We start from the raw sequence: 49459 nt of genomic DNA, 5'->3' as shown, positions 1-49459 counted from the left end.
TGGCAGGACCTTGCGGAGAATCGGAGGCAATGCGAAAATCGCCGCCTCATGAAAAGCACGGCTTCTGATTCTCCTCTTCTGTTCGACATTCCGCTAGTGCCCGACTTCTCTGAAGAAGCGAGGCTGCTGGCGCGTGGGCTTCGCCATATTGTCGGCATCGATGAAGCGGGGCGCGGGCCTTTGGCCGGGCCGGTCGTAGCTGCCGCCGTGCTGCTGGACGCAAGCGACGTTCCCGACGGGCTAGACGATTCCAAACGTCTCAATGCAGCCAAGCGCGATGCGCTCTATGAGACTATTCTGGCGAAGGCCATAAGCGTCTCTGTTGCAAGTCTCAGCGCCCGCAGCATCGATGTCAGCGACATTCGGAAAGCGGCATTGGAAGCCATGCGTCGCGCCGTACACGGGCTGATCTTACAGCCATGCCACGCATTGATCGATGGGCGCGATGTACCGCCCGGCCTGCCCTGCCCCGGTTCCGCCCTCGTGAAGGGCGATCAGCGCTCCGTGTCGATTGCTGCGGCCTCCATCGTCGCCAAGGTGACGCGGGATCGCATGATGGAGCGCGCAGGCAGCGTTCACACGGTCTACGGCATGGAAGTGCATGCAGGCTATGCAACCGCCCGTCACCGCGCCGCTATCGAAAGCGATGGCCCCATCCCCGGCCTGCACCGTTACACTTTCGCGCCGATCAAGGGACGCTTTGAGCCTCACACTTAAGCGTATCGTGTAGATGCGAAACGCCTGAACGGAAATCAGTCCGCAGGAATGAGCCCTTATCCGGCTCGGTCCGAAAAGATGCGAGCGCAAAACTGGAAGCTGCACCGATCGAATCCTAGTGGATTATCAGGCGCCACTGGCGGCGATCAACCAGATCGCGCCGGTTATGTCATCCATCGCCCCCGGTAGCTTCATTCTTTTCGAATACTCTACGCGCCCGCAAGCAGTGGCTCATCCATTCCACTGGTATGCCCCCCGAATTGGCGCACCCTCTCCGAGGCCTTATTAAAACAAAAATGCCGCCCTTTCAGGCGGCATTTCAAAACTCAAAAGGTCGCGAGAACCTTAGTTCATGTTCGACTTGACTTGAACCAGTGCGTCCTTGAACAGACCGCCGGAAACCTTGGTGTCAACCTTGTCGGCGACAAGCTTGCCAGCGGCAGCAACGGCGAGATCGACAGCCGAAGCGCGGACGGCATTGATAGCGTCGACTTCAGCGGTTGCGATCTTCTGTTCAGCCAGCTTGTTACGGCGTGCCACATATTCTTCAGTCGCGCGCTTGGCGTCTTCGAGAAGAGCCTTGGCTTCGCGTTCGGCAGCGGCGACGATGTCGCCTGCTTCCTTTTCGGCTTCCTTGCGCTTGCGATGGTACTCGGCCAGAAGTTGCTGTGCTTCTTCACGCAAGGTACGGGCTTCTTCCAGTTCCTTCTTGATGTGATCGGCACGCTCATCGAGCGAACGACCAATCATAGCCGGAACTTTCAGATAGGCGAGGATCGCCAGGAAGATGATGAGGCCAACAAGTGCCCAAAATGTAGCGTCCATTGTCCTCTCCTCAGGCGTTCACGGCCTTGACAGCGGCTGTTACCGAAGCCTTGTCGGCCTTGGTGCCCAGAAGCTGTTCGACGATTTCAGCCGTGGTTTCCTCGGCGATGGTGCCGACGTCGCTCATGGCCTTGGCCTTGATCGCAGCAATGCGGTCTTCGGCATCCTTGAGCTTGCCTTCCAGCGCGGCTTCGGCAGCAGCGCGTTCGGCGTCTGCTTCGCCCTTGCCTTTTTCGCGAGCAGCTTCTGCAATCGAAGCGGCCTTGGTGCGGGCCTGGGCCAGTTCCTGCTCATAAGCAACGATGGCGTTATCGGCATCCTGCTTGAGACGGGCAGCCTGCTCGAGATCCTGGGCGATACGGTCACGACGGGTTTCGATCACGCCGCCAATGCGCGGCAGAACCACGCGCGACATGAACAGATAGAAAAGACCGAACGTGATCGCCAGCCACAGAAGCTGCGAGGCGTAGTGGGTGGAATCGAACGGAGGGAATACGCCGCTGCCGTGTCCGGCATCCTGCGCGACCCCGGTTTCGGTGTGCACAGCATCAGCTGCGCCGTGCTCACCAGCAGCTGGTGCCGGTTGCGATTCGGTGGCGGTTTGGGCAAACGCCGTGGACACGAACATCCAGATTTCCCCTTAAATCGAGCATGATCTGATCCGAAAACCGGTTCCCGTCTTCCGGGATCATGCCTACTCGAACGTCATATGCAAAGGCCAGCCGCGCTGCATTTCAAGATACAGATCGCGGCAGGCCAGACTCTTGAACCGTTTATTAGACGGCGAAGAGGAGCAGAAGCGCGATGAGCAGCGAGAAGATGCCCAGAGCTTCCGTAACGGCGAAACCGAACACCAGACGGCCGAACTGGCTGTCAGCAGCGGACGGGTTGCGCAGAGCGCCGGAGAGGTATTGGCCGAAGATATTGCCGAGGCCGAGAGCCGTACCGGCCATACCGAAACAGGCGAGACCGGCGCCGATGTACTTTGCTGCTTCCGCTTCCATGTTAAGCTCCTTCTGGATTGAAATATAAGCGCGGATTTCAGTTCTGGCGGTCGCCCGCCGGTTTGAACTCAGTGTCCCGGATGTACTGCGTCGTTGATGTACATGCAGGTGAGAACGGTAAACACGTAGGCCTGGAGGAAGGCTACGAGGAATTCGAGTGCGGTGATCGCAACCGTCATGATGAGCGGCAGCACCGCGCCGCCGACGCCGATGGGCCCAAGTGCGGCCAGCGAAACAACGAAGCCAGCAAAAACCTTGAGCGTGATGTGGCCTGCGAGCATGTTCGCAAAAAGACGAACCGAGAGGCTGATCGGACGCGACAGGAACGAGATGATTTCAATGGCAACAACCAGCGGCACGATGATGCCGGGAACACCGCTCGGCACGAACAGCTTGAGGAAGCCGAAACCATGCTTGAAGAAACCGTAGACGATGACCGTACCGATGACCAGGCACGCGAGAGCGAACGTCACGATGATCTGGCTGGTGACAGTGTAGAAATACGGGAAGAGACCGATGAAATTCGCGACCAGCACGAACATGAACAGCGAGAAGACGAAGGGGAAGAACTTCATACCCTTCGAACCAGCCGAATCCCGCAGGCTTGTCGCCACGAATTCATAGGCCATTTCCGAAACCGACTGCAGACGGGTCGGGATAAGACCGCGGCCCGACGACGTCAGATAAAGGAAGCCCGAAGCGACCACGACGGTTGCGACCATGAAAGCCGAAACATTCGTGAACGACAGGTCAACGCCGCCTACATCGATGGGAATCCACCGAGAAATCTGGAACTGATGGATCGGATCGTTCGCCACCTTAACCTCGTCTGTCTTCCCTGCCCGAAGGCGATTTAGTCTCGGGGCCCGACATGCATCCGGCCCGCTTATCACTTACACTTGAACGAACTTTACCGTAAAGTCCGCTAAGTCTTATTTCCTGTCACTCTTTTCCGCGTTAGTCTTAATGCCGCCTTGATCGGCGACATAACCTACGGAACGAAGCACATTGAGGACACCCGCTGCGAAGCCCAGTAGGAGAAATACGATCAATCCCCAAGGCGACGTGCCGGCGACACGATCGATGAACCAGCCAAGCACCGCACCCACCACGATCCCAGCGATAAACTCGCTGGAAAGCTTCATGGCCTGCGCGACCGAACTTGCCGTCTCCGACCGCTCCTCCTCGGAAGCTGGCTTTTTGAACATGCCTTTCTTGACCAATTCGGCCTCAAGACGGTTCAAACGCTGATCCAGCTCCCCGGAAGCAGGTTGCCCTTGCCCATCCTTGACAGCACCGGATGGCTTTTCGGGCTCAATTCCCCGTGCCATTGGCAGCTCCTTTTTTCAAGAAAGGCAGGTTCAAAACCCCATTTCCAAGTTGCGCGCAACATATTGACACCCCGCCCGCTAGTCAAGGCGCTGAAGCCACTGCTCCAGAAGGTTTTTTATTCAAAAAAAACAATTGGATAGCTAATGGTGCGACTCATTTTCCGCCCAAAGTCCAAGAATGTGGCGCGAATCCTTCACTTTTTCGTTGCCACTATCCCCAGCGTATCGCAGTCGGAGCGGCTCCAGCGCCAATGAAACGCAGGCCCTGCTTCAGCCATCCGATTTCCGCCGCGATCAACGATCAAACTTGCCCTGGATTCGCGTGAGAGCGCACTGCGCCAAGTGCTTGCTGTCGAGCAGTGAAACACAGACAAGGAAAGCTGGGCAAGAACCGGCGCAACGCAACAGGCGGAAGAGGTTGCCCTCTCCCGCCTGCTTGTTTTCATAATGACAGTTTCGCTAAACGGAAGGTCGAAGCCGATCTGCCATCGGCTGTGACGCTCCATGCCATGCAGAACCGTTCTCTGCCCGGCAGAGCTTAAAACTTGCCGGAAAGGCCGATGATCGCGCCGAAGGCCGTATCCTTGTTGACCGTGCGGTTTACATAAGGCGTCACGCCGATGCTGACGGCATCGCTGAACGCATAGGAAACCGTGGTCGACAGGCTGCCGCGTGTATGCGCCGCATCGGAATTGAACTTGAACGAGCCGATATAGTCGGCGCTGGCGATTACGCTCGGGTCCTTGTGCGACAAATCCTGCTCGATCTCGGCATTGACGGACCAGTTGACCTTGTCGGTCAGCGCCATGCCGTAATTGAGACCGAGATAGGCCGTCGTGCGCTGTGACTTCACATCCGAATAGGTGAATGGGAAATGAGCGCCGGATTCGGTAAAGCCGTCCATTTTCAGGTCGGTATAGTTCAAGCCGCCGTAATAACCGAACGATGCCTTGTTGCCGAGATCAAACGACTGCCCTGCTTCCAGCTGTACGCCCCAACCATTGACGGTGCTGTCACCGCTGCCCGGTTCGGTATAGCCCAGCACCTGACGCGTCCGCTCGACATCATAGCGATTGATCGCAGCCGAACCACGCATATACCAGGTTCCGCTCTGGGTGCGGTCTTTCCACTGCGCATAGATACCGCCGCCGAGATTATTGTTGGTGCGGTCGAAATTGTCCGGCATGTCCTGCCAGAACGTATGGGCAATGGTTGCGCCGGCCGAAAAATTATCGGTGAAGGCGTGACCGAGCGTCATCCAGCCGAGCACATCCTTGCTGTCGCCTGCGCGGCCAACGTCGGAATAGATGCCGTACCAGCTTTCGCCACCCCGCGCCATGCCGAGACCGGCGCCGGAGAAGTCGTTGAAGCCCTGACCGCTGCTGCTGCCGCCCATCAACCGGCCAACAATGGCGCCTTGCGAGCCGACGACCGAGAAAGTGTCATTGGCAAGTGCGGCAACCGTCTGCACCGTATTGGTGACATCGATGCCGACAGGCGTGGGTGTTGGTTCCGGTGTTGGTGTCGGCTGCCCATTCCCGTTCGGGTCCGGATCAGGGGTCGGAGTTGGGTTCGGCTCAGGATCGGGCGGCGTTACCGACACGAGTTTCCAGAGTGCAGCGTGGTATATATTATTCATATCCTGAAAATTGCCGACGATAACCGTTCCATCAGCGGAAACACCGGTAGTGTTGGATCCTATGCCGCCCAAAGTTCCAAGATCAATCAGCGACCCGCTCGAACCAACCCAAGCCACAGCGTGGGTTGCATTGCTTTCATTCGTCGCTTTACCGACGATAACAGAGCCATTGTCCGAAACCGCAACAGTATCGGAAGTCGCACCGCCTAAAGTGCCGAGATCGGTAATATCCGACCCTCCACCATACCACGCGACTGCGTGCTGATCCGCTGATGTATTCCTCGAATACCCGATGATGACACTGCCGTCAGCGGATACAGCACGTGCATAGGAGGTCGTATTGCCGGTCAACGCACCAAGATCAGATGGCACCGTGGCGCCGCCACGCCATACGGTCGCATGTTCGACTGCGCTGCCGACGTGCAACTGTGACGCACCGACGATCACCGATCCATCAGCAGACACGCCGTTCGCGTAGGAATTATCGCCACCCAGAGTGCCAAGGTCTGTCAGCACTTGATTACGCCACTCCACTGCATGACGTTTTGTATTGCCAACCTCTGTATAAGAATATCCAACGACCACTCCCCCGTCTTTGGAAAGACCTGTCGGCGCGGAGTTACCTGCGCTCAAACCGTGGAGTTCCGTTGCCGGTGCTGAACCGTTGGCCACGGACCACGCGACCGCGTGAGCGATATTCCCTATGTAGTAGTATCCAACAATTGTTGAACCATCAGAGGACACCGCCTCGGCGGAGACTTTACCAGTGGCTCCGATGCCTTGAAGCTCCGTCACTGCGGACGAGCCATCCAGCCACGCCACAGCGTGGTTGGTAGTCCCGACAAGAGAAGTCCCTATAATAACACTGCCATCAGCGGACACAGCCTTGGCGTGGGCAGGAAGCTGAACGTCCAAAGGCGCCAGATTGGCCCGGCTTGCGGTTTCGCTATTCCACTTCTGAGGGACAACAATGTTTGACCCACTGGTCACAGACCCTACAACCACCTTGCCATCAGCAGAAACACCATAGGCATAGGAGCCTGAGGCTGACACCACTTCACCCAATGGTTTCGCGGACCCCAGCTCCAATTGCTGGGCCGCCGCAATATGCGCACCACCTAATAAAGACGATGTGCTAATAAGCAAATACGCCAAATGCTTATTTAAAACTTTCATTATCCCTCACACACCAAAACCGATGAATTGTACTTCGATGATTCTAATCTTATATTTATTTTAATATATCATGTCTATATTTCGGAATATACATTTATATATTCTAATAAAGTTATATTTTAATTAGCTATAATTATATACCTATTATATAACTAATTTATATAGTAAGTATATTTACGCGCAGACGGGTCGGATCGACACGCCAGACATTTACTCGCGCCTATTTTATGAAATCGAAGCCGTAGCAAGTTCTGCTAAAGCGGGCCTTTGCCGGTGGATACCGGATAGATCAAAGCTGTATCGGCGGGCAGTCCAGTGGGCTGGCCGCCGCGGAGGGGCTTCACACTTTTGCTGGAAATACTTTTTTCCCTACGCATTTCCGAACGCAAAACCGCTTCGCACTTTTGCTGGAAATGCTTTTTTCCCTACGCATTTCCGAACGCAAAACCGCTTCGCACTTTTGCTGGAAATGCTTGTCAGCTCCACCCGCCGCCATAGGTGCGGTAGAACACATGAAGGCCGATCTTGGTCAGCTTCTTCATGGTGGGTGCCCAGAAGGGCTTCACATAGGTCGCATGATAATGCGTGGCCGAGCCCACTTCCGGCAGCCATATCTGACCGGACGACACCGTCTTCGCCACCTGCTGCGCCATACGCCATTGCGGCATCTCGGTAACACGATGTTTCTGCCCGTCGCAGGCAAAGGAGAACTGGCAGGCATTCAGCCAATCGCGGTTCTGATAGACCACCCCGCAAATGGTGCCCGGATAGGCCGGGTTGCGCACGCGGTTGAGCACGACCTGCGCCACAGCCACCTGCCCTTTGACCGTTTCGCCACGCGCCTCGTAGTAAACGGCTTCGGCAAGGCACTTCTGTTCGCCCTTGCTAAATGCCGAAGGCGGCAACGGAGTTGCCGCCCAGTCGTGATCTTCCTGTCCGATGGGCGGGACGAAACGCCCCTCGCTCGGGTCTGGTTTCAGAATACTCTCAAACGGAGATGTTTTTCCATAATCAGGCGCAGACGGTGCATAACCCAGCGCCAGCACATCCGGCTGGTCGTTGTTGATCAGCTTGGCCAGTTGCACCGGCATTTCTGCGCGCGGCTTTGGCGGCTTCACGGCATGGAAGGCCATGGTGATGCCAATTTCCTTGCCTTCAAGCTTGCTGGAAAAGGCCATCTTGGTGTCGGTCTTTTCCGGCGGGCGGGTAATCATGCTGATCTTGTCGAACATGCTGCCCGCGGTGAACGCCTTGGCGGGCGCTTTTGGCTGCACCGAGACCAGACGGCCCGTCTTGTCGGCGCGGTTGATGCGGTTTTCGTCCGGGTTGGGATCATCCGGGCCGAGCTTCGCGGTCTTCTTGCCGCCCGAAAGCGCTACACGACCGATGCCCGGCACTTCGATGCCATTGGTGGCGATGCTGCCGGTGACGGTCGTTGCATCGACAAAGGGCATTTCCGCCTGATGCACCGAACCAACGGGAGCCTTGGCGACATAAGCCGTCCAGCGATGCGTGCCGAGATCGGCAGACGGCACGAGGCTCGCCATATCCTGAAAGGCAATCGCATTGGAATTGAAGAGATAGGCGAAGGCTGTGAGCACCAGCGGGATCAGACGCTGCGGCTTGCGGGCGACGTGACGCGGCTTTGCGCGCACGGCATAATAGCGACCATCCTCCGGGCAATAGCCCGTGACAGGATAATGCCATACCGGCTCGGCAACGGCCTTCCGTCGGCCAAACAGCGCTCGTATCGACACAAGACGCACCGCACACTCCACTCACACAGACTTCAGTTCTCGCGCACAGGTTCCGAAGCCGTTTCTCGCTTTTCGGGATGTGCTTAACGAAGCCGATAATGGAGTATTAACCTTGATGGATCGTTAACGGAGTTTTGTTTACCCTTTGAAAATATTGATTAATTTTGAATTAACACTGTCCACCCGGCGATTGTTTTCATTGCGTTTTTGGATCACAATGGTCAAAACAGATCGGGTGGGATAATAAACCATCTCATTTAAAATGCCCGCACAAGAATACCTCCTCACGATCAGAGCAGCCCTATGATCAAGAAAACCCTCGCCGCCGTCGTGCTCATTGCTGTTGCGTTGTTTGGCTATACCAAGGTCATGGCGCGGGTCAGCCTCGTCGAGCCGCCCGTCGCCGCCCCGGCAGAACAGCAGGCCGATGCAATCCGTGTTGAAAAGGCCAGCCGCCAGATGACCCTGCTCCGCCAGGGCCAGCCCATTGGCGCCTATCGCATATCGCTCGGCAGCAATGGCGATGACGGCCACAAGCAGCGCGAGGGCGACGAGAAGACACCCGAAGGACAATATGTCATCGACTGGCGCAACCCGCGTTCCATGGCGCATCTGAGCCTGCATATTTCCTACCCGAACGAAGACGACAAACGGGCCGCCGCGGCGGGCGGTTATGCGCCGGGCGGCAATATCATGATCCACGGCCTGCCGAATGGCTGGGGCTGGCTGGCGTCCGTGCATCGTCTGTGGGACTGGACCGATGGCTGCATTGCCGTCACCGACGCGGAAATGCGCGACATTTGGGCAAGAGTGCCAAACGGCACCCCAATCGAAATCCTGCCGTAAACCTCTTAGAGCCTGAAGCAAAAAGCGGCATGTGTGTGCGAAAATGGAGATTTTCGAGTATCGTAAGGAGAAAACTGCCATTTGCAGCCACACAGGGCGACTTTTGGAGCAGGCTCTTACTGCTCACGAATAATCCGGCTATGCTCCCTGAACGACAGCAATCGTTCGGAGGGGAATGATGACCGCTATCTTCAAGACGGCCTGCATCAATGGTTTCATTGCAATGGCGTTTCTGGCATCGGCGGGGAGCGCCTTCGCCAAATCGCCCTGCGATGGGGTAACCACGAGCTTGACCAAGCAACAGCGGTCTAATTACTCGGCCCTGATTGCCAAAAGCCTCCGCAAGAAGGTGAAACCAACTGCGGTCAAAATCGACAGTTTCATGCAAAGCGGTGACTGGGCAGTCGTTTATGCCGATGTTCCGGTAGCCGACCCCGGCTATTTCTTCTTCAACCTGTCAGGCAAGACACCGCAGCTTAAAGACGTCTGGGGCGGCATGGCCGACAGGAGTGAAGTGCCGGATCTGGTCAAATGGGCCAAAAAGCTTGGCGCGAATGCAAAGATTGCCAGCTGTTTTGCCGATACGGCGACAGCATCCTAAGGCGCTCGTCTGAACTGAGCGCCCTTGGCAATCACTTCACCGACCAGCGGTCGATATCGGCGTCCTGTCCGATCAGCGCCAGACCCGTGGCAATCGAATCGAACTGGTTGGAGCTGGTCACCGCCGCATCGGGGAAACGGCTTTCGAATGCGGTGCGGATGGCCGGCACGAAGGACGTGCCGCCCGTCAGGAAAACGCGGTCGATATTACCGGATTGCAGTCCGGCCTTTTCCACGGCTTCGTCAACCGACTGTTCGATCTGGCGCACATCCTCGGCGATCCAGTTTTCAAAATCGTTACGGGTGATATCCGAGCGGATTTCAAAGTCGTCGGCCTTGAAATGCAGTTCCGCCATGCGTTCGGATGAGAGGCGAACCTTCAGGTTCGAAACGGCGCGATAGATTTCGTAGCCGTAATCATTCTCGATCAGATTGATGAAATGCTCCAGCGCGTCCGGCTCGACCGCCTGCTTGGCAAGCTCGGTCAGGTCGCGGATCGTCGCGGGCGAGTTCATCAGGAACAGCGTGTTCCAGCGCGCGAAATTTGCGTAATAATGGTTCGGCATGGTCAGGCGTTTGCCGAAGGACTTGTACTCCGTGCCCTTGCCGAGCAATGGCGAAACCGCATTATCGATGATGCGGTAGTCGAATGTATCTCCCGCAATGCCAAGACCGGTCTGGCTCATCGGCGTGAAGGAAAGACCGCCCTTGCCCACCTCGAAGCGCACGATAGAAAAATCGCTCGTGCCGCCGCCAAAGTCGGCTACCAGAACTGTCGAATCCGCCTTCAGTTCCTGCGCATAGAAATAGGCCGCGGCCACCGGTTCATAGACATAGTGAATGTCGGTGAAGCCAAAGGCGCGAAACGCCTTTTCGTAGCGCTGCATGGCCAGCTGCTCGTCCGGCGAGCCGCCTGCGAAGATAACCGGACGCCCGACCACCACGCGATTGCCCTTTGGCGGCAGCCTGTCGCCGAGGCGCGCGGCAACCGTTTCGAGGAATGTCGTCAGAATATCCTCGAATTTGAACCGTTTGCCGAAAACCGGCGTGTCGGTAAAGGATTTGGACGCCGCAAAGGTCTTGAAGGATTGCAACATGCGCGTCGAATGCGGCGCATTGACAAAAGCATCCATCGCCCATGGGCCGCTTTCCACCGTGCGCTCGCCGGTTTCGCGATCCTGCCAGAAACAGAGGATCGAGCGATAGCCAGTAACTTCGGCGCCATCCTTGACGACGCTCAGCACAGCCGCCGTGCCATCTGGGCTTGCAACCGACAGAACCGTGTTGGTGGTGCCGAAATCGATGCCTAATGTCACGCCATCAAATGGGCTCTCAATAGCCTTCGTCATCGCTGCACCTTTTGGGAGAAAATCGGGGAGCGGGCGGATTAGCAGACCAAGGCAGGTTACTCAAGGCGGCGCGTAAACAAATGTCCGAACCGGCCTAAGAGTGAATTATATAAAAGAAAAAGCCCGGATCACTCCGGGCTTTTTTACATGATGCTTATCGCTTCTTCTTGGCTCGGCCCGCGAACGGATTGTCCGAGGTGCGCAGCGCAAGGCGGATCGGCACGCCCGGCATATCGAATGTTTCGCGCAGGCCGTTGACCAGATAGCGCACATAGGATTGCGGCATCGCGTCGGGACGCGAGCAGGAGACGACGAAGCCCGGCGGGCGGGTCTTCACCTGCGTCATATATTTCACCTTCAGGCGGCGACCAGAAACAGCTGGCGGCGGCTGATGGGCAATCACGCCTTCCAGCCAGCGATTGAGGCGGCCCGTCGAAATGCGGCGGTTCCATATCTCATGGGTCTTCACGACATTTTCCATGAGCTTGTCCAGACCCTGGCCGCGCTCACCGGAAATCGGCACGGCGCGCAGCCCGCGCACCTGCGGCAGAAGACGAGCCGTCTTTTCGTAAAGATCGGCCAGAACCATCTGGCGATCTTCGATCAGGTCCCATTTATTGAAGGCGATGACCGGCGCGCGACCTTCACGAATGATGAGATCGGCGATCTGCAAATCCTGCTTTTCAAACGGGATCGTCGCATCAAGCACGATGATCACCACCTCGGCAAAGCGGATGGCGCGCAGGCCATCGGCAACCGAAAGCTTTTCCAGCTTTTCCTGCACGCGCGACTTGCGACGCAGACCGGCAGTGTCGAACAGCTTGATCTTGCGACCGTGCCATTCCCAATCGACCGAGATCGAGTCACGGGTGATACCCGCTTCCGGGCCAGTCAGCAGGCGGTCTTCGCCGAGCATGGTGTTAATCATCGTGGACTTGCCCGCATTCGGGCGTCCGACAATGGCAATGCGCAGCGGCTTGGTCGCATCATAGGCCGGGATGACTTCTTCATCCGGGTCCTCGATGTCGTCGCCGATCAGCTCGCCGACCGCCTTTGGCGTGAAGACTTCGTCTGCGGCTTCCGCTTCTTTTTCGTCGGCGAAGACGCGTTCTTCGCCCAGAAGTTCGACAATGGCGTCGCGCAGGTCGGGCATGCCCTGACCATGTTCAGCGGAGATCGGGCACGGTTCGCCGAGACCAAGCTGGAAGGCGTCATAAAGGCCCGACTGCGCGCCGCGCGCTTCGGCCTTGTTGGCCACCAGCACCACCGGCTTGCCGGACCGGCGCACCAGTTCAGCAAAGGTGTTGTCGGCAGGCGTCAGGCCGTTCTTGGCATCGACCACGAACAGCACCGCATCAGCTTCGCTGATGGCAGCTTCCGTCTGGGCGCGCATACGCGCTTCCAGCGAGTCATTGGCGGCCTCTTCGAGACCAGCCGTGTCGATCACCTGAAACTTGAGGTCGTAGAGCTTGGCGTCATGGATGCGCCTGTCGCGCGTGACGCCCGGCAGGTCGTCCACCAGCGCCAGCTTGCGGCCGACGAGACGATTGAACAGCGTGGACTTGCCGACATTGGGACGCCCGACGATTGCGAGAGTGAAACCCATGAACGAAAATTACTCCAGAAAGAAACAGGGCCGGTTCAAGACCAGCCCCGAAGGTAGCCTTTGTTTAACTTTGAGCCGCAACGCCTGCGCTGCGCATCAGGTCCAGCATCGTATTGGCGCGCTGACGGATATTGGCCTGCGCCATACCGTCATCGGCGATCTGCTTGAACAATTTGGCCGCATCGTCGAAACGTTCGGCCTTCCAGGCTGCGAGGCCAAGGGCTTCGCGCGCGCTGGAGCGCATCGAATTGCCATCGGCAGACAGGGTTTCAACCCGCTTGGCGACATCGTCATAAGAACCGCTATCGACCAGCAGATAACCCGCCCGCAAACGCGCCACATCGCGCAGCGCACCCGGCACGGCATTGTCGGCAGCGATATCGTCAAACGCCTTCACGGCGCCAGCCGCATCGCCCTTGCTGGCAAGGACGGAGGCCGCACGCAGGCGCGCCAAAACCGGATAAGACCCGTAGCCAGTCTTTTCCAGATCGTCGAGCGCAGCAAGCGCTTCATCGTTCTTGCCTGCCGATGCAAGGTCAAGCGCCGCAAGGAACTTGTCGCCGGAAGCAGAGGCCTTGCTGTCGGTCCAGTGCTGGTAGCCGACCCAGCCGGCAGTGCCCAGAACGATTGCAACGGCAGCACCGATCACGATCGGGCCGAAATTCTTCCAGACCTGCTTCGCCCGTTCCGAACGGAGTTCCTCGTTTACCTCGCGAATGAAACTGTCGTCTGCCATGGACCTGCCATTGTTCTTGAATCTGATTTACGAAATAGCTGTTCTGGCGCTTTTAGTCGGAATTGTCGCCATATGTAAGACCCGTCCGCGAAATAAGCATATTGAGCCCTGCGTAAAAGTGAATTTCGGTCCGACCTTCGCCATATTCAAGGGATAGCCGGGTCACTGGCCCCTTCCCGGCCTTGGATTTTCCCGGTATTTGATGGCAATGCGCGTTTTCTTCCCCAAAACTCTCCTCGCTCTTTCCCTCTCGGCGGCTTTTTGTGCGCCTGCCGGGGCCACATCACCGGAAACAACGGCCAGCAAAACGCAATATGTGCTGATTTCCTTCGACGGCGCGCATGACAATGCGCTTTGGACGCGCTCGCGCGAGCTTGCGAAGAAAAACAACGCTCGTTTCACTTATTTCCTGTCATGCGTCTTTCTGATGACCCGCAAGGACCGCGCCAGCTATCAGCCGCCGCACAAAAAGGCGGGCGTATCCAATGTCGGCTTTGCCCAAACCCGCGATGAAATCGCCACCCGGCTTGGCAATATCTGGCAGGCGCATCTGGAGGGCAACGAGATCGCCAGCCACGGCTGCGGCCATTTCGACGGCACGAGCTGGTCCACCGCCGACTGGAACAAGGAGATCGGCGCGTTTCGCCGCATCGTCGCCGACGCCTACAAAAATAATGGCATAGACGGCGAGCCGGAAGGCTGGCGCAACCTCGCTCTCAACGGCATCAACGGCTTTCGCGCGCCCTATCTCGCCGCTTCGAAGCCGGTGCAGGACGCACTCAAGGCCAATGGCTTCCGCTATCAGGCATCATCCGTCACACGCGGGCCGGAACTGCCGCAGATCGCCGGTCAATTCGCATCTTTCGGTCTGCCGCTGATCCCGGAAGGCCCGTCAAAGCGACCGATCGTCGGCATGGATTACAATCTCTATGTCCGCCATTCCAAGGCTAAGGAAATGCCTGACCAGTCGGCAGCGTTCGAAGAGCGCGCCTATAAGGCGTTTCGCGCCGCCTTCGACAAGCAATATGACGGCGAGCGCATTCCCTTGCAGCTTGGCTTCCATTTCGTGCTGATGAATGACGGCGCATACTGGCGCGCCATGGAGCGCCTTGTTTCGGAAGTCTGCACTAAGGCCGACGTCAAATGCACCACCTATGGCGATTATCTGAACAGCCTCGACAAGAACACCGGCTCGAACATTCAGAACCGGTCGTAACCGGCGTTTTTCCAAACCCTCGTGCTTCGAGACGGCGCTGACGCGCCTCCTCAGCATGAGGGTGTTGGCGCTCTTTAGCATGAGGGTGTTGGTGCCCTTCCCTAAACGCCCTGCGGCGCCTCGAGATTTTCGCGATCCAGCGTCGGCAGCTGCTCGCCATGGATGGTCGCCTCGAAGGCGCGAAGGCGCTTGTAGATCGACAGAAGCTCGATGATTGTCGTCCAGGAATTGACCAGATACTGGAACGAGCCGCGCACCTGATCGAAGACGTTCAAGATCTGGTTCATCAGGCCCAGGGTCAGCTTGCCTGCCACAATGGACGGAATGAGGATCAGGGTCGGGAAAATATTATCCGCCTGAATGTAGAAGATGCGGGCGACGTTGAAATAGACGTAGTGGAAATAAAGCCGGAAATAATTATGCCGGACATTGCGGAACAGTTCCTGCATCGTCACCGGCGCGGCGCGGTCTTCGTGATCCTCACCATAGACCAGCTCCTTACGATAGGCTGCTTCCACGCGCTGATTGTTGAACTCCAGCCCCGGTAGCTTGATGCCGACCAGCGCCAGAAAACCGGTGCCGAAGGCGGCCCACAAAACGGCCGCCCAGACAAGCGCATGCGGAATAGCGCCGATGATCGGCAGTTCATTGACCTTTTCCGAAAAGGTGAACAGGACCGGCAGAAAGGCGATCAGCGTCATCACGGATTTCACAAGGCTGACGCCCAGCTGTTCCAGCGTGGAGGAGAACCGCATCGTGTCTTCCTGCACGCGCTGCGCGGCGCCTTCGATATGACGCAATCGCGGCCAGTGGCTCATATAGTAATTGTTCATCGCCGTGCGCCATCGGAAGATATAATGGCTGACGAAGAACAGGCTGAGCACGCTCACCGTGACCGCGATGAAGGCGATGCCAGCGAATTCGACCATCCCCCAGTAAAAATCGGCGGCTGTCACCGAACCCGGCGTCGACAGCGCCTTCTGCACCATGTCGTAGAATGGTCCGTACCAGGCGTTCACCGCAACACTCACCTGCACCGAAAAATAGGTCGTGAACAGGATCAGTGCCGAACCGAGGATCGACCAGCGCTGCCATGGATGCGGTGAAAACAGCGCCCAGAAAGCGTAAAACGCAAAGGTCGCCACGGCGAAATAAATGTAGAACCAGAGAAACGGCGCCGACCAGAAAAGGCTTGCGCCGATGATCGGCGCGGCGTCCGGCGCGGCGGGCGGCAGGCCGAAAAGACGCCCGAGATTTTCGCCCCCCATATACCAGCCGAACACGGCCAGCAGGCTCCAAAGAACGACAGATGGAAAAAACAGTTTTGGGCGGGGGAAAAAAGATACGAACACGAAAGCGGTCCCGATTCTATGGGGTTATCGCCCCCATAGAATGCTTCTCGCAGCGCCTTTGCCAGTTAAATGTTTGTAAGATTTTGACAGAAACCTTTTTTAGATTCCCAATTTTGCAGTTCTACTTGGCCTTTTGACCGGCCAGCACGCCAATGACGGCGACTGCCACCAGCGAGAAGGCGGCGGCAAGGCTGGCCGAGGTGAAGGAGCCGGAACGCTGCGCCATGTAACCGGCGACCAGTGGCCCGACAATCTGCCCGATGCTGAACGATACGGTCATGCGCGCCAACGCCCGCTTCGGCGAGGCGGGAGCCAGAACCCGCGCGATCTGGAGACCGAACGCGGTCAGCGCCATGAAGGTCATGCCGAGAAGCGCACCGCCGACCAGCGGACCGACAGGCGGGGCGATGACGACGCTTGCGGCGACACCGATAGCTTCCAGTAGCGCCGTCAGCGCGAAGGCATTGAACAGGCCGAACTTCTTCGCCGCCGGAGACCACAGCCAGATCGACGGCGCGGCGGTCAGGCCGGTGACGATCCACACGGCTGCTTCCATCAGCGGCCCGCCATCATTGGCGCGCACGATGGCGATCAGAAAGGTGGCGGTGATGACATAACCGAAGCCGAAAATGCCATAGGCGAGCGCCAGCGCGTTGAAGGCAAAGCTTTTCGGCAAAGCCGGTTCACGCGCGTTGCCGCCGTTGCCGCGCGGTCCCTCGCGCACCAGAAAGACCACTGCCGCCAGCATGACCAGCGTAAGCAAAGCCGCGCCGATCCAGTCCGCACGCCAGCCAAGGCCGGAAAAGCGGATGGCCGCCACCAGCACCGCCGATATGGCGATACCGCTGCCCACGCCGCCGAAATGCAACGCGCCAAGCCCGCTGCGCTCGGCGGCAGTCACATGGCTGAGCACGATGGCCGTGCAGAGGATCATGGTCACGGCGCTGGCGAAACCGGCGGCAAAGCGGATCGCGGCAAACATCCAGACGCCGTCGAACAGTGCCATGGCGGCGCAAAGTGCGGCGCTGATGATCAGGCCGGTGATCACGCTGGCGCGCTCTATGCCTGCCGACCAGCCATAGCCTGCGGCAACAGCGCCTAGCAGATAGCCGATATAGTTGGCGGAAGCGATGAAGCCCGCATCGGCGGCGTTGAAGCTGAGATCAGCCATCATGCCCGGCAGGATCGGCGTATAGATGAAACGCCCGATCCCCATTGCAGACGCCATGGCGAGAAAACCGCCCAGCGCATAACGGATCGCCGTCTGGTGTTGAGCGGTATTGGGGGAGGATGACATTGAAAAATCCGAACGGGAGAAAGCAGACTTAAGGAAGTTCGACTTAGCACTGCAGTGCTGGTAGAGCACTGGATCATGCACGGCAAAATACCCCTCAAGCGCGGGCACACAATTGAATTTTTCTGATGGTAGCTATCAACAATAGCCAGCAATGATCAGCTGGTAGCTGGCGCCAGCCCTAGCAGAACAAACGCGCCCATGGAGCGTCACATAGATTACTTCATAATATTTGACACAATTCCGCCAAATAAATCTATAAAATAGCGCAATATTTCATACAAATATTATTTTTACTTATTTATCATAAATGGTAGTTGAATAAAATGAAGACAAAAATCTGTATTTTATTATTGTTAAGTGCACTTACGGGATGCGCAGGGGACAGAACATATGATGCTTCTTCTCTTTCTCCCAGGAACAATGGAGTTTCCGCCATTGAAAACGAAGCGATCCAACGGCAAAGGCAACTCGCCGCCGAAGCGGGTTCGATACGTGCCCAAACCGAACTCAATCGACCACGATCACATCCATGGGATTAGCACCCGTTTCGACCTGATCGCATCAGATCAGCGCCCCAGGCTTTGGGCTTAACGCGCAGCTTCATCGCTCAGGCGCTTCGCCTCCTTCGGCCCGACCGGCACGCTGTCCGGAACACCGGAATGCAGGAAGTGCAGCAGCGTATCCTGCACCGATTCCAGCCGGTGCACGCAATCGCGCCAGCCGAAGGGAATTTCCTTCGGCACGGGCGGAATGCGCTGCGGCGCCACGCCTTCATCCAGCGAACAATTGGCGATGATGATCTGCAACGCCTCGCTGACCCATGGCGGCGGAGGCGCTTCCTTCTTGCGCAGCGCATTACCCAGTGCTTCGCCGAACAAGAGCGCTGATGCATAAAGACGAATGCCGCGACGGTCATAACGACCGGCCATTTCGGTCACTTCGCGCGCCGCCAACCGCCCGCGCAACGACCAGCGCGCATTGCTGCGCGCAAGCGCAATGCCGTCACCCAGTGCAATCACCGCGCGATGCGCGGAGGTGAACTGGTTGATCGCGTTTTGCGCGCGTGCCGCGTCCTCCTTGTCGAGCGCGATAGCCGCCTGTTTCAGCCCGTTGGCCAGCCGGTCCAGCAGGCCTCGCGCCGCCCGGTCGATCAGCCGCACCGGGTCCGGTGTCAGCAAGATCTGGCTGAACAGAAGCCCGACACCGGCCCCCACCAGAACGTCGATCAGGCGCGTCACACCCGCCACCTGCGGCCCCATGGCGAGCACCAGAATGGCCGAAACACCGGATTGGATGGCAATTGCCGGCGCCATGCCGAACGAGGTTGCCAGCACCATGGCGATGAAGGTCACCACCGCCATATGCACGACGAGAACGGTTTCCGGCAGCAGCAGCGACAATTCTCCCGCGGCTACCCCTGTCGTCACGCCGACCATGACGCCGATGGCCTGCTTGCCATGGTTTGGCAGGTTGGGCGCAAGGCAGATCACCGCCGTGACCATGGCGAAGACCGGCCTTGGCTGACCGAGAAGCCACTGGCAGATCAGCCACGCCACAGCCCCACCAATGGAAGCAATCAGCGCATCGCGCCAGCTCACCGACCATTGCTGGACAACCTTGTTCACGCGCTGATGCATGGGGTTTTCTCCGCTTGGGCAGGCCTATCCGCAGATATTTATGGCAGAAGCCCGGCAGCTCAAGCCTTGAAGAACGCCTCATACTGATCCGGCTTGAAACCAACCGTCAGCACGCCGTCCCTGTCGAGCACCGGGCGCTTGACCATGGAGGGCTGTTCCAGCATCAGCGCCCGCGCCTTGGCGGCATCGACACTCTGGCGTACATCTTCGGGCAATTTGCGGAAGGTCGTGCCAGCGCGGTTCAGAAGCTGTTCCCATGCGACGGTTTTAAGGAAACGGTCGAGCGTTGCCGCATCCAGCCCTTCCTTCTTGTAATCGTGAAAACCATAGTCGATGCCATGGTCCTCCAGCCATGTGCGCGCCTTCTTCATGGTGTCGCAGTTTTTGATACCGTAAATGGTCACGCTCATGGTCGACTCCTTCAATCCATTGCGCGATCAAAGGCTAATACGCGTTTCGGTTCAACCCCTTATGTCGTCCTATCGCGCATCGTGAAAGATTATGCCCAGCGTATGTCGCATGCCGGAGCGGATACGGCTGACGCCGTGCCGCATCTTGACCCGGTAGTCGCCACGCGTACCCTGCACCGGGCGATCATTGACGGCGAAGATAACCGCGTCACCCTGTTGAAGCGGCACCACCTCCGCCCTGCTCTGCATGCGCGGGCGTTGCTCGGTGAGCACGAATTCGCCGCCCGAAAAATCCTCGCCCGGCTTTGACAGGAGGATAGCCACCTGTAACGGAAAGGCGATGTCGCCATAAAGGTCCTGATGCAAACAATTATAATCCCCCTCGCCATATTGCAGGAGAAGCGGCGTCGGGCGTAACTGACCGGCTGCGTGGCAGCCTTCCAGAAAGGCGTCATGGGTCGGCGGATAACGGATGTCGCTGCCCATTCTCCGGCTCCACGCATTGGCGATGCGCGCGAGCTGCGGATAGAGATTTTCGCGCAGGCCCGCAATTAAGGCAGGCAGCGGATAGGCGTAATATTTGTATTCGCCGCGCCCAAAACCGTGCCGCGCCATGGAAATGGTGGTGCGAAATACGGCGGAATCATGCCATTTCGTGGCAAAATTGTGGCATTCGCTATCTGAGAGGAGTTTCGGGAGAATAGCCGTACCGAATGTGTCGAGTTCGGCGCCGATCTTCTCCCAGTCATAAGCGGCGACTTTTGCCGCCGCCGTTTCGTGATCGCCACTCATGCTTCACGCTCCCGCTTCAGGAGGTCGCGCTTGCGCTCGACACCCCAGCGATAGCCGGACAGTCCGCCATCATTGCGCACGACACGATGGCAGGGCACCGCGACGGCGATCTTGTTGGCGGCGCAGGCCTGCGCAACAGCGCGAACGGCTTTCGGCGCGCCGATCCGTTCGGCAATATCCGTATAGCTTGCTGTTTTTCCTGCCGGAATTTCCCGCAAGGCCTGCCAGACACGCTGCTGGAATGCCGTGCCGCGCAGATCGAGCGGCAGATCGAGACCAATGCCCGGCGCTTCGACAAAGCCGACCACCTGCGCGATCATGTCCTCGAAGTCGCGGTCGGCCCCGATGAGATTGGCTCTCGGAAAGCGCTTTTCCAGATCGCGGATCAGGTCTTCCGGGTCGTCGCCCATTAAAATGGCGCAGACGCCTTTGTCGCTCGCCGCCACAAGCACTGCGCCAAGCGCCGATTGCCCAATGGCGAAACGAATGTCGGCATCCTTGCCGCCCTGCCGGTAAGCCTTTGGCGTCATTCCGAGAATCCGGTCTGAGGCTTCGTAGAAGCGGCTGCTGGAATTGTAACCCGCATCATAGATTGCATCGGTGACGCGGATTTCCGGCGCGTCGAGCGCCACACGCATTTTGCGGGCGCGATGCGCATCGGCATAAGCTTTTGGCGTCAGCCCGGTGAAGGCTTTGAAAATGCGGTGGAAATGCGCGGGGCTGGTCTTCACCGCATCTGCGATTTCCTCCAGGGACGGCACTTCTTCCGCCGCCTCTATATAGCGGCAGGCAGCGGCTACAATTTCGACATGGCGCGCATTGTTCTGCGTCGCGAGCGTTTCAGTCAGATGCGGCTTGCAGCGCAGGCAGGGGCGAAAGCCTGCCCGCTCCGCATCCTCACAGCGGTCGAAAAACTGCACGTTTTCGCGCTTTCCTCGCCGCGACGGGCAGGACGGGCGACAATAAACGCCAGTGGTGCGCACGGCATAAACGAAGGCGCCGTCCGACGCCTTGTCGCGTCCGAGCACCTTCTGCCAACGGCTTTCATCGGGATCGTGCTTTGCGAGTGTCATAAGGTTCATGTCCGTGTTCCTTCTTTATATGAACCAGACATAGAAGCTTACAAGGGCGCTCACACTCCGCTGCTTGCTTTCAAATTCGCATCACGCTTTACGCGCATCCGCGATAGCTGCGATCAGTTCCTGCTGCTTCATGACCCCGCCATAGAGCTTGGTGCCGATGACGAAAGACGGGGTGCCGCTGAAATTAAACGCTTCGCCCTGATTCATGTTGCGCTCGAGTATGTTGTTGATGCGCTTGGAATCCGCCTTATAGGCCGCCTGAAGCTTGGCCGCGTCCAGACCAGCCTTCTTCAAGGCTGCATCGACCTGTTCCTTGGTCAGACGGCCCGGCGTGGCCATCATGGCTTCCATCGCCTTGGCGTAATTACCGGATTTTTCCGCCGCCAGAACAAGCCGCGCCGCATAGGCTGACGTTTCGCCAAAGATGATCCAGTCCTTCAGCACCAATCGCACATTGCCGTCATCCTTGACGACGCGCATCAGTTCGCCATGGCCCTTTTTGCAATAAGGGCACTGATAGTCGAAATATTCGACGATGGTGACATTGCCATTCGGGTTGCCGAGAACCGGGATTTCGGTGTCGTAAAGAACCTCGGCCACGGTCGGAACGGCCTGTGCCAAACCTTGCACGCCCGAAAGGCCGAGCGTCGCAACGGTTCCGGCTGAAACAGCCAGCATCTGACGACGATTTATCATGAACTCACTCCCGTACCGGATTGCGACTTGTCGAGCACCACAACGCGGGCGCCCGTCGGGGCGCGCTTGTAGAGATCGAGAATGTCCTGATTGAAAAGGCGGATACAGCCCGAGGACGCCGCCTTGCCGACCGACCACGGTTCGTTGGTGCCATGGATGCGGTAGAGCGTGTCCTTGCCGTCGCGATAGAGATAGAGCGCGCGGGCGCCAAGCGGATTGCGAATGCCGCCTTCCAGACCATTGGCATATTTCGCGTAATGATCGGGATTGCGCTTGATCATATTGGCGGTCGGGGTCCAGCGCGGCCATTGCGACTTATAGGCGACCTTGGCTACGCCCTTGAAGGTCAGTCCGGCGCGGCCAACACCGACCGAATAGCGCATGGCCTTACCGCCCGGCTGCACGAGATAAAGATAGCGCGCATAGGGATCGACAATGATGGTGCCGACCGGATGGTCGGTCGCGTAATCGACCTGCTTGCGCAGGTTGCGCTCGGCAATCTTGTTCACGTCGAGCGCGGGAATGAAGTTCTTTCCGTCGGTGACGGCACCATACATCACTTCATATTCGCTGCGCGCCGTCTGTACTTCCGGTTCCGCAACGGCCGCGACTTGCACCGGCTGCGGTTCTGCCACAACCGGCTGAACCATCGGCGCGGGCATAACAACCGCGACCGGCTGCTCGGCGGAAGTGGTCGTGCAGGCGGCTGCCGCCAGTGGCAGCGCAGCGACAGTGGCAATGCGCAACAGCCGCGCTGCAATACGATATCTATCGTCCCCGCGTTTCATAATAGTCCAAGCCCCCGGCATCATCTTCAATCCTTGTTTCTGCAATTACATCCGGCCATCGGCTGTGAGACCAACCGACCGGGCAATGGTGGCAGACGTGACATCGCCCACCAGTCTCGTCCCCTCCCGCTCGCGGCTTGCCTTGTCGAAGAAAATCATCGTCGGCGGGCCAGCCACTTTCAGCTTCGCCATCAGGTCGGCATTGCCACTGGTGAGATCGGAAATATCAGCCTTGATGAGCTGATAGCCGTTCAGGCTTTTCTTCACATCGGCATCCGGCAACACACGCTTTTCCACGGTGGAGCAACTCACGCACCAATCCGCCGTGAAATAGACCAGTGTCGGGCGCGAGCCTTCCACTGTCGCAAGCTTCTCCTGAAGGGAAGAAACCGTATCGACCGGCGCGAATCGCAGCTCGGTCCTATTCTGGTTGTCGCCACGGTTAGCGAATGCGGCCAGCGGTTGCAACGGATCTCTGCCGCCCGAGGCAAGACCGAGCATCAGAATGGTTGCGTAGACGAAGGCCGCCGCGCCAATCGTGCGGGCCACCACGCTGTGCCCCGGCACTTTGAGAAAGGCAAAACTTGCCACGCCGAACAGCAGCATCGCCCAAAGCGCCATGTCCACGCCTGACGGCAGAAGCGGCGCGGCCATGAAGATGGCGGTTGCCAGAAAACCGAAGCCGAAAATCTGCTTCACGGTTTCCATCCATGCGCCTGCGCGCGGCAAGGTGCCCGCGCCAAGGGTCGCGAAAGCGATCAACGGCAGGCCCTTGCCGATACCGAGCGCAAAGAGGGCCCCCGCACCCAGCGCGATATTGGCCGTCTGTGCAATATAGAGAAGCGCGCCCGCCAGTGGTGCGGTCACGCAAGGACCGACGATCAGCACCGACGAAAAGCCGAGTATGACGGCGGAGCGCTTGGAGCCTGTGCGCTGGCCAGTCTGCGCGGAAACCGCGCTCACCCACTGGCTTGGAAGCTGGATCTGGAACAGGCCGAACATCGACAGGGCCAAAAGCGTGAACAGCCCCGCCAGAGCAAGCGCTGTCCATTTCGATTGCAGGACCATTTGCAGATTCTGTCCCGACCAGCCAGCGATTGCCCCCACCAGCGCAAAGCCCAAAGCCAGACTGACCACATAGACGGAGGACAGGACGAAGCCGCGTTTTGCCGTCAGCTTTTCACCTTCGCGTGCCAGTGTTCCGGCAACGATGGGATAGATCGGGAAGACACAAGGCGTGAAGGCCAGCAGCACCCCGAAAGCCAGAAATGCCGCGATAACAAAGCCCGTGCCGCCCTCAGCCAGCAGGTTTTCGACCATGCCCTTTTCCGGCGCGAGCGCAAAGGCCTTGCTTTGTGCGCCAGGGGTCGGCGGGACCGCGGCTCGCGTGAAGGCCGAACTCTGCCCGAATGATTTCGCCAGATTTCCCATCTGGCTGGAAACCGCCAGCGTCACCGGATCGACCGTCCGCGTTTCAGGCCGGTAGCAGATGCCGTCTTCCTGACAGCCCTGATAGGTGATTTCCATCGGCGCGGTTTGCGCGTTCACGCTGGCGCTGGCATAGCGATAATAGACTTCAAGCCTGCCGAAATTCGGATCATCCTTGGCAATGCCGGGCTGTGTATCGACATCGAGCGCATTGCCCTTGTCGTCCTTCGCGGCAATATGATCGCGATAGAGATAATAGCCTTCGGCAATGGTCCAGCCAAGCACGAGGCGTCCGTCGGCATCTTTCGTCACGCCGAGACGAAAGGCTTCGTTCACCGGCAAGGGGCCTGCGGCAAAGGCGGACGAGCACGCCGTGAAGATCAGGAGAGCCAAACACGCAAGGCTCGCAGAAAGACGCATTCCGGTTTTCCGAACTGATTCGTAGAAAATTGATTATGCTGTAAAAGGCGAATGACGCCGCCACCTTAAGGCAGCCTTAAGCTGGGTTGCCGACAAGCCCGGGCGGTTTAAAACGACAAACAAGGCGAAAACAGGAAGACCAATGCGCATTCTGGTGGTTGAAGATGATGCAATCCTGCTCGACGGCCTGTCCGTCGGTCTTGGCATTGCCGGTTTCACCGTGGATGCGGTCTCGACCTGTGGCGATGCGGAAGCAGCCCTCGCCGCGCAGAATTACAATGCTGTCGTGCTCGATCTCATGCTGCCGGACGGGTCCGGCCTCGACATTCTCAAAACCATGCGGCGCGGACGCGACGATACGCCGGTGCTGCTTCTGACCGCCCGCGATCAGGTGCCGGAACGCATTGCCGGGCTGGACGCCGGTGCCGACGACTATGTCGGCAAGCCGTTCGATCTGCATGAGCTGGCCGCCCGGGTGCGTGCTGTTGCGCGGCGCGGTGCCGGTCGCGCCAATGCCGTGCTGGAATGGCGCGGCGTCGAGCTTGATCCGGCGGAAATGTCGGCGCGTTTTAACGGCGAACCGCTGCGGCTGACGCGGCGCGAATTCTCGATCCTGCGCGCCCTGATGGAGCGCCCCAATGCGACGCTTTCGAAATCGTCGCTGGAAGAAGCGCTTTATGGCTGGCAGGAGGAAGTAGAGAGCAATGCGGTGGAGGTCCATGTCCACCACCTGCGGTCCAAGCTCGGCTCCGATTTCATCGAGACGGTGCGCGGGGTCGGCTATCGTCTGGCGGGAGCCTGCGCATGAATTCGATCCGTGGCCGTCTGACCGGCATTCTGATCGGCGTGACCTGTATCGTCTGGCTGGTTGCGGTGGTGTGGATTCACATCACCACGCAGGCGCAACTGGAAAAGGTTCTGGATGCGCGTCTGATGGAAGCCGCGCGCATGGTCAATTCACTATTGAGCGATCACCGTGTCGAAGTCGGCCCGAACGGCGATGGCGGCCAGCTTTCGCTAAAACCCATGCCGGAATTTTCCGACTATGACCGGCAGCTTTTCTGCCAGATCTGGGCGCTGGACGGCAAGCTGGTCGGGCGCTCAGAAAGTGCGCCCATCACACGGCTGACCAATGTGGCAAACGGCTTTTCCAACACCGTTGTCGACGGCGAGCGCTGGCGGGTCTTTGCGGTTGAAAACACGCAGCTCGGTCTGCGCGTCATGGTCGGCGACAGTCTCTATGTCCGTGAAAGGCTGGTGCGCACGGTGGTGACGGGGCTGGCCGTGCCAGCGCTTCTGGTGTTGCCGCTACTTGCGGGCATGATCTGGCTTTGCGTGCGGCGCGGGCTCAACCCGTTGAGCAACCTTGCCGCCGTGCTGTCGAAACGGCAGGCGCAGGATTTGCGCCCGCTGCCGGAAGACAAACTGCCGAAAGAAATAGCCCCTGTCGTAACGGCGCTGAACGGGTTGTTCCACCGTGTCGAGGAAGCGCGCGAGCGCGAGCGCAACTTCGCGATCTTCGCCGCCCATGAGCTGAAGACGCCGCTCGCCGGACTGAAGACGCAGGCGCAAATCGCCGAAAGCGCAAAGGACAAAGCCGTGCGCACCAATGCGGTGCGCCAGATTGCGGCGGGCGTGGACCGCACCAGCAGGCTGGTCGGTCAACTGCTCGATCTTGCAGCGCTTGAAACCAGCGACGAAGCCGAGACACCAGTGCCGGAACCGGCCTGCAAGCTTCTGCACACCATCGCCACCGATATGCGCATGCTCGGCGCGCAGCGCGGCGTCGCCATCGAATTGCTGGAGGGGATGCCGCTTGTGCAGATGCCGTTCCCACATCTCTTCACGCTTGCTGCGCGCAACCTGATCGAAAATGCCGTGCTGCATTCCCCGGTGGATGGCTTCGTGCGCTGCGGCTTTACCGTCGCGGACGACCGCCTCACCCTTACCGTCGAAGACAGCGGCCCCGGCATTCCCGACAATGAAATGCCGCATGTGACGGAACGCTTCTTCCGTGGCAAGCACCGGCAGGATAATGGCAGCGGCCTTGGGCTTGCCATCGTGCACATGGCGGTGACGCGCATGGGCGGCAGTTTTGCTCTGGTCAACCGTTCCGATGGTGGTCTTCGCGCCTCTATGATCGTCCCGGTGACATAAGCTCCGGGACCACTTCCCTCCCTAGAAAATCGTCGTTGATTAGGATCAATGACAGCACGCCACCGAGCGCAGATAGACATCCTGTCGCTACAACTGCCCCTGACGGGCGGTCTTCGTTACGCGCTGCGAGGGGATTTCATGAAATACGCCGCTGGAACAGTCCTATCCGGTCTGGGAGCGCTTTTTGCCGTGCTTCTGGCCGGATTTTCCCATGACGAGCTGTTCAGAACCCATATGTGGATTCTGTTCGTCGTGCTCGCCATTTTCACCATTCTTCTGATGCGTAATGCCGATTACGGTCTGACGCCGAAAAAGACGGACCAGTCTGTCTATATGGATGGCCCGATCCGCTACGGCGTGATCGCCACGGTGTTCTGGGGCGTTGTCGGCTTCCTCGTCGGCGTCGTTATCGCAGCCCAGTTGGCTTTCCCGGATCTCAATCTGGAACCATGGCTGAACTTCGGTCGGGTGCGCCCACTGCACACTTCCGCCGTCATCTTCGCCTTCTGCGGCACCGCGCTCATCACCACATCCTTCTATGTGGTGCAGCGCACCTGCCGCGCCCGTCTGTTCGGCGGCGATCTGGCCTGGTTCGTGTTCTGGGGCTACCAGCTTTTCATCGTCATGGCCGCCACCGGCTATCTGCTCGGCATCACACAGAGCCGCGAATATGCCGAGCCGGAATGGTATGTGGACATCTGGCTCACCATCGTCTGGGTCGCCTATCTGGTCGTGTTCCTCGGCACGGTCCTGAAGCGCAAGGAGCCGCATATCTATGTGGCCAACTGGTTCTTCCTCGGCTTCATCATCACCATCGCCATGCTGCATATCGTGAATAACCTTGCCGTGCCGGTCTCCCTTCTTGGCACCAAGAGCTATTCCGCCTTCTCGGGCGTTCAGGATGCGCTGACGCAATGGTGGTACGGCCACAATGCCGTCGGCTTCTTCCTCACCACCTCGTTCCTCGGCATGATGTATTATTTCGTGCCGAAGCAGGCGAACCGTCCAGTCTATTCCTACCGCCTGTCGATCATCCACTTCTGGTCGCTGATCTTCCTCTATATCTGGGCTGGTCCGCACCACCTGCACTATACCGCCCTGCCCGACTGGGCGCAGACGCTGGGCATGGTGTTCTCGATCATGCTGTGGATGCCGTCCTGGGGCGGCATGATCAACGGCCTGATGACGCTTTCGGGCGCATGGGACAAGATCCGCACCGATCCGATCATCCGCATGATGGTGGCGGCCATCGCCTTCTACGGCATGGCGACCTTCGAAGGTCCGCTGATGTCGATCAAGGCGGTCAATTCGCTGTCGCACTATACCGACTGGACCATCGGGCACGTCCATTCCGGCGCGCTTGGCTGGAACGGCATGATCACCTTCGGCGCAATCTATTATCTGGCTCCGAAGTTGTGGAACCGCGAACGCCTCTATTCGGTGCGCATGGTCAACTGGCACTTCTGGCTCGCTATTCTCGGCATCGTGCTCTACGCCGCCGCCATGTGGGTTGCGGGTATCCAGCAGGGCCTGATGTGGCGCGAATACGACGACCAGGGTTTCCTCGTCTATTCCTTCGCAGAAACGGTCGCCGCGATGTTCCCTTACTACGTCATCCGCATGACTGGCGGCCTGCTCTACCTCACGGGCGGTCTCGTCATGGCCTGGAACGTCTATCAGACCATTCGCGGAAAGCTGCGCGATGAAGCGCCGATTGCCGGCGCAACCCCGGCCAAGCCGACACCAGCGATGCAGCCTGCGGAATAAGGATCGAACACACATGTCCTTTCTGAAAAAACATGCCGTAATCGAAAAGAACGCAACGCTGCTGCTGGTTGGATCGCTGACCGTGGTGCTGATTGGCGGCATCGTGGAAATCGCGCCGCTGTTCTATCTCGAAAACACCATCGAGAAGGTGGAAGGGATGCGACCCTATTCACCGCTCGAGCTTGCCGGGCGCAATATCTATGTGCGAGAGGGGTGCTATCTGTGCCACAGCCAGATGATCCGCCCCTTCCGCGACGAGGTGGAACGCTACGGGCATTACAGCCTTGCGGCGGAATCCATGTATGACCACTCGTTCCAGTGGGGTTCCAAGCGCACGGGGCCAGACCTCGCCCGCGTCGGTGGCCGCTATTCCAACGAATGGCACGTCCAGCACCTGATCCGCCCGCGCGACGTGGTGCCGGAATCGGTCATGCCGGGCTATGGCTTCCTGAAGGATACGCCGCTCAGCGCCGACACCATTGCCGCCGATCTCAAGGCCAATGTCGCGGTGGGCGTACCCTATACGCAGGACATGATCGACAATGCGCTGGCCGACCTGAAGGCACAGGCCGATCCCGAAGCGGATACATCCGGCGTCGAAGCCCGCTATCCGAAAGCAAAACTTGGCGATTTCGACGGCAACCCGGCTGCTTTGACCGAGATGGATGCACTCGTCGCCTATCTCCAGATGCTCGGCACGCTGGTCGATTTCTCGACCTACGACCAATCCCCCAAAGCGCGATAGGAGCCTCCCATGGATTACAACGCCATGCGCCACTTCGCCGACAGCTGGGGCCTGCTCGGCATGACGGTCTTCTTCGTTATCACCGTCTTCTATGTCTTCCGTCCCGGCAGCAAGAAGATCGCCGACGAGGTGAAAGCCATTCCGTTCAAGGATGACGCAAATGACTGATAAGCATATCGACGACGTCAGCGGTGTTTCCACCACCGGCCATGAATGGGACGGCATCCGCGAACTCGACAATCCGATGCCGCGCTGGTGGCTGTGGACCTTCTATGCCACCATCCTGTTCGCCATCGGCTACACCATCGCCTATCCGGCATGGCCACTGATTTCCAGCTCGACTGCGGGGCTGACCCAATGGTCGAGCCGCGGCGCGTTGCAGGAAGACATGCGCCAGGTGGCGGCAGAAAAACAGGGCATTCTCGACCAGATCAAGACCAAGGATGTGCACGAGATTCTGGCCGATGAAAATCTGCGCCAGTTCGCCGTTGCAGGCGGCGCGGCTGCCTTCCGCGTCAATTGCGTGCAGTGCCACGGCTCCGGCGCGCAGGGCGCGCCCGGCTATCCGAACCTCAACGACGATGACTGGCTGTGGGGCGGTTCCATCGACGAAATTCTGACGACCATTCGTCATGGTGTCCGCTCGAAGGACGACGCGGATACGCGGACTTCCGAAATGCCCGCCTATGCCGACATTCTGGAACCGCAGCAAGTTCGCGATGTGGCGGCCTATGTGGTGAGCCTGACCGGCACGCCGCATGACCCGTCGATGGTCCCGGCAGGCCAGAAAGTCTTCGCCGAAAACTGCGCCGTCTGTCACGGTGCCGACGCCAAGGGCAGCCGCGAATTCGGCGCGCCGAACCTGACCGATGCGATCTGGTTCTACGGTTCCGGCGAAGACGCGATCATCCGTCAGGTCTCGCACCCCAAACACGGCGTCATGCCCGCATGGGAACCGCGCCTCGGCGACACGACCGTCAAGCAGCTGGCGATATTCGTGCACTCGCTGGGCGGGGGAGAATGAAGAGAGGGGGGTAAGGGAGTAGGGGAATAGGGGAGTATGTTTTGGTTGTGAAGGCCCGCAACGTCGCTCCCCTTTTTTTTTCATACTCCCTTACTCCCCTATTCCCCTACTCCCTTCTCCTCTCAAGGAGCATAAAATGTCAGAGCAGGTCGAACGCATCGACGTTCAGGCAGTGAATTCCCCCAAGACCCGGCAATCGCTCTATGCGGCGCGGGTCAAGATTTTTCCGAAGCGTGTTCGCGGTGAGTTCCGGCGCTTCAAATGGCTCGTCATGCTCATCACGCTGGGCATCTATTATCTCACGCCGTGGTTGCGCTGGGATCGCGGGCCTTATGCGCCCGATCAGGCCGTGCTGATCGACCTCGCCAATCGCCGCTTCTATTTCTTCTTCATCGAAATCTGGCCGCAGGAATTCTATTACGTCGCGGGCCTGCTCATCATGGCGGGCCTCGGCCTGTTTCTGGTCACATCCGTCGCAGGCCGCGCATGGTGCGGCTATACCTGCCCGCAGACCGTCTGGGTCGATCTCTATCTCGTGGTGGAACGCGCCATCGAAGGCGACCGCAACGCCCGCATGAAGCTCGACAAGGGGCCATGGACTTTCGACAAGATCTGGAAGCGGGTGGCGAAACATTCGATCTGGCTTTTGATCGGGGTGCTGACCGGCGGCGCGTGGATTTTCTATTTCGCCGATGCGCCGAAATTGCTCCTCGACTTCGTGAGCGGACAGGCGGCGCCCGTCGCCTATTTCACCGTCGCCATTCTCACCGCCACCACCTATGTGCTGGGCGGGCTGATGCGCGAGCAGGTCTGCACCTATATGTGCCCATGGCCGCGCATTCAGGCCGCGATGCTGGACGAGAATTCGCTGACCGTCACCTATAATGACTGGCGCGGCGAGCCGCGTTCGCGCCATGCCAAGAAGGCAATCGCCACCGGGGAAGCCGTCGGTGACTGCGTGGATTGCAATGCGTGTGTCGCCGCCTGCCCGATGGGTATCGACATTCGCGACGGCCAGCAGCTTGAATGCATCACCTGCGCGCTATGCATCGATGCCTGCAATTCCGTTATGGACAAGGTCGGCAAGGCGCGCGGGCTTATCTCCTATGCGACACTGGCCGATTACAACGCCAATATGGCGCTGGCGACCGACAACGGAACGATGCCCATCACCCCAGCGCGGGTTTATGATGCGCCGAACCGCTTTTCCGACAAGGTGCAGAACCTGTCGTGGGGCAAGGTGCTGCGTCCGCGCAGCCTGTTCTATTTCATCGTCTGGGCGCTGATCGGCCTCACGCTTATCATTTCGCTGTCGATGCGCCAACGCATCGGTATCAATGTCCTGCATGATCGCAACCCGCAATATGTGCTCCTGTCCGACGGTTCAATCCGCAACGGCTATACCGTCAAGCTGCTCAACATGATCCCGACGCCGCGCACCTTCCGGCTTTCCATCGAAGGTCTGCCCGGCGCGACCCTGACCGTACAGGACGAGACGGCAGACGTAGCCGGCAATTATGCCGTGCCCGTCGAACCCGACCGGCTGAAGACATTGCGCGTCTTCGTGACCCTGCCGCACAGCGCCATCACCGATCACCGCCAGGATTATGAAATCGAAGTGCGCGATGCGGACGGCGCGGAACACGCCCGCTACAAGGCAACCTTCATGGCTCCGGAGGGACGATAATGTCGGCAGAAACCAAGACAGCATCCGCAAATTCGTCGGGCACTTTCACCGGCTGGCACATGCTGGGCATCATGGTGGCGTTCTTCGGGGCGATCATCGCCGTCAATGTGACGATGGCCTATTTCGCCATCAACAGCTGGAGCGGGCTGGTCGTCGCCAATTCCTACGTCGCAAGCCAGGAGTTCAACGAAAAGGCCGAGACCGGCAAGCAGCAGGCCGCTCTGCAATGGCAGTCGAAACCGTCCTATGAAAATGGCGTGCTGACCTATCGTCTGCTCGACCGCAACGGCCAGCCGGTTGCAGTGACTGGCGGTACCGTGGAGTTCAAGCGTCCGGTGGGCGATGTGAACGATACCAAGGCCGCGCTCACCGCTGGCGACGAAGCAGGTGTGCTCGGCGCCAGCATCGCGCTTACCGATGGCGCATGGGTCATGGAAATCAATGCCGATGCCGGTCTGGAAGACCCGTATCGCCACATCATCCGTGTCCTGATCAAAAACGGCAAAATGCTATGAGCTGCTGCGTCGAAAATGCACAGATCGCGACCGTCATCCAGCGTGTTTCTCCGGATGAAATGCAGCTCGCCAGCCGCGCGCTTGGCGACGGGCTGCGGCAACTCGACCTCTCGGTGCCGGGCGTTCACTGCGGCCTGTGCATCAAGACCATCGAAGATGCGCTGGGCCAGATTGCGGGCGTTGCCTATGTGCGCGTCAACCTGACGGCGCGCCGGGTCGCGATCCGCTGGAAGGACGGCGAAACGCCGCCCAATGTCGTCGATCCGCTGCGGAAGCTCGGCTATGAAGCGCATATTTTCGACATGGCGCAGGAGAAGGACCCCGCCTTCACGCGCCTGCTGATCGCGCTTGGCGTTGCGGCTTTTGCCTCCAGCAATGTCATGCTGCTTTCCGTCGCCGTCTGGTCGGGCGCGGATGCGGCAACCCGCGATCTGTTCCACTGGGTCTCTGGCCTCATCGCCCTGCCGACGCTGATCTTCTCGGGCCGTATCTTCTATGTTTCCGCTTGGAATGCGCTGCGCAACAGGCGAGTGAACATGGATGTGCCGATAGCGCTCGCCATTTCGCTCGCTTTTGCGATGAGTATCTATGAGACCATGAACCACGGTCATCATGCCTATTTCGATGCCTCCGTGACGCTTTTGTTCTTCCTGCTGATCGGTCGCACGCTGGATTACTTGATGCGCGCCCGCGCCCGGTCCGCCGTGCGCGGACTGGCGCAGCTTGGCAGTCGCGGCGCGGTGGTGATCGGCGATAATGGCGAGCGGAACTATCTGCCCGTCAATGAAATCCGCCCCGGCATGCGCATCATTCTGGCGGCGGGCGAGCGTGTGCCGGTGGATGCCAGAATTGAGGAAGGCCGCTCCGAACTCGATTGCGCCATTGCATCAGGCGAAAGCGATGCGGTGCCGGTCGGCCCCGGTTCGGATATCCGCGCCGGTACGCTGAACCTCTCCACGCCACTCATCATCCGGGCGACGGCGGAAGCGAAAGATTCCTTCCTTGCCGAAATGGTGCGCCTGATGGATGTGGCCGAGAGCGGACGCGCCTATTATCGCCGCCTCGCCGACCGCGCATCGGAGCTTTACGTGCCGATGGTGCACACGATCGCCTTCCTCGCATTTACAGGCTGGATGGTCTACACGGGCGGCGACTGGTATCGCTCGATCTATATCGCCATCTGCACGCTGATCATCACCTGCCCATGCGCGCTGGCGCTGGCGGTGCCGATTGTGCAGGTGGTTGCGGCGCGCCGCCTGTTCGAAAACGGCATCATGATCAAGGACGGCTCCGCCATGGAGCGCATGGCCGAGATCGACACGGCGATTTTCGACAAGACCGGCACGCTCACGCTCGGCCAGCCGCGACTGATCGGCGTTGAAAGCGTCAATGCGCGCTATCTGGAAATCGCCGCCGAACTGTCGCTCTATTCCCGCCATCCGCTGTCGCGGGCGTTGGCGCAGTTTTCCGGTCAGGGCCCGATGAGCGCCTTCACCCGGATCGAGGAATTTTCCGGTTCGGGTATCGAGGCGGAAATCGACGGCAAGCTCTATCGTCTCGGCAAATCCGAATGGGTGGGCGGCATGGCCGATGCAACCGCCGCAAACGGCCCGGAAACCTGCCTTTCCATTGACGGTATGCTGGTTGAAACCTTCCGTTTCGAGGACAGCCCGCGCGAAGACGCGGCCGCTGCCATCGCCGCGCTGAAAAAGGATGGGTTGAAGCTCGCCATTATTTCCGGCGACCGGTTGCCCGCCGTCAGACAACTCGCGGATTATCTCGGCGTCGATGATTATCGCGGCGCAGTGCTGCCCGCCGACAAATCCCGGCTTGTACAGGAGCTTTCCGGCGAAGGCCGAAAGGTGCTGATGGTGGGCGATGGTCTCAACGATGCGCCCGCCCTCGTCGCGGCCCATGTTTCCATGGCGCCTGCAACTGCAGCCGACATCGGGCGCAATGCCGCCGACTTCGTGTTTTTGCGCGAGAGTTTGGCCGCCGTGCCGCTGGCCTTTGCCGTCTCAAAGGAAGCGGGCCGACTGATCAGCCAGAATTTCGCGCTGTCCATCGGCTATAATATCATCGCCGTGCCGATTGCGATCTTCGGCTATGTCACGCCGCTGGTGGCAGCACTTTCCATGTCGCTGTCATCCATCGTTGTCGTTAGCAATGCGTTGCGGCTCAAAGCCGGAAAGCAGAAGCAGCAGGCACAGACGCTAGGCGCGCCGGTTGCTACCATCAAGGAAGCGCATAAATGAGCGGGCTTCTCTTTCTCATTCCCGTCGCGCTGCTGATGGGCGCGGTGGGGCTTGCCGCCTTTCTCTGGTCGCTGAAAAACGGCCAGTATGAAGACCTAGATGGTGCAGCGAACAGAATCCTGCTCGACGACGACACTACCCCGTCACAAGAATCGCACGCAGATCGTTGACATTGGTGCCGGTCGGACCCGGTATGAACAGATCACCGATAGCGTCAAAGGCTGTCCATGCATCGTTGTTGTTAAGGCGCGCCGCCCCATCCTCGCCCGCCTTTTGCAGACGCGACACCGTGCTGCCATCAGCAAATGCACCCGCATTGTCCTCCGAACCGTCAATGCCATCCGTATCGGCGGCCAGCGCATGGATATTGCCATAGCCGTCGATATCGAGCGCGAGGGACAGCAGAAATTCGCTGTTGCGCCCACCTTTGCCACCCTTGCCGCGAATGGTGACGGTGGTTTCGCCCCCGGAGAGGATGACCACCGGCTTTTTGAACGGGCGGTCGCGTTCGGCCACTTCCCGCGCAATTGCCGCATGGACATGCGCCACCTCGCGCGATTCCCCCTCCATGGCGTCCGACAGGATCACCGCTTCAACACCGTGGCGGGCGGCCTCTTTCGCCGCCGCTTCCAGCGATACGGCGGCAGATGCAATCACCCGCACCTCGTTTTGCGCGAAAACCTCATCGTCCGGCTTTGGCGCATGCGCGCCTTCGCCGCGGATATGCGCAAGTGCGGCCTCCGGCAATTCCAGCCGGTAGCGTTCGATGATCTTGAGCGCATCGTCGCGGCTGGTTTGGTCCGGCACAGTCGGGCCGGAAGCCACGAAGGCCGGATTGTCGCCCGGAATATCCGAGACCACCAGCGAGAAAACTTTGGCCGGATGGGCGGCGGCGGCAAGGCGTCCGCCCTTGATGGTCGAAAGATGCTTGCGCACGGCATTCATGGCCGAGATCGGCGCGCCCGACGCCAGCAAGGCCTTGTTGACGGCAATTTCGTCTTGCAGCGTCAGCCCTTCCGGCGGTGATGGCAGCAGTGCCGAGCCGCCGCCTGATATCAGCGCCACCACGAGATCGTCTTCCGTGAGGCCCGATACGGCTTCGAACAGGCGCTTGGATGCCACAAGCCCGGCATCATCTGGAACCGGATGCGCCGCCTCGATAATCTCGATGCGTTCGCAGGGCGTGCCATAGCCGTAGCGTGTCACCACAAGACCCTCAATCGGCCCGCCCCACGCCCTTTCGAAAGCCGCCGCCATCTGCGCGGAACCTTTGCCCGCGCCGATGACGATCGTGCGGCCCTTGGGCTTCGCGGGCAGGTTTGCCCGTATCACCAGTTCCGGATCGGCTGCGGCAACAGCCGCATCGAAAAGGCTGGTCAAAAACTTCTTCGGATCGGCGATGGCGCTTGGGGCAGTCATGAGATTCCCGATTTTGATTATTGGTTTGGCAGCACTATTTCGTGCCGCGCACATAAAATCAATGGAGCCGGCCACCTCCTCCAAAGCGGCCAGCTCCACCTTCTCCCCTCCAGAGAAAAGGTCATGCCCGAAGCTCAGGCGACCTCGTGATTGGCCATCCGCTCAAGCGCGCGCACCAGACCGGAATGGTCGAGACCATCATCGCCGTGCGCCGCGCAGGAATTGAACAGCTCCTGCGCCATGGCCGTGTTGGGCAGCGAGACGCCCAAGGCCTTCGCGCCCTGAAGCGCCAGATTGAGGTCTTTCTGATGCAAGGCAATGCGGAAACCAGGATCGAAGGTGCGCTTGATCATGCGCTCGCCATGCACTTCGAGAATGCGCGAGGAAGCAAAACCGCCCATCAGCGCTTCGCGCACCTTGGCCGGATCGGCACCCGCCTTCGAGGCGAAGACCAGCGCTTCGGCAACAGCTTCGATGTTGAGCGCCACGATGATCTGATTGGCGACCTTGGTGGTCTGGCCATCGCCGCAATCGCCGACCAGCGTGATGTTCTTGCCCATCAGCTTGAGAAGCGGCAGCGCCGCATCAAAGCTTGCCTGCGCGCCGCCCGCCATGATGGAGAGGCTGGCGTTCTTCGCGCCCACCTCGCCACCGGAAACCGGCGCGTCGATATATTCCGCACCCGTGGCGCGGACTTTTTTCGCGAATTCCTTGGTCTCGATGGGCGAAATCGAACTCATGTCGATCAGCGTCTTGCCCTTGCCCAGACCTTCCGCCGCGCCGTTTTCCCCGAAAAGGACTTCGGCCACCTGCGGCGTATCCGGCAGCATGAGTATGGTCGTCTCGCATTCCGCGGCCACCGCTTTGGGCGTATCGAGAACCGTCAGCCCCGCATCCATCAGGTCCTTGTGCGGCGGCTGGCTATGCTTCGAGGTGAAAAGCTGGTGGCCTGCTTTCTGCAAATGCTGCGCCATCGGCTTGCCCATGATACCCAGTCCGATAAAGCCGATCTTGGCCATTCTCTACCTCCCTATGCAATTTACGCGCTCAGACGCTCGGCTTCATATTGTTTGAACCAGCCCAGACCTTCCTCGGTGGTGGTCTTCGGCTTGTATTCACAGCCGATCCAGCCCTTGTATCCGGCGTTCTTCAGTGCTTCGAAGACGTTCGGATAATGGATCTCGCCGGTGCCGGGCTCGTTGCGCCCCGGATTGTCGGCAAGCTGCACATGCGCAATCAGCGGCTTGTAGCGCTCATAGGTGGCGACGAGTTCGCCGCGCGTGCGCTGCTGGTGATAAAGGTCGTACTGAATGAACAGGTTGTTGCTGCCCACCTCGTCGATGATCGAAACCGCCTGCTCCACCGTGTTCAGATAGAAACCGGGAATGTCGTAATGGTTGATCGGCTCGATCAGCAGGCGGATACCGTGCTTGCCCAGTTCCTTCGCGGCCAGCCGCAGATTGCCGACAAAGGTGGCCCGCAGCGCGTCCGGATCGATGCCCTGCGGCGCGATCCCGGCAAGGCAGTTGACCTGCGAGCAGTTGAGCGTCGTGGCGTAATCGATGGCATCCGCCACGCCGCGCCGGAACTCATCCACACGATCTGGCAAGACGGCGATACCGCGCTCGCCGCCTGCCCAGTTGCCGGCGGGCAGATTATGCAGCACCTGCGCCAGATTGTGCCGGGTCAGCGCTGCTTTCAGCTCATGCCGGTTGAACTCGTAGGGGAACAGATATTCCACCCCGGTGAAACCCGCCTTGGCGGCCAGCGCAAAGCGATCCATGAACGGCACTTCGGTGAAAAGCATGGTGAGATTGGCTGCAAATCTTGGCATTTCCGCCTCCTCTGTTTTTCTACGCAATTGCGGAGAACCGCTTCACACTTCTCCAATTGCTCTAATGTTGTTCTTTTCCCTCATCCTGAGGAGCCTCCCGAGCTTGTCGAAGGGAGGCGTCTCGAAGGGCGAGGGAAAACGCACCGTGCCTGCCCTCACCCTTCGACCCTTCGACGGGCTCAGGATGATGCTTCGCTTCGCTCCGCACCTCAGGATGAGGAGTGAAGCCGGGGGAAAAATCGCGCCGCTAATCCAGCAATGCCGCAATCGCGGTCGGCGCATCCTCGCCGCGCTCGGCCAGGTCCTCGAACTCGACCACCTGATCGATGTCGGCACCCATGGAAATATTGGTGACGCGTTCCAGAATGAATTCCATCACGACCGGCACCTGATGCTCCTGCATCAGCGCCTTGGCCTGCTCGAAACTTTCCGCAAACTGGTTAGGGCTGCGCACCCGGATCGCCTTGCAGCCGAGACCTTCGGCAACCGCCACATGATCGACGCCATAGCCCTTCTCCGCATCGCCGGACGCATTGATGTTGTCAAAGGCAAGGCTGACCTCGAAATCCATATTGAAGCCGCGCTGCGCCTGACGGATCAGGCCGAGATAGGAATTGTTCACGACGACATGGATGTAGGGCAGTTTGTGCTGCGCGCCGACCGCCAGTTCCTCGATCATGAACTGGAAGTCATAGTCGCCCGACAGCGCCACGATAGGCCGATCCGGATCGGCAGCGCGGACGCCCAGAGCCGCAGGCAGGGTCCAGCCGAGCGGACCGGCCTGACCGCAATTGATCCAGTTGCGCGGGCGATAGACATGCAGGAACTGCGCGCCCGCGATCTGGCTGAGGCCTATGGTGGTGACATAGCAGGTGTCACGCCCGAAAGCCTTGTTCATCTCCTCATAGACACGCTGGGGTTTCAGCGGCGTCTGGTCGAAATGCGTCTTGCGTAGCATGGTGCGCTTGCGGCCCTCGCATTCCTTCGCCCAGCCAGACCAGTCGCGCAGCCTGCCTGCTGCCTTCCATTCGGTCGCAACGTCGAGCAATTGCTTCAGCGCCTTGCCCGCATCGGACACGATGCCGAAATCCGGCGCAAACACACGACCGATCTGTGTCGGCTCGATATCGACATGGATGAAGGTGCGATCCTTCTTATAGGTATCGACATTGCCGGTGTGACGGTTGGCCCAGCGATTGCCGATGCCGATGACGACATCGGACGCCAGCAGATTGGCATTGCCGTAGCGATGCGAGGTCTGGAGGCCGCACATGCCCGCCATCAGACGGTGATCGTCCGGGATGACACCCCAGCCCATCAGAGTCGGGATGACCGGAATGCCGGTGATCTCGGCGAATTCGACCAGCAAATCCGATGCATCGGCATTGATGATGCCGCCGCCAGCAACGATCAGCGGACGTTCCGCCGCGTTCAGCATGGCAATCGCCTTTTCGGCCTGCGCCCGCGTGGCCGCTGGCTTATAGGCTTCCATCGGCTGATAGGTGTCGATGTCGAACTCTATTTCGGCCATCTGCACATCAATCGGCAGATCGATCAGCACCGGACCGGGACGGCCTGACCGCATGACATGAAACGCCTTCTGAAAAACAAAAGGCACCAGTGCAGGCTCCATGACCGTGACCGCCCATTTGGTGACCGGGGCCGCGATCTTGGCGATATCGACTGCCTGAAAGTCCTCCTTGTCGAGCCGGGCACGGGGGGCTTGCCCTGTGACGCAGAGAATGGGAATGGAATCGGCAGATGCCGAATAGAGGCCGGTGATCATATCCGTGCCCGCCGGGCCGGAGGTGCCGATGCACAGGCCGATATTGCCATGCTTTGCCCGCGTATAGCCTTCGGCCATATGCGAAGCGCCCTCGACGTGACGCGCCAGGATATGGCGGATCGAACCGCGCGCTTTCATCGCCGAATAAAATGGATTGATAGCCGCGCCCGGCACGCCGAAAGCGCAACTAATCCCTTCCCTCTCCAGCACAAGCACGGCTGCATCGACTGCACGCATTCTGGCCATGGCCAATCCTCCTATGGAATTATTCTCCATTTACAAATCCTATTTTCAAAAAATGGAAATGCATACCATTATATGGAAATAAAGATTTTCAACGGAATGGAGATAATCGGCGGCCCTTTTCGCCGGTGCAGCGATAGGATAGTGAATGATCACAGCAGAATCGGAGGCGGGCAGATGGAACAGGCCAAGGCAAAGCGGGGCCGCAAGGCGGCGGATAATGCAGCGCCCTCGTCCGTGCAGGTTCTGGACCGCAGCCTGAAACTTCTGGCGCTGATCGCCGAGAATGATGGCTCAACCCTGACCGATCTCGCCGATGCGAGCGGCATGGCACCTTCCACCGTGCACCGTCTGTTATCCTCGCTTGCCAATCACGGCATGGTTTCGCACGATCTGGAAAGCGGCGACTGGACCATCGGTGTCAAGGCGTTTGAAATCGGCAATGCCTTTCGCCGCTTCCGCAAGCTGGGCACGCTGGCGCGCCCCTATCTGAAGCAACTCATGGAGACGAGCGGCGAGACCGCGAATATCGGCGTCGAGGACGACGGCGATGTGGTGTTCATCTCGCAGATTGAAAGCCATGCGCCGATGCGCGCCTTCTTTCGTCCCGGACGGCGCGGACCGATCCACGCATCGGGCATCGGCAAAGCAATTCTGTCGACCTGGTCGGATGGCGAAATCGCCCGCGCGCTTTCAGGAAAAGCGCTGGAGCACTTCACCCAGCGCACGCTGGATGGCCTGCCTGCGCTTCTGAAAGACATTCAGGCGACACGCATGCGCGGCTGGTCCATCGATGAAGAGGAACACACGCTCGGCATGTGCTGCATCGCCGCGCCGATTTTCAACGAATATGGCGAGGGCATTGCGGGCATTTCCATCTCTGGTCCCGCCGTGCGCCTGCCCAAGAAGAAGCTTGAAGAGTTGGGGCCGCTCATCCGCGCGACCGCCGATCAACTGACCCGGGCCATCGGCGGCAAGCGCCCGGAAGAACTCTGAACACGATTATTTTGGGCTGAGCGCTTATGTTGCCGCGCTGCTCTTTTCCCTCACCCTGAGGAGCTTTCCTGAGCTTGTCGAAGGAAAGCGTCTCGAAGGGCTGAGGAAAAACAAATCAGCGCCCCCTCGTCCTTCGATCCTTCGACAGGCTCAGGATGATGCTTCGCTTCGCTCCGCACCTCAGGATGAGGGGGAAGCGAAGCGACGGATTAGACGAAAATCGTCAGGCTACATCTGTACTTTACAGTTCCGCCTTGAGCGGCCTCCCCGCCACATAGGTTTCGACAATGGCGCGGTCGTCGCCGACCGTTTGCAGCAGGAACAGCTCCTGTTCCAGCGTTGCGCCTGCCGCCATGCGCAGACGCATCGGCGATGTGGCGGCTGAATCAAGCACCACGATATCGGCTTCGGTGCCTTCGTCCAGCGTGCCGATCTTGTCTTCCATCGACAGCGCCCGAGCATTGCCAAGCGTCATCATGTAGAAGGACTGGAACGGGTTCAGACGCTGTTCGCGCAACTGCAAAATCTTGTAACCCTCGTCCATGGTGCGCAGCATGGAAAAGCTGGTGCCGCCGCCGACGTCGGTTGCCACAGCCATGCGCACGCCCGACGCCTTCAGGCGATCACGGTCGAACAGGCCGGAACCGAGAAACAGGTTCGAGGTCGGGCAGAACACCGCCACCGAGCCGGTTTCCGCCATCACGCCCACTTCGCGCTCTTCCAGATGGATGGAATGGCCAAGCAGCGTCTTGTTTCCCAAAAGGCCGTAATGCTCGTAAATGCCGAGATAATCCGGCGCATCGGGATAAAGCGACTTGGTGAAGGCGATTTCGTCGTGGTTTTCCGAAAGATGCGTCTGGATAAAGCATTCGGGATGTTCACGGGCAAGCGCCTGGCTGGCTTCGAGCTGTTCCGGCGTCGAGGTAATGGCGAAGCGCGGCGTGATCACATAGTCGAGGCGGTCCTTGCCGTGCCAGCGCGCAATCAGTGCCTTGCTATCGTCGTAACCGGATTGGGCGGTGTCGCGCAAAGCGGGCGGCGCGTTGCGGTCCATCATCACCTTGCCGCCCAGCATGCGCATGTTACGATGCTGCGAGGCACGAAAATAGGCGTCGACGCTTTGCGGATGCACCGAGCAATAAGCGACAGCGGTGGTGGTGCCATGGCGGATTAGTTCGTCCAGAAAACGCTCGGCAATGAATTCCGCGTGCTGCTCATCGGCGAATTTCTGTTCGGCCACGAATGTATAGGTGTTGAGCCATTCCAGAAGATTGGCGGCATAGGACGCGACCACCTGGGTCTGCGGATAATGGATATGCGTATCGATGAAGCCCGGCAGGATCAGATGCGGACGATGATCGGCCAGCTTCACATCGCTGCCCGCTTCCGCGCTAACTTGCGCATACTCCCCAAGGCGCACAATGCGTCCGTCTTCGACCAAAATGGCGCCATCTTCGATATAGCGATAGGAAGCGCTGTCATCGAGACTTTGCGGCTCATCGCGAAAGGTCAGCACGCGGCCACGGATGAGAAGTCGGGTCATTGTTACTTTGCTCCAGCAGTAGCGGATTCATACCAGGAGGCGAGAAGCTGGCGCTCCTGGTCGGTCACTCCGGTCACATTGGCGGGCGGCATGGCATGGGAGCGACCGGCCTGCAAATAGATTTCACGCGCATGAGCGGCGATTTCCCGATCCGTTTCAAGCGTCACGCCCTTCGGCGGCGTGATCATGCCTTCCCAACCCGGCTCCGCCGCATGGCACATGGCGCAGCGTCCCAAAACGGTATCCCGCACTTTGCCAAAGTGCGGGTCCGAGATGAAAGTTTGCTGTAAAGCGGAAACCTTCTGTTCTTCCGGCTGGCCGGTCAGAATCTTCGGTGCGGTGGAAAGCCACATGATGATGATGAACAGGATGACCGTCACCAGCCAGGTCCATGTCGGCTTGCCCTTGCGAGCATGCTGGGTGTTGAACCAATGGCGGATCGTAACACCCATCAGGAACACCAGCGAGGCGATGATCCAGTTATACTGCGTGCCGAAAGCCAGTGGATTGTGGTTCGACAGCATCAGGAACAGAACCGGCAGCGTCAGATAGTTGTTATGCGTCGAGCGCTGCTTGGCGATCTTGCCATATTTCGGATCGGGCTTGCGACCGGCGATGAGATCGGCCACCACGATTTTCTGGTTCGGGATGATGATCATGAACACGTTGGCCGACATGATCGTCGCCGTGAAAGCGCCCAGATGCAGGAAGGCCGCGCGGCTGGTGAACAGATGCGTATAGCCCCAGGCCACGAACACCAGCACCGCATAGAGCATGACCATCAAAAGCGTGTCGCTCTTGCCCAGCATCAGCTTGCAGATGGTGTTATAGGCGACCCAGCCAAAGGCCAGGGAGGCGATGGAAATCGCGATGGCGACCGGAACCGACACATCGAGCACATTCGGATCGATCAGGTAAAGATCGGCGCCCGTGTAATAAACGATGCAGAGCAGCGTGAAGCCCGACAGCCAGGTGGCGTAGGATTCCCATTTGAACCAGGTGAGATGTTCCGGCATTTCGGCTGGAGCAACCAGATATTTCTGGATGTGATAGAAACCACCGCCATGGACCTGCCATTCCTCGCCATGCGCACCAACCGGCAAGCCGGGACGCTGGCGCAGACCGAGATCAAGCGCGATGAAGTAGAAAGACGAGCCGATCCACGCAATCGCGGTAATGACATGCAGCCACCGCGCTGCGAAGCCCAGCCAGTCCCAGGCTACGGCAAAATCATACATCAGGCACTCCCATTGTTCGCCCCATTGTTCGTTATCTTATTATGTGCCAAAGCTTTGCGTCCGAGGGAACGTCACAACACGACCATCACTTTCAAAAAAAACTAGACAATCGTGGAGGGGACGCATGTCTTATCTTGATAATCTGCGCGTTTTCGTGCGCGTTGTCGAATTGGGAAATCTTTCTGCCGCCGGGCGCGACCAGCGCGCCTCTCCGGCGGTTGCGAGCAATCGAATCAAGGAGTTGGAGAAGCATCTTGGCGTCCGGCTCTTCAACCGTACCACGCGCAAGCTGACGCCGACCGAGCATGGCCGCATATTCTATGACGGCGCTTTGAAAATCCTCGAAGCAGTCGATGAGGCGGAAGCAGCCGTCGCGGAACTTGCGAAAAATCCCAAGGGATCGATTCGCATCACCGCGCCTTTGGGGCTTGGCCGCAGGCTCATCGCATCGGGCATTCCGGAGTTTCACGACAAATATCCGGATATCGAAGTGCGCCTGAGACTATCTGACCACGAGATCGACATTATGAGCGAAAGCGTGGATGTCGCCTTCAAACTCGGTGTTCTGGAAAACTCCAACTTGCGCATGCGCGGCATCCTGAATTGTGAGCGCGTGATCTGCGCCGCCCCGCAATATCTTGAAAAACATGGGATTCCGCAATCACCGGAAGAGCTGCTGGGCGACACGCATGACTGTTTGCTGCTGCGTTTTCCGGGGTCGAAGGAATATTACTGGTCGCTGCAAACATCGGAGGGTCTTCGCAAATTCGAAGTCACCGGGCCTTATGATTCCGATGATGGCGACGTATTGACGCAATGGGCGCTGGGCGGGCGCGGCATCATCAACAAGCCGCTGTTCGAGGTGAAGGAATATCTCCGCGACGGTCGGCTGGTGCCGCTTCTCGAAAGCACGCCGCCAGCACCGATCCAGCTTGCCGCGATCTATCCGCACAAGCGTTTTCAGGACCCGAAGGTGCGTCTGATCATCGATTTCATGACGGAGCGCTGCCAGCGGCTCATACGGGAAGCGCTGGCTTAAACAGGCTGCGAGACCTTGCTCGCGGTCAAAACGGCGGTCAGCACTTCGGCCGCCGCAAGGGCTGCAATGACTTCCGGCCGTTTGTCCTTCACGACCGCACCGCCGACCGGGCAGATGAGCTCTTCAAACAACTCGTCGCTGCCGAATTCGCGGTTCAACCAATTTTTGAAAGTCGCCTTCTTCGTCTTCGAGCCGATCATGCCGACATAGATCGCATCGCGGCGTTGCAGCGCCTCGGCGGCGATCAGAAAATCAAGCGCATGATCATGCGTCAGAATGATAAACGCACTGCTAGGCGGCGCGGAACGCACCACCTGTTCCGGCATGGCCGCGAGGCAAGTTTCGACGCCCGGCGCGTCAACAGCCATAAGCTCCGCCTCGCGCGTATCCACCAGCACCACCCGCACCGGCGTCAGCGACAGCGCATAGGCCAGCGCATCGCCGACATGGCCTGCGCCGAAGACATATACATGCGGTCGGGTGGCGATTTCCGCATCGATCTTGCCGACCAGTTCATCGGCGAGGCCGCGATTGACGCGTCTGAAACTTAAAGCCACGCGCCCGCCGCAGCATTGGCCGATTTCGGGGCCCAGAGGCACATCCATCGGGGAATCGCGACCGCCAGCGAGTATTTTCCGGGCGTGGTCGATGGCCATATATTCGAGCTGTCCGCCGCCGATGGTGCGGAAGATCATATCGCGGGCGACGAGCATCCATGCCCCGGCATCGCGGGGCGCAGAGCCCTTCACGTCCGCCACCTCCACCAGCACGCTGTCGTGGCGACGGTTCAGGAATGCCCTTATATCGTCCCGCCTGCCCAGCGTGCCGCGGCTCATAGTGTTACCCCTTTTGCGCGCGCAGCCGCTCAATGGCCATCAGCACACGCTCAGGCGTGGCTGGCGCATCGAGACGCGGGCTGATCTTGTGATCGGCAACGCTCGCCACCGCATCCGACAGCGCATAAAGCACCGACATGCCGTGCGGCAGCGGCGGCTCGCCCACCGCTTTCGAGCGATGGATGGTCGGCTCATAGGCTTCCGACCAGTCGGTCAGCGCGACATTGAAAATCTTGGGCCGGTCGGATGCGAGCGGGATCTTGTAGGTGGACGGCGCATGTGTGCGCAGCCGTCCCTTGTCGTCCCAGACAAGTTCCTCGGTGGTGAGCCAGCCCATGCCCTGCACAAAGCCGCCTTCGATCTGGCCGATGTCGATGACGCGATTGAGCGAGCGTCCGGTATCGTGAAGAATATCGGTTCGTTCCACCACATATTCGCCGGTCAGCGTATCGATAGAGACTTCCGAGCAGGCCGCGCCATAGGCGTAATAATAGAACGCATGGCCTTTACCCTTGGCCCGGTCCCAGTGGATTTTCGGCGTCTTGTAGTGCCCGGCGGCGGAAAGCTGCACGCGCCCGATATAGGCCTGTTTCACCAGCTCATTAAAGCTGATCTCCTGATTGCCGACGCGAATGCGGTTGGGCAGGAATACAACCTGATCTTCCGGCACCCGATATTGCTCGGCAGCAAAACGGATCAGCCGCTTCTTGATCTGGCGCGCGGCATCCTGCGCGGCCATGCCGTTGAGATCGGCACCCGACGATGCCGCCGTCGGCGCAGTGTTCGGCACCTTGGCGGTGGTGGTCGCGGTGATCTTCACCCGGTCGATATCGATCTGGAATTCTTCCGCCACGACCTGCGCCACCTTCATATGGAGCCCCTGCCCCATTTCGGTGCCGCCATGGTTCATATGCACCGAGCCGTCATTATAGACATGCACCAGCGCCCCCGCCTGATTGGACTCGGTCTTGGTGAAGGAAATGCCGAATTTCACCGGCGTCAGCGCCATGCCGCGCTTCACGGTGCGGCTTTTGGCGTTGAATTCGCGGATAGCCTCACGGCGCGCAGCGTAATCGGCGCTTTCTTCCAGTTCCGCGACAATGCGCTGGATGATGCAGTCTTCCACCTTCTGGTGATAGGGTGTGACGTTACGAGCGCCACCCTCGGTACCCATCGCGTCGTAGAAATTGAGCTTGCGGATATCGAGCGGGTCCTTGCCAACCGCAAAGGCCACTTCCTCAATGACACGTTCGGCACCAACCATGCCCTGCGGGCCGCCAAAACCGCGAAACGCCGTGTTGGACACGGTATTGGTATAAAGCGGCGCGGATTGCGCATGCACTGCCGGGAAGAAATAGGCATTGTCGCAATGAAACAGCGCGCGGTCACCGACCGGTCCCGAAAGGTCGGCGGAAAAACCGGCATTAAGCGCAAACATATAATCGACGCCCAGAATATTGCCTTCGTCGTCGAAACCGACCTCGTAATCGATCATGAAATCATGACGCTTGCCCGTGGCGGTCATGTCCTCGTCGCGGTCGAGACGGATTTTCACCGCGCGCCTGTGCTTCTTGGCGGCGATGGCGGCAATGGCGGCCCATTGATTGGCCTGCGTTTCCTTGCCGCCGAAGCCGCCGCCCATGCGGCGCACCTCGACCGTGACCGCATGGCTCGGCACACCCAGCGCATGGGCGACCAGATGCTGCGTTTCGCTCGGCCCCTGCGTGGAGCAATAGATGGTGACGTCTTCATCTTCACCGGGAACGGCCAGTGAAGCCTGGCCCTCAAGATAGAAATGGTCCTGACCGCCGACCATCATGCGGTTCTTGACCTTGCGCGGGGCCTCGTCGATGGCCTTGCGGGCATCGCCGCGATTAAGCGTCAGCGGCGTGAAGACCAGACGGTCTTTTGCGCCGTCGAGACCGGCAATGGAAAACAGGCCGGGCATTTCCTCATATTCGACTTTGGCCAGACGCGCGGCGCGGCGGGCCTGATCGCGGGTGCGACCAATCACGGCAAAGATCGGCTGGCCATGAAACTGCACCTTATCGACCGCGAAAATCGGGTCGTCGTGCATGCCCGATGGCGAAACGTCGTTTTCGCCGGGAATGTCCCGCCAGGTCAGCACATCAACCACGCCGGGCGCTGCACGCACGGCGGCAAGGTTGATAGACTTGATATTGGCATGGGCCACCGTCGCAAGGCCGATGCCGACATGCAGCGTGCCTTCGGGTTCGGGAATATCGTCGATATAGACCGCCTCGCCCGTCACATGCTTATGCGCGGAATCATGCTTCTGGTCGGTGGCGACACCACCTTTTATAGCTGCGGCTTTGATCGTGCTTGCAGGATGTTTGTTCATGCCTGCCTCCTTCAGACCGCTTCTTCGATATGCTGAGCGCGCAAGGGTTCGGCTTGCCCTTGCGTTTCGGCATAGAAGCGGCGCAATAAATTCTTCGAGACCATCAGACGATAATCCGCCGTGGCGCGCATATCGCTCAAGGGCTGATAATCCTGCTCATAGAAACCGATGGCGGCTTCAACCGTCTCTTCGGTCCATGGCTTGCCGAGCAGTGCGGCTTCAACCGCAAAGGCGCGTTTTGGTGTCGCCGCCATGCCGCCATAGGCGATGCGAATGGAAGCGACCTTGCCTGCCGCATCGAGCACCATGTGGAATGCGCCGAGCGCTGCGGTAATATCTTCCTCGAAACGCTTGGACACCTTGTAGATCGCAAAGTGGTTGTCTTCCGCCGGGATCGGCACATGCACCGCCTCGACGAACTCGCCGGGCTGACGATCCTGCTTGCCATAGGCGATGAAGAAATCTTCCAGCGGAATGGTGCGGCGGCTATCGCCCTTGCGCAGCGTCAGCCTTGCGTTGAGCGCGATCAGCGGCGGTGGGGTGTCGCCGATGGGCGAACCATTGGCGATATTACCGCCGATCGTGCCCATATTACGCACTTGCTCGCCACCGATGCGGTTGATGAGTTGCCCAAGCTGCGGAATGCGCTTGGCAAGGAAAGCGAAGGCCTCCGTATAGGTCACGCCCGCGCCAATGGTGACGACATTGTTGTCCTCGGTGATCGCCCGCAATTCGGTCAGATGGCCGATAAAGACGACCGGAGAAATATCGCGCATCATTTTTGTGACCCAGAGGCCCACATCGGTGGAACCGGCCACCACGGTCGCCTTCGGTTCATTGGCGAGGACTTGCGCGAAATCATCGAGGTCAGCAGGCACCACCAGACGGTCCTTGCCATCGCCGACTTCGACCCGCGAACCGTCGCGCATGGAATTCAACTGTTCCAGCACATGGGCGCGTTCTGCCGCCAGCGGGTCTTCCGTCGTATTGCCGTAGTCGGAAATGGCGCGGGCGGCGCGAATGATCGCCTCATAGCCGGTGCAGCGGCAGAGATTGCCTTGCAGCGCCTTTTCAATGGCCGGATCGGCGGGCTTCGGATTGCGCATCCACAGCCCGTAAAGCGACATGACGAAGCCCGGCGTGCAGAAGCCGCATTGCGAGCCGTGGAAGTCGATCATCGCCTTTTGCACCGGATGCAGGCCGCCATCGGCCCCGCGCAGATGCTCGACCGTCACCACATGGCAGCCATCCAGCGAACCGACGAAACGAATGCAGGCATTGACGCTTTCATAAACCAGTTCGCTGCCCG

At 59.2% G+C, this 49459-nt stretch carries 44 protein-coding genes (1 of these 44 cut by a window edge); 16 read left to right on the top strand and 28 right to left on the bottom strand.

Translation table 11 applies throughout. From position 1 onward, the window contains the following. Positions 1-48: 48 nt before the first annotated feature. Complete coding sequence (locus HWD97_RS12100) at positions 49-717, top strand: ribonuclease HII (RefSeq protein WP_140025406.1); 669 nt, start codon at positions 49-51, stop codon at positions 715-717. Between the two features lie 345 nt (positions 718-1062). On the opposite strand, the gene HWD97_RS12095 is transcribed toward HWD97_RS12100, so the two are convergent. From HWD97_RS12095 to HWD97_RS12065, 7 genes are all read right to left on the bottom strand, one after another. Next, complete coding sequence (locus HWD97_RS12095; protein ID WP_371835057.1) at positions 1063-1542, bottom strand: F0F1 ATP synthase subunit B; 480 nt, start codon at positions 1540-1542, stop codon at positions 1063-1065. A 10-nt stretch (positions 1543-1552) separates the two neighbouring features. Next, a complete protein-coding gene (locus HWD97_RS12090) occupies positions 1553-2170 on the bottom strand; it encodes a F0F1 ATP synthase subunit B (protein WP_140025405.1) in 618 nt (205 codons plus the stop codon). 148 nt (positions 2171-2318) lie between these two features. Beyond that, a complete protein-coding gene (locus HWD97_RS12085) occupies positions 2319-2546 on the bottom strand; it encodes a F0F1 ATP synthase subunit C (protein ID WP_002963544.1) in 228 nt (75 codons plus the stop codon). 68 nt (positions 2547-2614) lie between these two features. After that, positions 2615-3364, bottom strand: a complete 750-nt coding sequence (locus HWD97_RS12080) for a F0F1 ATP synthase subunit A (protein ID WP_109368422.1) — start codon at positions 3362-3364, stop codon at positions 2615-2617. Positions 3365-3478: 114 nt separating this feature from the next. Continuing rightward, on the bottom strand, positions 3479-3877 hold the full coding sequence (locus HWD97_RS12075) for an AtpZ/AtpI family protein (RefSeq protein ID WP_109368421.1): 399 nt from the start codon (positions 3875-3877) through the stop codon (positions 3479-3481). Positions 3878-4415: 538 nt separating this feature from the next. Beyond that, a complete protein-coding gene (locus HWD97_RS12070) occupies positions 4416-6692 on the bottom strand; it encodes an autotransporter domain-containing protein (protein ID WP_371835056.1) in 2277 nt (758 codons plus the stop codon). A gap of 476 nt (positions 6693-7168) precedes the next feature. Beyond that, positions 7169-8458 (bottom strand): cell wall hydrolase, encoded by a 1290-nt coding sequence (locus HWD97_RS12065; RefSeq protein ID WP_371835055.1) that lies wholly within the window; start codon positions 8456-8458, stop codon positions 7169-7171. Positions 8459-8752: 294 nt separating this feature from the next. Here HWD97_RS12065 and HWD97_RS12060 point away from each other — a divergent pair, with 294 nt between their 5' ends. Beyond that, entirely contained in the window at positions 8753-9295 is a 543-nt protein-coding gene (locus tag HWD97_RS12060; RefSeq protein WP_371835054.1) for a murein L,D-transpeptidase family protein, read from the top strand. Positions 9296-9470: 175 nt separating this feature from the next. Beyond that, a complete protein-coding gene (locus HWD97_RS12055) occupies positions 9471-9896 on the top strand; it encodes a hypothetical protein (protein WP_371835053.1) in 426 nt (141 codons plus the stop codon). Between the two features lie 31 nt (positions 9897-9927). Here HWD97_RS12055 and HWD97_RS12050 read toward each other — a convergent pair whose 3' ends face one another. The 3 genes from HWD97_RS12050 to HWD97_RS12040 all read right to left on the bottom strand — a co-directional run bounded on the left by HWD97_RS12050 (position 9928) and on the right by HWD97_RS12040 (position 13586). Next, entirely contained in the window at positions 9928-11244 is a 1317-nt protein-coding gene (locus HWD97_RS12050; RefSeq protein WP_371835052.1) for an Hsp70 family protein, read from the bottom strand. A 154-nt stretch (positions 11245-11398) separates the two neighbouring features. Continuing rightward, a complete protein-coding gene (der, locus tag HWD97_RS12045; protein WP_140025397.1) occupies positions 11399-12850 on the bottom strand; it encodes a ribosome biogenesis GTPase Der in 1452 nt (483 codons plus the stop codon). A gap of 64 nt (positions 12851-12914) precedes the next feature. Further along, positions 12915-13586, bottom strand: coding sequence for a tetratricopeptide repeat protein (locus HWD97_RS12040; RefSeq protein ID WP_140025396.1), 672 nt, complete (start codon positions 13584-13586; stop codon positions 12915-12917). Positions 13587-13794: 208 nt separating this feature from the next. On the opposite strand from HWD97_RS12040, the gene HWD97_RS12035 reads away from it, so the two are divergent. After that, positions 13795-14802: a polysaccharide deacetylase gene (locus HWD97_RS12035; RefSeq protein ID WP_371835059.1), complete on the top strand. Its 1008-nt coding sequence runs from the start codon at positions 13795-13797 to the stop codon at positions 14800-14802. Positions 14803-14903: 101 nt separating this feature from the next. Here HWD97_RS12035 and sbmA read toward each other — a convergent pair whose 3' ends face one another. The 9 genes from sbmA to dsbD form a co-directional block, all read right to left on the bottom strand. Continuing rightward, positions 14904-16154, bottom strand: coding sequence for a peptide antibiotic transporter SbmA (gene sbmA / locus HWD97_RS12030; protein WP_371835051.1), 1251 nt, complete (start codon positions 16152-16154; stop codon positions 14904-14906). A gap of 121 nt (positions 16155-16275) precedes the next feature. Then, positions 16276-17451 carry a YbfB/YjiJ family MFS transporter gene (locus HWD97_RS12025; RefSeq protein WP_371835050.1) on the bottom strand — a complete coding sequence of 392 codons (1176 nt, stop codon included), beginning with the start codon at positions 17449-17451 and terminating at the stop codon, positions 16276-16278. 587 nt (positions 17452-18038) lie between these two features. Further along, positions 18039-19088 (bottom strand): aromatic acid exporter family protein, encoded by a 1050-nt coding sequence (locus tag HWD97_RS12020; RefSeq protein ID WP_371835049.1) that lies wholly within the window; start codon positions 19086-19088, stop codon positions 18039-18041. A gap of 59 nt (positions 19089-19147) precedes the next feature. Then, positions 19148-19498, bottom strand: coding sequence for an ArsC family reductase (locus HWD97_RS12015; protein WP_109368409.1), 351 nt, complete (start codon positions 19496-19498; stop codon positions 19148-19150). Between the two features lie 69 nt (positions 19499-19567). Further along, positions 19568-20290, bottom strand: a complete 723-nt coding sequence (locus tag HWD97_RS12010) for a 2OG-Fe(II) oxygenase (RefSeq protein WP_371835048.1) — start codon at positions 20288-20290, stop codon at positions 19568-19570. Further along, positions 20287-21372 (bottom strand): bifunctional DNA-binding transcriptional regulator/O6-methylguanine-DNA methyltransferase Ada, encoded by a 1086-nt coding sequence (gene ada, locus HWD97_RS12005; protein ID WP_371835047.1) that lies wholly within the window; start codon positions 21370-21372, stop codon positions 20287-20289. Before ada ends, HWD97_RS12010 begins: the two co-directional genes overlap by 4 nt. Positions 21373-21453: 81 nt before the next feature. Then, positions 21454-22068: a DsbA family protein gene (locus HWD97_RS12000; RefSeq protein ID WP_109368406.1), complete on the bottom strand. Its 615-nt coding sequence runs from the start codon at positions 22066-22068 to the stop codon at positions 21454-21456. After that, complete coding sequence (locus HWD97_RS11995) at positions 22065-22856, bottom strand: L,D-transpeptidase (RefSeq protein WP_371835046.1); 792 nt, start codon at positions 22854-22856, stop codon at positions 22065-22067. Before HWD97_RS11995 ends, HWD97_RS12000 begins: the two co-directional genes overlap by 4 nt. Before the next feature lie 45 nt (positions 22857-22901). Beyond that, positions 22902-24704 (bottom strand): protein-disulfide reductase DsbD, encoded by a 1803-nt coding sequence (gene dsbD, locus HWD97_RS11990; protein WP_371835045.1) that lies wholly within the window; start codon positions 24702-24704, stop codon positions 22902-22904. Positions 24705-24846: 142 nt separating this feature from the next. Here dsbD and HWD97_RS11985 point away from each other — a divergent pair, with 142 nt between their 5' ends. The 10 genes from HWD97_RS11985 (at position 24847) to ccoS (ending at position 35024) form a co-directional block, all read left to right on the top strand. Further along, positions 24847-25512: a response regulator transcription factor gene (locus tag HWD97_RS11985; RefSeq protein ID WP_121537316.1), complete on the top strand. Its 666-nt coding sequence runs from the start codon at positions 24847-24849 to the stop codon at positions 25510-25512. After that, positions 25509-26861, top strand: coding sequence for an ATP-binding protein (locus tag HWD97_RS11980; RefSeq protein WP_371835044.1), 1353 nt, complete (start codon positions 25509-25511; stop codon positions 26859-26861). The genes HWD97_RS11985 and HWD97_RS11980 overlap by 4 nt, the downstream gene beginning before the upstream one ends. A 138-nt stretch (positions 26862-26999) precedes the next feature. Further along, positions 27000-28628 carry a cytochrome-c oxidase, cbb3-type subunit I gene (gene ccoN / locus HWD97_RS11975; protein ID WP_371835058.1) on the top strand — a complete coding sequence of 543 codons (1629 nt, stop codon included), beginning with the start codon at positions 27000-27002 and terminating at the stop codon, positions 28626-28628. 13 nt (positions 28629-28641) lie between these two features. Next, the gene (gene ccoO, locus HWD97_RS11970) at positions 28642-29373 is read left to right on the top strand and encodes a cytochrome-c oxidase, cbb3-type subunit II (RefSeq protein ID WP_109368400.1); all 732 of its coding nucleotides are present in this window, start codon (positions 28642-28644) and stop codon (positions 29371-29373) included. A gap of 9 nt (positions 29374-29382) precedes the next feature. Continuing rightward, positions 29383-29541: a cbb3-type cytochrome c oxidase subunit 3 gene (locus tag HWD97_RS11965; protein WP_078337972.1), complete on the top strand. Its 159-nt coding sequence runs from the start codon at positions 29383-29385 to the stop codon at positions 29539-29541. Then, positions 29534-30397, top strand: a complete 864-nt coding sequence (gene ccoP / locus HWD97_RS11960; RefSeq protein ID WP_339439965.1) for a cytochrome-c oxidase, cbb3-type subunit III — start codon at positions 29534-29536, stop codon at positions 30395-30397. Before HWD97_RS11965 ends, ccoP begins: the two co-directional genes overlap by 8 nt. 136 nt (positions 30398-30533) lie before the next feature. Further along, a complete protein-coding gene (gene ccoG, locus HWD97_RS11955; RefSeq protein WP_371835043.1) occupies positions 30534-32084 on the top strand; it encodes a cytochrome c oxidase accessory protein CcoG in 1551 nt (516 codons plus the stop codon). Next, positions 32084-32599: a FixH family protein gene (locus tag HWD97_RS11950; protein ID WP_371835042.1), complete on the top strand. Its 516-nt coding sequence runs from the start codon at positions 32084-32086 to the stop codon at positions 32597-32599. The genes ccoG and HWD97_RS11950 overlap by 1 nt, the downstream gene beginning before the upstream one ends. Beyond that, on the top strand, positions 32596-34854 hold the full coding sequence (locus HWD97_RS11945) for a cation-translocating P-type ATPase (protein WP_371835041.1): 2259 nt from the start codon (positions 32596-32598) through the stop codon (positions 34852-34854). The genes HWD97_RS11950 and HWD97_RS11945 overlap by 4 nt, the downstream gene beginning before the upstream one ends. Then, positions 34851-35024 carry a cbb3-type cytochrome oxidase assembly protein CcoS gene (gene ccoS / locus HWD97_RS11940; RefSeq protein WP_371835040.1) on the top strand — a complete coding sequence of 58 codons (174 nt, stop codon included), beginning with the start codon at positions 34851-34853 and terminating at the stop codon, positions 35022-35024. The genes HWD97_RS11945 and ccoS overlap by 4 nt, the downstream gene beginning before the upstream one ends. On the opposite strand, the gene HWD97_RS11935 is transcribed toward ccoS, so the two are convergent. From HWD97_RS11935 to gcl, 4 genes are all read right to left on the bottom strand, one after another. After that, positions 34990-36273: a glycerate kinase gene (locus tag HWD97_RS11935; protein WP_371835039.1), complete on the bottom strand. Its 1284-nt coding sequence runs from the start codon at positions 36271-36273 to the stop codon at positions 34990-34992. The genes ccoS and HWD97_RS11935 overlap by 35 nt on opposite strands. Positions 36274-36407: 134 nt before the next feature. After that, on the bottom strand, positions 36408-37292 hold the full coding sequence (locus tag HWD97_RS11930) for a 2-hydroxy-3-oxopropionate reductase (RefSeq protein WP_121537300.1): 885 nt from the start codon (positions 37290-37292) through the stop codon (positions 36408-36410). Between the two features lie 20 nt (positions 37293-37312). Further along, positions 37313-38107 carry a hydroxypyruvate isomerase gene (gene hyi / locus HWD97_RS11925; protein ID WP_121537298.1) on the bottom strand — a complete coding sequence of 265 codons (795 nt, stop codon included), beginning with the start codon at positions 38105-38107 and terminating at the stop codon, positions 37313-37315. A gap of 247 nt (positions 38108-38354) precedes the next feature. Then, a complete protein-coding gene (gcl, locus tag HWD97_RS11920) occupies positions 38355-40139 on the bottom strand; it encodes a glyoxylate carboligase (RefSeq protein WP_121537296.1) in 1785 nt (594 codons plus the stop codon). Positions 40140-40313: 174 nt separating this feature from the next. Here gcl and HWD97_RS11915 point away from each other — a divergent pair, with 174 nt between their 5' ends. Then, positions 40314-41132, top strand: coding sequence for an IclR family transcriptional regulator (locus tag HWD97_RS11915; RefSeq protein WP_121537294.1), 819 nt, complete (start codon positions 40314-40316; stop codon positions 41130-41132). A 241-nt stretch (positions 41133-41373) separates the two neighbouring features. Here the strand turns inward: HWD97_RS11915 and guaD are convergent, their stop codons facing one another. Next, on the bottom strand, positions 41374-42675 hold the full coding sequence (gene guaD / locus HWD97_RS11910) for a guanine deaminase (RefSeq protein WP_121537292.1): 1302 nt from the start codon (positions 42673-42675) through the stop codon (positions 41374-41376). 2 nt (positions 42676-42677) lie between these two features. Beyond that, positions 42678-43913, bottom strand: a complete 1236-nt coding sequence (locus HWD97_RS11905) for a urate hydroxylase PuuD (protein ID WP_121537290.1) — start codon at positions 43911-43913, stop codon at positions 42678-42680. 124 nt (positions 43914-44037) lie between these two features. On the opposite strand from HWD97_RS11905, the gene HWD97_RS11900 reads away from it, so the two are divergent. Further along, positions 44038-44952, top strand: coding sequence for a LysR family transcriptional regulator (locus HWD97_RS11900; RefSeq protein ID WP_121537288.1), 915 nt, complete (start codon positions 44038-44040; stop codon positions 44950-44952). Here HWD97_RS11900 and xdhC read toward each other — a convergent pair. The 3 genes in view from xdhC to xdhA are tightly spaced (at most 11 nt apart) and all read right to left on the bottom strand, a layout consistent with a single transcriptional unit that may run on beyond the window. After that, positions 44949-45788 (bottom strand): xanthine dehydrogenase accessory protein XdhC, encoded by an 840-nt coding sequence (xdhC, locus tag HWD97_RS11895; RefSeq protein WP_371835038.1) that lies wholly within the window; start codon positions 45786-45788, stop codon positions 44949-44951. The genes HWD97_RS11900 and xdhC overlap by 4 nt on opposite strands. Before the next feature lie 4 nt (positions 45789-45792). Continuing rightward, positions 45793-48150, bottom strand: coding sequence for a xanthine dehydrogenase molybdopterin binding subunit (gene xdhB / locus HWD97_RS11890; protein ID WP_121537284.1), 2358 nt, complete (start codon positions 48148-48150; stop codon positions 45793-45795). An 11-nt stretch (positions 48151-48161) separates the two neighbouring features. Further along, positions 48162-49459: the 3' portion of a xanthine dehydrogenase small subunit gene (gene xdhA, locus HWD97_RS11885; protein ID WP_121537282.1), read on the bottom strand. Its footprint extends 184 nt past the window's final position; only the last 1298 of its 1482 coding nucleotides appear in the window; the start codon falls outside the window, past its right edge; it ends in the stop codon at positions 48162-48164.

This window comes from Ochrobactrum sp. C6C9 (assembly GCF_022627935.1).
GTDB classification, from domain to species: domain Bacteria; phylum Pseudomonadota; class Alphaproteobacteria; order Rhizobiales; family Rhizobiaceae; genus Brucella; species Brucella teleogrylli.
Note: the sequence above shows the minus strand (reverse complement) of the source record. Positions and strands in the feature narration are given on the sequence as shown.

Coding starts and splice junctions, on each gene's coding strand:
- HWD97_RS12100 (WP_140025406.1), top strand. CDS start 49: ATGAAAAGCACGGCTTCTGATTCTCCTCTTCTGTTCGACATTCCGCTA.
- HWD97_RS12095 (WP_371835057.1), bottom strand. CDS start 1,542: ATGGACGCTACATTTTGGGCACTTGTTGGCCTCATCATCTTCCTGGCG.
- HWD97_RS12090 (WP_140025405.1), bottom strand. CDS start 2,170: ATGTTCGTGTCCACGGCGTTTGCCCAAACCGCCACCGAATCGCAACCG.
- HWD97_RS12085 (WP_002963544.1), bottom strand. CDS start 2,546: ATGGAAGCGGAAGCAGCAAAGTACATCGGCGCCGGTCTCGCCTGTTTC.
- HWD97_RS12075 (WP_109368421.1), bottom strand. CDS start 3,877: ATGGCACGGGGAATTGAGCCCGAAAAGCCATCCGGTGCTGTCAAGGAT.
- HWD97_RS12070 (WP_371835056.1), bottom strand. CDS start 6,692: ATGAAAGTTTTAAATAAGCATTTGGCGTATTTGCTTATTAGCACATCG.
- HWD97_RS12060 (WP_371835054.1), top strand. CDS start 8,753: ATGATCAAGAAAACCCTCGCCGCCGTCGTGCTCATTGCTGTTGCGTTG.
- HWD97_RS12055 (WP_371835053.1), top strand. CDS start 9,471: ATGATGACCGCTATCTTCAAGACGGCCTGCATCAATGGTTTCATTGCA.
- HWD97_RS12050 (WP_371835052.1), bottom strand. CDS start 11,244: ATGACGAAGGCTATTGAGAGCCCATTTGATGGCGTGACATTAGGCATC.
- der (WP_140025397.1), bottom strand. CDS start 12,850: ATGGGTTTCACTCTCGCAATCGTCGGGCGTCCCAATGTCGGCAAGTCC.
- HWD97_RS12040 (WP_140025396.1), bottom strand. CDS start 13,586: ATGGCAGACGACAGTTTCATTCGCGAGGTAAACGAGGAACTCCGTTCG.
- HWD97_RS12035 (WP_371835059.1), top strand. CDS start 13,795: ATGCGCGTTTTCTTCCCCAAAACTCTCCTCGCTCTTTCCCTCTCGGCG.
- HWD97_RS12025 (WP_371835050.1), bottom strand. CDS start 17,451: ATGTCATCCTCCCCCAATACCGCTCAACACCAGACGGCGATCCGTTAT.
- HWD97_RS12020 (WP_371835049.1), bottom strand. CDS start 19,088: ATGCATCAGCGCGTGAACAAGGTTGTCCAGCAATGGTCGGTGAGCTGG.
- HWD97_RS12015 (WP_109368409.1), bottom strand. CDS start 19,498: ATGAGCGTGACCATTTACGGTATCAAAAACTGCGACACCATGAAGAAG.
- HWD97_RS12010 (WP_371835048.1), bottom strand. CDS start 20,290: ATGAGTGGCGATCACGAAACGGCGGCGGCAAAAGTCGCCGCTTATGAC.
- ada (WP_371835047.1), bottom strand. CDS start 21,372: ATGAACCTTATGACACTCGCAAAGCACGATCCCGATGAAAGCCGTTGG.
- HWD97_RS12000 (WP_109368406.1), bottom strand. CDS start 22,068: ATGATAAATCGTCGTCAGATGCTGGCTGTTTCAGCCGGAACCGTTGCG.
- HWD97_RS11995 (WP_371835046.1), bottom strand. CDS start 22,856: ATGAAACGCGGGGACGATAGATATCGTATTGCAGCGCGGCTGTTGCGC.
- dsbD (WP_371835045.1), bottom strand. CDS start 24,704: ATGCGTCTTTCTGCGAGCCTTGCGTGTTTGGCTCTCCTGATCTTCACG.
- HWD97_RS11985 (WP_121537316.1), top strand. CDS start 24,847: ATGCGCATTCTGGTGGTTGAAGATGATGCAATCCTGCTCGACGGCCTG.
- HWD97_RS11980 (WP_371835044.1), top strand. CDS start 25,509: ATGAATTCGATCCGTGGCCGTCTGACCGGCATTCTGATCGGCGTGACC.
- ccoN (WP_371835058.1), top strand. CDS start 27,000: ATGAAATACGCCGCTGGAACAGTCCTATCCGGTCTGGGAGCGCTTTTT.
- ccoO (WP_109368400.1), top strand. CDS start 28,642: ATGTCCTTTCTGAAAAAACATGCCGTAATCGAAAAGAACGCAACGCTG.
- HWD97_RS11965 (WP_078337972.1), top strand. CDS start 29,383: ATGGATTACAACGCCATGCGCCACTTCGCCGACAGCTGGGGCCTGCTC.
- ccoP (WP_339439965.1), top strand. CDS start 29,534: ATGACTGATAAGCATATCGACGACGTCAGCGGTGTTTCCACCACCGGC.
- ccoG (WP_371835043.1), top strand. CDS start 30,534: ATGTCAGAGCAGGTCGAACGCATCGACGTTCAGGCAGTGAATTCCCCC.
- HWD97_RS11950 (WP_371835042.1), top strand. CDS start 32,084: ATGTCGGCAGAAACCAAGACAGCATCCGCAAATTCGTCGGGCACTTTC.
- HWD97_RS11945 (WP_371835041.1), top strand. CDS start 32,596: ATGAGCTGCTGCGTCGAAAATGCACAGATCGCGACCGTCATCCAGCGT.
- ccoS (WP_371835040.1), top strand. CDS start 34,851: ATGAGCGGGCTTCTCTTTCTCATTCCCGTCGCGCTGCTGATGGGCGCG.
- HWD97_RS11935 (WP_371835039.1), bottom strand. CDS start 36,273: ATGACTGCCCCAAGCGCCATCGCCGATCCGAAGAAGTTTTTGACCAGC.
- HWD97_RS11930 (WP_121537300.1), bottom strand. CDS start 37,292: ATGGCCAAGATCGGCTTTATCGGACTGGGTATCATGGGCAAGCCGATG.
- hyi (WP_121537298.1), bottom strand. CDS start 38,107: ATGCCAAGATTTGCAGCCAATCTCACCATGCTTTTCACCGAAGTGCCG.
- gcl (WP_121537296.1), bottom strand. CDS start 40,139: ATGGCCAGAATGCGTGCAGTCGATGCAGCCGTGCTTGTGCTGGAGAGG.
- HWD97_RS11915 (WP_121537294.1), top strand. CDS start 40,314: ATGGAACAGGCCAAGGCAAAGCGGGGCCGCAAGGCGGCGGATAATGCA.
- guaD (WP_121537292.1), bottom strand. CDS start 42,675: ATGACCCGACTTCTCATCCGTGGCCGCGTGCTGACCTTTCGCGATGAG.
- HWD97_RS11905 (WP_121537290.1), bottom strand. CDS start 43,913: ATGTATGATTTTGCCGTAGCCTGGGACTGGCTGGGCTTCGCAGCGCGG.
- HWD97_RS11900 (WP_121537288.1), top strand. CDS start 44,038: ATGTCTTATCTTGATAATCTGCGCGTTTTCGTGCGCGTTGTCGAATTG.
- xdhC (WP_371835038.1), bottom strand. CDS start 45,788: ATGAGCCGCGGCACGCTGGGCAGGCGGGACGATATAAGGGCATTCCTG.
- xdhB (WP_121537284.1), bottom strand. CDS start 48,150: ATGAACAAACATCCTGCAAGCACGATCAAAGCCGCAGCTATAAAAGGT.